General features: G+C 43.5%; 46 protein-coding genes (2 of these 46 running past the window's edge). 12 read left to right on the top strand and 34 right to left on the bottom strand.

Annotated features, from left to right (window positions below; translation table 11 throughout):
- The 8 genes from MED222_RS14205 to MED222_RS14240 all read right to left on the bottom strand — a co-directional run.
- Positions 1-505, bottom strand: partial view of a potassium channel protein gene (locus tag MED222_RS14205; RefSeq protein WP_009846405.1) — the start only. The gene continues 527 nt to the left of window position 1, outside the view; the window shows 505 of its 1,032 coding nt (coding positions 1-505); its start codon is at positions 503-505; the stop codon falls past the left edge of the window.
- Positions 506-668: 163 nt separating this feature from the next.
- Positions 669-1,370 carry a 4'-phosphopantetheinyl transferase family protein gene (locus MED222_RS14210; protein ID WP_009846404.1) on the bottom strand — a complete coding sequence of 234 codons (702 nt, stop codon included), beginning with the start codon at positions 1,368-1,370 and terminating at the stop codon, positions 669-671.
- Positions 1,371-1,375: 5 nt separating this feature from the next.
- Complete coding sequence (locus MED222_RS14215) at positions 1,376-2,188, bottom strand: ABC transporter ATP-binding protein (protein ID WP_009846403.1); 813 nt, start codon at positions 2,186-2,188, stop codon at positions 1,376-1,378.
- Positions 2,189-2,386: 198 nt separating this feature from the next.
- Positions 2,387-5,602 (bottom strand): condensation domain-containing protein, encoded by a 3,216-nt coding sequence (locus tag MED222_RS14220; protein ID WP_009846402.1) that lies wholly within the window; start codon positions 5,600-5,602, stop codon positions 2,387-2,389.
- A 187-nt stretch (positions 5,603-5,789) separates the two neighbouring features.
- Positions 5,790-6,851, bottom strand: a complete 1,062-nt coding sequence (locus MED222_RS14225; protein ID WP_009846401.1) for a FecCD family ABC transporter permease — start codon at positions 6,849-6,851, stop codon at positions 5,790-5,792.
- Complete coding sequence (locus tag MED222_RS14230) at positions 6,848-7,888, bottom strand: FecCD family ABC transporter permease (protein ID WP_009846400.1); 1,041 nt, start codon at positions 7,886-7,888, stop codon at positions 6,848-6,850. Before MED222_RS14230 ends, MED222_RS14225 begins: the two co-directional genes overlap by 4 nt.
- 38 nt (positions 7,889-7,926) lie before the next feature.
- A complete protein-coding gene (fepB, locus tag MED222_RS14235) occupies positions 7,927-8,892 on the bottom strand; it encodes a Fe2+-enterobactin ABC transporter substrate-binding protein (RefSeq protein WP_009846399.1) in 966 nt (321 codons plus the stop codon).
- Positions 8,893-9,304: 412 nt separating this feature from the next.
- A complete protein-coding gene (locus MED222_RS14240; RefSeq protein WP_442852140.1) occupies positions 9,305-13,798 on the bottom strand; it encodes an amino acid adenylation domain-containing protein in 4,494 nt (1,497 codons plus the stop codon).
- A gap of 335 nt (positions 13,799-14,133) precedes the next feature.
- On the opposite strand from MED222_RS14240, the gene MED222_RS14245 reads away from it, so the two are divergent.
- Positions 14,134-15,204 carry a 3-deoxy-7-phosphoheptulonate synthase gene (locus MED222_RS14245; protein ID WP_009846397.1) on the top strand — a complete coding sequence of 357 codons (1,071 nt, stop codon included), beginning with the start codon at positions 14,134-14,136 and terminating at the stop codon, positions 15,202-15,204.
- 46 nt (positions 15,205-15,250) lie between these two features.
- Here MED222_RS14245 and MED222_RS14250 read toward each other — a convergent pair whose 3' ends face one another.
- Positions 15,251-16,036 (bottom strand): 2,3-dihydro-2,3-dihydroxybenzoate dehydrogenase, encoded by a 786-nt coding sequence (locus tag MED222_RS14250; protein WP_009846396.1) that lies wholly within the window; start codon positions 16,034-16,036, stop codon positions 15,251-15,253.
- A gap of 271 nt (positions 16,037-16,307) precedes the next feature.
- On the opposite strand from MED222_RS14250, the gene MED222_RS14255 reads away from it, so the two are divergent.
- Positions 16,308-17,489 carry an isochorismate synthase gene (locus MED222_RS14255; RefSeq protein WP_009846395.1) on the top strand — a complete coding sequence of 394 codons (1,182 nt, stop codon included), beginning with the start codon at positions 16,308-16,310 and terminating at the stop codon, positions 17,487-17,489.
- An 11-nt stretch (positions 17,490-17,500) separates the two neighbouring features.
- Positions 17,501-19,120 (top strand): (2,3-dihydroxybenzoyl)adenylate synthase, encoded by a 1,620-nt coding sequence (locus tag MED222_RS14260; protein ID WP_009846394.1) that lies wholly within the window; start codon positions 17,501-17,503, stop codon positions 19,118-19,120.
- A gap of 65 nt (positions 19,121-19,185) precedes the next feature.
- On the opposite strand, the gene MED222_RS14265 is transcribed toward MED222_RS14260, so the two are convergent.
- From MED222_RS14265 to MED222_RS14280, 4 genes are all read right to left on the bottom strand, one after another.
- The gene (locus tag MED222_RS14265; protein WP_009846393.1) at positions 19,186-20,001 is read right to left on the bottom strand and encodes a siderophore-interacting protein; all 816 of its coding nucleotides are present in this window, start codon (positions 19,999-20,001) and stop codon (positions 19,186-19,188) included.
- A gap of 52 nt (positions 20,002-20,053) precedes the next feature.
- Positions 20,054-20,947, bottom strand: coding sequence for an isochorismatase family protein (locus MED222_RS14270; RefSeq protein WP_009846392.1), 894 nt, complete (start codon positions 20,945-20,947; stop codon positions 20,054-20,056).
- Between the two features lie 154 nt (positions 20,948-21,101).
- Complete coding sequence (locus MED222_RS14275) at positions 21,102-21,443, bottom strand: isochorismate lyase (protein ID WP_029223919.1); 342 nt, start codon at positions 21,441-21,443, stop codon at positions 21,102-21,104.
- A 168-nt stretch (positions 21,444-21,611) separates the two neighbouring features.
- Positions 21,612-23,267 (bottom strand): (2,3-dihydroxybenzoyl)adenylate synthase, encoded by a 1,656-nt coding sequence (locus tag MED222_RS14280; protein WP_009846390.1) that lies wholly within the window; start codon positions 23,265-23,267, stop codon positions 21,612-21,614.
- A gap of 211 nt (positions 23,268-23,478) precedes the next feature.
- Between MED222_RS14280 and MED222_RS14285 the strand changes: the two genes are divergently transcribed.
- Positions 23,479-23,721, top strand: coding sequence for a phosphopantetheine-binding protein (locus tag MED222_RS14285; protein WP_032499777.1), 243 nt, complete (start codon positions 23,479-23,481; stop codon positions 23,719-23,721).
- Positions 23,722-23,820: 99 nt separating this feature from the next.
- Here MED222_RS14285 and MED222_RS14290 read toward each other — a convergent pair whose 3' ends face one another.
- The 3 genes from MED222_RS14290 to MED222_RS14300 all read right to left on the bottom strand — a co-directional run bounded on the left by MED222_RS14290 (position 23,821) and on the right by MED222_RS14300 (position 28,454).
- Positions 23,821-25,881, bottom strand: coding sequence for a TonB-dependent receptor (locus MED222_RS14290; protein WP_009846388.1), 2,061 nt, complete (start codon positions 25,879-25,881; stop codon positions 23,821-23,823).
- Between the two features lie 455 nt (positions 25,882-26,336).
- Positions 26,337-27,608, bottom strand: a complete 1,272-nt coding sequence (locus MED222_RS14295; protein ID WP_009846387.1) for a condensation domain-containing protein — start codon at positions 27,606-27,608, stop codon at positions 26,337-26,339.
- Positions 27,609-27,677: 69 nt separating this feature from the next.
- A complete protein-coding gene (locus MED222_RS14300) occupies positions 27,678-28,454 on the bottom strand; it encodes an alpha/beta fold hydrolase (RefSeq protein WP_029223917.1) in 777 nt (258 codons plus the stop codon).
- Positions 28,455-28,588: 134 nt separating this feature from the next.
- On the opposite strand from MED222_RS14300, the gene MED222_RS14305 reads away from it, so the two are divergent.
- Positions 28,589-29,791 carry an MFS transporter gene (locus tag MED222_RS14305; RefSeq protein WP_009846385.1) on the top strand — a complete coding sequence of 401 codons (1,203 nt, stop codon included), beginning with the start codon at positions 28,589-28,591 and terminating at the stop codon, positions 29,789-29,791.
- 377 nt (positions 29,792-30,168) lie between these two features.
- Here the strand turns inward: MED222_RS14305 and nadA are convergent, their stop codons facing one another.
- The 17 genes from nadA to aspS form a co-directional block, all read right to left on the bottom strand.
- The gene (gene nadA, locus MED222_RS14310) at positions 30,169-31,230 is read right to left on the bottom strand and encodes a quinolinate synthase NadA (RefSeq protein WP_009846384.1); all 1,062 of its coding nucleotides are present in this window, start codon (positions 31,228-31,230) and stop codon (positions 30,169-30,171) included.
- 209 nt (positions 31,231-31,439) lie between these two features.
- Positions 31,440-32,222, bottom strand: a complete 783-nt coding sequence (ybgF, locus tag MED222_RS14315) for a tol-pal system protein YbgF (RefSeq protein WP_009846383.1) — start codon at positions 32,220-32,222, stop codon at positions 31,440-31,442.
- A gap of 33 nt (positions 32,223-32,255) precedes the next feature.
- A complete protein-coding gene (pal, locus tag MED222_RS14320) occupies positions 32,256-32,798 on the bottom strand; it encodes a peptidoglycan-associated lipoprotein Pal (RefSeq protein WP_009846381.1) in 543 nt (180 codons plus the stop codon).
- A gap of 111 nt (positions 32,799-32,909) precedes the next feature.
- Positions 32,910-34,262 carry a Tol-Pal system beta propeller repeat protein TolB gene (gene tolB, locus MED222_RS14325; RefSeq protein WP_009846380.1) on the bottom strand — a complete coding sequence of 451 codons (1,353 nt, stop codon included), beginning with the start codon at positions 34,260-34,262 and terminating at the stop codon, positions 32,910-32,912.
- A gap of 12 nt (positions 34,263-34,274) precedes the next feature.
- Complete coding sequence (gene tolA, locus MED222_RS14330) at positions 34,275-35,342, bottom strand: cell envelope integrity protein TolA (protein ID WP_017097725.1); 1,068 nt, start codon at positions 35,340-35,342, stop codon at positions 34,275-34,277.
- A gap of 13 nt (positions 35,343-35,355) precedes the next feature.
- The gene (gene tolR / locus MED222_RS14335) at positions 35,356-35,799 is read right to left on the bottom strand and encodes a protein TolR (protein WP_009846378.1); all 444 of its coding nucleotides are present in this window, start codon (positions 35,797-35,799) and stop codon (positions 35,356-35,358) included.
- Positions 35,800-35,802: 3 nt separating this feature from the next.
- Positions 35,803-36,486, bottom strand: coding sequence for a protein TolQ (gene tolQ, locus MED222_RS14340; protein ID WP_009846377.1), 684 nt, complete (start codon positions 36,484-36,486; stop codon positions 35,803-35,805).
- The gene (ybgC, locus tag MED222_RS14345) at positions 36,476-36,913 is read right to left on the bottom strand and encodes a tol-pal system-associated acyl-CoA thioesterase (RefSeq protein ID WP_017104273.1); all 438 of its coding nucleotides are present in this window, start codon (positions 36,911-36,913) and stop codon (positions 36,476-36,478) included. Before ybgC ends, tolQ begins: the two co-directional genes overlap by 11 nt.
- Positions 36,914-37,085: 172 nt before the next feature.
- Positions 37,086-37,388 (bottom strand): cyd operon protein YbgE, encoded by a 303-nt coding sequence (gene ybgE, locus MED222_RS14350; protein ID WP_009846375.1) that lies wholly within the window; start codon positions 37,386-37,388, stop codon positions 37,086-37,088.
- Positions 37,381-37,488 carry a cytochrome bd-I oxidase subunit CydX gene (cydX, locus tag MED222_RS21835; RefSeq protein ID WP_000270284.1) on the bottom strand — a complete coding sequence of 36 codons (108 nt, stop codon included), beginning with the start codon at positions 37,486-37,488 and terminating at the stop codon, positions 37,381-37,383. Before cydX ends, ybgE begins: the two co-directional genes overlap by 8 nt.
- Before the next feature lie 31 nt (positions 37,489-37,519).
- Entirely contained in the window at positions 37,520-38,656 is a 1,137-nt protein-coding gene (cydB, locus tag MED222_RS14360; protein WP_009846374.1) for a cytochrome d ubiquinol oxidase subunit II, read from the bottom strand.
- A 13-nt stretch (positions 38,657-38,669) separates the two neighbouring features.
- Positions 38,670-40,256, bottom strand: coding sequence for a cytochrome ubiquinol oxidase subunit I (gene cydA, locus MED222_RS14365; RefSeq protein WP_009846373.1), 1,587 nt, complete (start codon positions 40,254-40,256; stop codon positions 38,670-38,672).
- Positions 40,257-40,808: 552 nt separating this feature from the next.
- A complete protein-coding gene (ruvB, locus tag MED222_RS14370) occupies positions 40,809-41,825 on the bottom strand; it encodes a Holliday junction branch migration DNA helicase RuvB (protein ID WP_009846372.1) in 1,017 nt (338 codons plus the stop codon).
- Between the two features lie 103 nt (positions 41,826-41,928).
- Complete coding sequence (gene ruvA, locus MED222_RS14375) at positions 41,929-42,540, bottom strand: Holliday junction branch migration protein RuvA (RefSeq protein ID WP_009846371.1); 612 nt, start codon at positions 42,538-42,540, stop codon at positions 41,929-41,931.
- A 92-nt stretch (positions 42,541-42,632) separates the two neighbouring features.
- Complete coding sequence (locus tag MED222_RS14380) at positions 42,633-44,093, bottom strand: methyl-accepting chemotaxis protein (protein ID WP_009846370.1); 1,461 nt, start codon at positions 44,091-44,093, stop codon at positions 42,633-42,635.
- A 194-nt stretch (positions 44,094-44,287) separates the two neighbouring features.
- A complete protein-coding gene (ruvC, locus tag MED222_RS14385; protein ID WP_009846369.1) occupies positions 44,288-44,809 on the bottom strand; it encodes a crossover junction endodeoxyribonuclease RuvC in 522 nt (173 codons plus the stop codon).
- A 169-nt stretch (positions 44,810-44,978) separates the two neighbouring features.
- The gene (gene aspS, locus MED222_RS14390) at positions 44,979-46,757 is read right to left on the bottom strand and encodes an aspartate--tRNA ligase (protein WP_009846368.1); all 1,779 of its coding nucleotides are present in this window, start codon (positions 46,755-46,757) and stop codon (positions 44,979-44,981) included.
- 580 nt (positions 46,758-47,337) lie between these two features.
- Here aspS and MED222_RS14395 point away from each other — a divergent pair.
- The 7 genes from MED222_RS14395 to MED222_RS14425 all read left to right on the top strand — a co-directional run bounded on the left by MED222_RS14395 (position 47,338) and on the right by MED222_RS14425 (position 56,014).
- Positions 47,338-48,243, top strand: a complete 906-nt coding sequence (locus tag MED222_RS14395; protein WP_009846367.1) for a DUF72 domain-containing protein — start codon at positions 47,338-47,340, stop codon at positions 48,241-48,243.
- Positions 48,244-48,382: 139 nt separating this feature from the next.
- The gene (gene cmoA, locus MED222_RS14400; RefSeq protein WP_009846366.1) at positions 48,383-49,111 is read left to right on the top strand and encodes a carboxy-S-adenosyl-L-methionine synthase CmoA; all 729 of its coding nucleotides are present in this window, start codon (positions 48,383-48,385) and stop codon (positions 49,109-49,111) included.
- Between the two features lie 182 nt (positions 49,112-49,293).
- Positions 49,294-50,265 carry a tRNA 5-methoxyuridine(34)/uridine 5-oxyacetic acid(34) synthase CmoB gene (gene cmoB / locus MED222_RS14405; protein WP_009846365.1) on the top strand — a complete coding sequence of 324 codons (972 nt, stop codon included), beginning with the start codon at positions 49,294-49,296 and terminating at the stop codon, positions 50,263-50,265.
- Positions 50,266-50,530: 265 nt separating this feature from the next.
- Entirely contained in the window at positions 50,531-51,271 is a 741-nt protein-coding gene (locus MED222_RS14410; protein ID WP_009846364.1) for an ATP-dependent zinc protease family protein, read from the top strand.
- Positions 51,272-51,288: 17 nt separating this feature from the next.
- Positions 51,289-52,794, top strand: a complete 1,506-nt coding sequence (locus MED222_RS14415) for an inactive transglutaminase family protein (RefSeq protein WP_009846363.1) — start codon at positions 51,289-51,291, stop codon at positions 52,792-52,794.
- 3 nt (positions 52,795-52,797) lie between these two features.
- Complete coding sequence (locus MED222_RS14420; protein WP_009846362.1) at positions 52,798-53,757, top strand: alpha-L-glutamate ligase-like protein; 960 nt, start codon at positions 52,798-52,800, stop codon at positions 53,755-53,757.
- A 364-nt stretch (positions 53,758-54,121) separates the two neighbouring features.
- Positions 54,122-56,014: a methyl-accepting chemotaxis protein gene (locus MED222_RS14425; RefSeq protein ID WP_009846361.1), complete on the top strand. Its 1,893-nt coding sequence runs from the start codon at positions 54,122-54,124 to the stop codon at positions 56,012-56,014.
- A 313-nt stretch (positions 56,015-56,327) separates the two neighbouring features.
- Here the strand turns inward: MED222_RS14425 and mukB are convergent, their stop codons facing one another.
- Positions 56,328-57,671, bottom strand: partial view of a chromosome partition protein MukB gene (gene mukB, locus MED222_RS14430; protein ID WP_009846360.1) — the 3' portion only. 3,111 nt of this gene lie beyond the right edge of the window; 1,344 of the gene's 4,455 nt are visible here — the last part of the coding sequence; its start codon lies beyond the right edge, outside the window; it ends in the stop codon at positions 56,328-56,330.

The raw sequence follows: 57,671 nt of genomic DNA, 5'->3' as shown, positions 1-57,671 counted from the left end.
CGAAATTGATCTCACCGGGTAACGGATTTTCGATATCTGAACGCGTACATAATACGATTGGTCGCTTGCCCGTTTCTTCATGTTGCAGCATACGGATGAGATGAATGGTTCTTTGTTCATTCCACCCCAACATCAAAATGTGGTTTTCCACTCTAACTCTCCTTTTACCTAACAAGCCCGCTCGCCAATATTCAACACCTTCTGTTGCCACCTTACCCAGTAAAGCAGCGAAAAGGCTGAGCCCTCCAGGGATAACAAACAAAATAACAATCCATCGCCCCGCTTCCGTCGTCGGTGACAAATCGCCATAACCAACCGTAGAAGCCGTCACGACTAAATAGTATGCAAATGTAGTAAACGAGTTGGTTAAGTCCGTTTCACCCGCTAAATACAATGTCGACCACGATAAAAACACGTAGCCGAGGAAAGTAAACAGTAGGTTTTTACCATTCAAAACAAAGATATTCGCTTTGACCCAACGTTTGAGTTGTAACCAGATTATCATTAGAGCCTCTAATCCATTTCTCTTAGTTACATGCTAGAAAAAATAAATGATATCAACAAGATGTATCTTAAGAAAAAGGCACATGAGCCCAAAATAATGCCAATAGTCCACATTTAGGTACAAAAAGACTTAGAAATATATACAAACAATTTCTTGGATCAAATCAAGCTTGGCGAGGTTCGCGTACCAATGTATAAACTTTACCTTGCTTAAAAAAGAAATACACACACAGATTTAGTGCTTCGCCAAACGCCTTTTCTCCGCGCTCACACAGTTGAAAATGTGCCTCGCCTTTATCCATATCGATACTCATTAGCTTTGAGTCGCTGAACTCTAAATAAGTCTTAACATAGGGATAGATGGCTTTAAAAATACTTTCCTTAGCAGAGAACACTAAGGTGACAAACCATTGAATGGGAAGGTGAGTCCCGGCTAAGTGCTTTATTTCTTGAGGGCTAACAAACATAGGCATGAGTGACATAACCTGGTTTTCGTTGATGAGCTCTTCAACATCCAAACCAACAAAGCTCACGTCACTTAATGAACTGACCGTCGCTACCGCTAGATCATCGGTATGAGAAATGCTTCCAATCCAACCCTCGGGCCAAACCGGTGATCGGTGTTCACCGATGGGCAGTTCGAGGCAATCACACCCTTCAATGCGTAATGCGTGCAATGCCGCCCTGCGACCGGCAATAAACTCCGCTTTTCGTTTAGTTACTGAACGCTTCATTTCATTTGGTAACGCGACGTCAAGTTCTTGAAAAAGGCAATCTGTATACCTTTGTCGTTCAAAGTGGTACTGCCAAACCTTAATATTTTGCGAGCCAAAGGTGAGCAATTGCAAACCTGACAAAAAAGTCATACGAGTTACTTCCCCAGAGGCACAATCAATGGAGTATGACTTACAGGATCATCAATAATAACGCTATCTAAGCCAAATACTTGCTTAACGAGTTTGGCGTCAATTAAAGACTTAGGTTCGCCTTGCGCGACAATTTCTCCACCAGCAAATGCAATCAGGTGATCTGCATAACGACAGGCTTGATTCAAATCATGCAGCACGGCAACGATAGTATGTTTTTTTTCTCTATTGAGGCTACGGAACAACTCCAACAAATCAATCTGGTGTGCGACGTCCAAATAAGTTGTTGGCTCATCAAGTAATACTATCGGTGTCTTTTGCGCTAATACCATGGCGATCCAAACTCGTTGTTTCTGACCTCCAGAGAGTTCATCGACCTGCCTCTCGGCCAAATCGGTGACACCAGTATCTTCCATCGCTTGAAAGACCGCCTCTTGATCATCTAAGCTCCACTGCTTAAACAGTTTTTGATGCGGGTAGCGACCTCTTGCCACCAAATCAACGACTCGAATCCCTTCAGGAGCTTGTGAGCTTTGCGGCAGTAACCCTAACTCTCTCGCCAACTCTTTAGCTGGCACCTTTTGAATATTCTGACCATCAAGACAAATTTTACCTTGAGAAGGTTTCAACAAGCGGCACAAGCTTCTCAATAAGGTAGACTTTCCGCACCCGTTGGGTCCGACAATGACCGTAAATTTACCTTCAGGAATATTAAGTTCGAGATTTTCACAAATAACGCGATTATCGTATGCAAGTTTAAGGTTATTTCCATTTAGTCGAGAGGTAATGTTGGATTTAACCGGTGTCGATAGGCTCATAAACTTCTGATTCATTTAAGTTAAACAATATCCCCTAAGTAACCTTTAGCTATTTGCTTATTTAGCCAATTAGCTGTTTGATTGCTTAACTCAATAGCTCTAGCCATTCAGTTACTTGGGAAAGCGCAGCATCAAGAATAGACTTGATGCTGCTCAAGGTTACGCATGGTTTCTTGGACGAGTAATCTACCTACGGTTTTAGAACATTGCGGGTTCAACCACGCGGTCTTTAATTGCTTCGAGCAACTGATCCCCCTTTGAGCTCAAAGCAAATTCTGCAAACAGAGCTCTTAGTGTGTCACACAGAAGATCAACCTGAGCTTGACTGTAGTTTTCAGTAAGGTAGCTCATCATTACACGTAGCACCTGCTCATCATTGACGGTTTCTTCTAACACTTCGAACTGAAGTCCTAAACCAGATTCGCTTCGATCTGAATCAACCTGCTGGAAGTTGATTTTGTCACCATTAGACAATTCAAAAGCACCACTAAATTTACTTTTGGCGTGAAGTTGAATAAAGACTTCGAACATGTGCCCATCCACATCGGGATCCCCCCCAACCAAACCTTCTTCAATAAGGTCGATAGGAATATCGCCATATGGCATAGAATCATTAATCGTATGTTTCACTTGGGCTACCAGTTCAGCCACCGTACGGACGCGTTCAAAATTCACTAAATGCGCCACTACGGTGGTGAAGTAACCTATCGTGTCATAATACTCAACGTCTTGTCGGCCCGAAGCCGAGGTTCCTACTATGAGCTTATTGGGTGCACCAACAACATTGAGTGCCGCTGCAATAGATGCATAAACAACATTGAATAGCGATGCGCTTTGCTGCTTGGCAAGTGCATATAACCCATCCCTTACGTTATCTTCAATTTCAACGATAACCCAACCACCTTTAGCCCCTTGAGGATCAGCCTTCTCTGATAAAGGGTGACTCTTAGGGAATATAGGGGTAGACCACGGCACATCTTTTAGATTATCCAACCAATAATCGAGGTGCTTCTGATGTGTTCCAGAACCTCTCTGCATACGAGCATACTCGTGCATTGGAAGAGCTTCATGTCTCCATTCCGGTGATTGACCTTGAACGCGCAGTTTATAAGCTAAATTAAGCTCATCCATCATCAAATTCACTGACCATTCATCTTGAACAATATGGTGGAACAAGAAGGACAAGAACTGCTGCCCCGTATCCTTGCAACGGATGAATCTTACTCGAAGAGGGAACTCCTTCTCTAAATCAAAGGGATGGATTGCCTCTTGTTTAAGAAACTCATCCCTATCTTCGATTTCACATTCATCTGAAGTCCAAAACCATTTGTAATTGCCGATGTCACTGACATCAACCACTTGTTGGCATGGATTACCATCATGTTCATAAAAATGGCTTCTTAGAGTGGCATGACGAACTAGAATATCGCGGCAAGCTTCCCCAAAAGCCACTTCATCCAATTCATCGAAAAAGCGTAAAACAAACGGCAAGTTAAAAATCGTATTGAGTCCAAATTTGGCGTATTTGGGAATCGCCTTCCACAGAGAATTCTGAGCGAGCGACAATGGAGCAAGCGAAGAACCAACATCGGTAAGAGATGCCGAAGACTCAAGAAACTCGGTACTTTTCGGCACAGCTTGTTCGGCAAGCGATTGAGCCGTCGGGTTGCCAAAAAGATCATTAATGCTGATTTCAATACCATGGTGAGTCAGTAATCGACCAATAACTCGAGTTGCAATCAATGAGTGCCCTCCGAAGTCAAAGAAATCGTCCGTTGCGGTCATCGTATCCGAAACTAAAGCCTCTTTAAACTCAGCCAAAATGAGTTCGGCAGTAGAATTTATCTCAGAAACGGGACTTGATGCTTCAACTGATGCCGGCATAACCGTGGGGTTTATTGGCTTAGCGTGCTTAGCCAGTTCAGTCGCAGTTCGGTAGGTGAATAAGTCTTCAATGCTCACTTCAATCCCATGGTCCTTCAACAAGCGACCAATGACTCGAGTACCAATAAGCGAATGACCACCAAAATCAAAGAAGTCATCGTCTTTGTTCATGCTTTCTATAGAAAGTGCATCTCTAAATTCAGCGAGTATTGTCTTTTCAAAAATTGAAACTGGCTCGGCACTTTCATTCACCAACGGTGCTGCTTTTACATCCTGCTTTGCCAATGCAGGTTTAGTGACTTTTTGACCATCAATGTAGGCAATAAATTGCTCAAATAGAAACGCTCCTAAGTGAGGAGAAACCGTTACCCCCGTAACTAACTCAAATGACAGGGCACCTTGTCGGTTAATGCCAACCGCAAGAGAGATTTCAAACTTCGGATGAAGCGGTGCAGTCGGTAATTTCACAGCCTCCACATCATCAAGTGACAAATAGTCAGCCGGATCTACAAGCCAAGTCACTAAAGCTGCTGATTGAGAAAACTCTGTTGACTCGATGGTCTGAGACTGAGCAGCGGTTAGCCTCATAGTAAGGTCGCCAACAGCTTGGCCTAAGTCTGAAATTGGCTGCCCTAAACAGAGATAAGTCAAACCAGTCTCAATCATCGCGCCATTAATTTCTCGATTTTTCTGACTGATATCAACCGGCATGAACACATCAAGACTATCGAGATCATTAGACTCGGTGATGTAACGAGCGAACAGCACCGCAGTAGCTGAGAGGATTTCTACTTCGTTCATCGTCCTACCAAGGCGATTCTCGAAGGTCTCTCTTTGAATAGAAGTCGTAAACTTACGTGGTACTGATACTTGTAAATACGAACAAACATTTTCACTGACACCGGTTTGTACTAAGTCAATATCCTGTGTAGAACGCTTAATCCATGGCAAACAAGATGTCGAAAGAGCTTCAAGCTTTTGAATTGGCGTGAAACCTCCTATCTCTGTGGGCTGCTTTCTCTGCTCTATGGTGCAAAGGCCATGATTATATAAAGCACTCACAACTTCGAATATTTCTTTCCAGCACACTTCACCACTCAAAATTTGGTGAGAAACTACACCTAACACCACATCTTGCTCTGCGCAAATGTAAACCGTAAATTGGATTCCTGACTGAGATTCCAGCGCTATAGGGGTTGATTGATTAGCTTGCAGGTGGGAAATAGCATCTTGAACTGAATCAACAGCTTCAATATTAATCGTCTGAGAAAATTCATTACCGTGAAATTTAACTAAACCTGCATCCTCATCAAATTGATAACAAACATTAAGGGATGGGACGAATTGAGAAAGTTTACTCAACGAAGAAACCAAGCGACCAATGTTGACTTCCCCTGTTAGACGGTAAGCAGCTGAGTATTGAGCAGAATCATCATGCTGCTGATGGTGCATCCAAACTCGTTCTTCAAAATCTGTCACTGCGTTGCCAAATCCACTCTTTTCCTTCGAGTGATGCGAGTTAAATATCATGTTCCTTTCTCCTGTCTGAAAGAATTCAGAACTGTCCTTTTTGAAGCTAAAGCTGCCTTTAAAGTACAAGTATTCTGGGGGAGGCTCTAAGCTCTACGCTTATTAAAATCAGTGGCTTACTTTATTCCCAATAAATATTAATGTAAAGCATTCTCATTTGCATTGATTGATATATGTGTACCTATGCTTAAAACTGGCGAGATCGGGTCAATAGCCAAATTAAATATATGCCACCAACAATACCCGTCATCCTGCCTATCGGCACGCTTGCTTGAAAGGGCAACCATTGAATTAAAACGTCCGCAGTTAAGACCAACAAAGCGCCCATAAGAGCTGAGGAGAACAAGGATAATGCTCGCGACTTTCTCAATCGACCAACTAATTGAGGAGCAGCAAGGGCAATAAAGGCAATAGGCCCAGCAGCTCCTGTCGCGAATGCGGCTAAGACCACAGCAAAGAAAATCATAGAAAGACGGACTCGCTCTACTCGGATACCCAGCTGAGTTGCGATGTCATCCCCCATCTCTATCATGGCAAGCGCACGCTTTAGCATCATCATAAAAGGGAGGAGGAGAAATACCCCTATAAGTACAGGATAAACATGTGTCCATGTCCTAGCATGCAGTGATCCTGCAAGCCATAGATTAGCCAAAATGGCATTGTCCAAATTACCCTTAACTAACATCAGGCTGTTCAGCGCACTCAAAATGGACCCGATCCCAATACCAGTGAGTATTAAGCGATATCCTCCAACCACTCCTGCTTTTACCGCGAGTAAGTAAACGATAACGGCCGTGATTACTCCGCCGACTATCGCCGCGATTGCAACTTCTATTGCCCCTTGCTCAAACAAAACTATTTGAGCAATTGCACCGGTCGCAGCCCCCGTAGTGAAGCCAATGACATCTGGAGAACCAAGAGCATTTCTTGATACCGATTGAAATACCGCACCAGAAATGCCTAACGCAGCCCCAACAAAGACCGCAGTAAGAACCTTAGGTAGTCTTATGTTAAGAATTATTCGATCTTTTACGCCCCCCTCTCCAACCCCAAGAATGATATCGGCCACTTGAGGCAACGAGATATTAAACTTACCCAATGTCATGGAATAAGTTGCAATAGCGCAAACTGATATCAACAAAATCAAAGCGACAAGTATATGAGACGGTTGATAACAGAAAGAAAACTGACCGAAGCGTACAACACTTCCCGAGCCAGAATTTTGAAGAGTGTAAGGCTCAATCATCATAGGGGAGATATCTTCCAACGTTTCACTAAGAATACAAAGAATGGCCCGCCGATTAGAGCAATCATAATGCCTACACTGATCTCATTGGGATACCCGACGATCCGGCCTAGCACATCGGCGACAACCGCCAGAATGGATGCAATCAGTAAAGAGAAAGGCATCAACCATTTATGATCCGACCCCGCCGCCATCCTTGCAATATGAGGGGCAGTAAGACCAACAAAGCTGATAGGACCAGCCGCCGCAGTAGAGGTCCCCGCTAAAACCACAATAGCAATAGAAGCAAAACACCATATTTTGATCGGGTTAACACCTAAGGCGTGACCAATATCGTCCCCTAACGAGACAGTATCCAAGGCTTTACTTAATGAAAATGCGATTACTAATCCAATGGCTATTAACATGGCAGCCGGGATCAAGACATCGTAACCTCGCCCTTGAAATGACCCCACAGCCCAATGTCTATATTGTTCAAACACCATTTCATTGCTGTTTATTGTGATCATATGAGTCAGTGCAAGCAACACAACTGACAAAGCTGTTCCCGCCAATACAACTCTTACAGGGTTAACCCCTTTATTTACCCCAGCAAGGGCAAACACACCCGCTCCGGAAACAGTCGCCCCAAGTAAACCAAACCACATCACATAGGCCATATCATGGATGCCCAGAAAGGCTATCGCTGAGACTATGGCAACTGTCGCCCCCGCATTGACACCGAGTATCCCAGGGTCTGCTAATGGGTTACGAGTTAAGCCTTGCATGATAACGCCTGCAACACCAAGCGCACCGCCAACAACTAAAGCTAACAAGGTGCGCGGAATTCGAAGATGGACAACCAATAGATGATCACTGTTGGTTGGATCAAAAGAAAAAATCGCATCCAAAGTCACTACCGGCGATATGTAATGCGTGCCGATAAAAAGGCTAAAACACGAGGTAAAAAATAACAACACGAATCCCGCCATCAACCATCGTCGTCGTTGTCCATTTCTTATCTGTTCAAATGCTTCTGCAGGACCAGTAATACTTGTCATCACGGACATCCTTTACCAATTTTCATTGACATTAGCCATTAACCTGCATTTGTATCTCGTTCAAAAAGCTGAACAATGTCGTTAACGATTTCAGTGGCACTATACATATCGATACGAAATGAATTCTCACCTAGGCCAAAGACTTGTTTATTCTGGACGGATGGAAGGTTGATCAAGATTGGGTCATGCATGAATCGATTAGCGCTGTCGTCACTCGCTTCTAGCAAAAATGTCGTATCGGCTTTAAGTTGAGTCAGCAGTTCAAAGTGGACGCGCATAAAGTCTGATAAAGGCACGGTGTTGTCATGCCATTGACGATTTTGCACTTCCATTTTAAAGCCAAGATCAGTGAGCAAGTCCGCATGAACGCCGTCCTCTAAAGCGATAGCATTGGTAGCTCCAGGTCCAAAATACGCCACAATATTTGTTTCGCCTTCGGGTATCTGTAGTTTATTTTTACTCTGGTTAACGAACGACTCAAACTGACTAATTTTTTGTTGGGCTTGTTCTTCTAACCCTGTAGCCTGTCCAAGCCTCAAAGCCAAGTCTTGCCATGATTGTGCGGTGTAATCCAAAATAATGGTTGGTGCTATTTGCTTAAATTCAGCTATTTGATCTCTCGCCGAATCACCACCGCGCCATGCTACAACAATCAAATCAGGTTCATAGATATAGGCAGACTCTAAATCAACGCTGCCGGCAGGCCATGCCTTTTCCACGCTTCTCTGTTCAGCAATATCTGCCCATTGACTAAAAAACTTCCCTTCATAAGTGAGTGCTGTTGCGGCTAAAGGAGCATCAATCGCCAGTAGCGTCCCACTAATCGTCACCGAGGTAGAAAGGATTCGAGTCGGTTTAGATGGGATCACTGTCTGTGAGCCATCCGCATTAACGAAAGTCTTGGGATAAGTATTTTGAGATGTCATTTCGGTTTCTGCGAAAACAGAAGCCGAAGCTGAAATCAAAAAAACAACAATGATTTTAAAAATTATATTGATTCTCATTTACTATTTACACTTCATTTAGTCTGCGTTTAGTGAATTAAATGGTCTTGCTACTGGGAATTTTAGTCTGAATAACTTTTCTGAATTAAGCCATTAAGCCATTAAGCCATTAAGCCATTAAGCCATTAAGCCATTAAGCATATGCTAACTATATTCATATAGAACAATCAAGATAAATCCGGTTTTCGCTAGCGGATACATTAGTATAATTTCGTTTTAAGCAATTGATAAATAAATAACTTAAATAACCCAACTAACGTACATCGCACCGTTAAATCGACATGTAGTAACCTTTGTATTTCGTGACCAACAAAAATTAACTTAGCGGGCTAACACGACAACACACCCCCCAATTAAATAAAATAGCCGAACTTTATTCGCTCGGCTTTCTCTGGAAGGTTTATTAAAGTGATTATAAAATCTCGTCGGCAACCTCTTTTGCGTTCCGACATTTAATCAACTTGCGTGTAAACACCTTACGCTCAAACGTTTTACTCAGTTTCTCTGCTACACCTTTTAGGTGAGATGGCTTTAAACCCAACGACAGAAACGCACTCTCCTCGCTAAAACCTTCTAAATGTTTTCCCGTCACTTGCTCATAAGCTTCGATAATCGACCCAAATTCTGATGTCGTTAACGTCGTTTTAGCGTTGTTCGGTTTCTCATTGTTCTGAGTAACAGAAGCTGAAGCGAGTTGTGGAGAGCTCACCGTCTGAGTCATTGAACGAACCAACTCTTCTCGCGCTTGAATCCGGTCAAACTTTCCATTTCGAGAGAGAGGCAGTTTATCCAATTCAAGTAACTGAGAAGGTACATGGGAGTTTGGTAAGCATTGCTGTGCAAAGTCACGAATAGCAGCAGCATTAGCGACTTGGCCATCCGCCACTTTATAGATCGCACCTAACGCTACGTCTCCATTACGTTCGGTATAGTCGACAATCAAAACTTGCTCAATCAGTGGGCAGCGATTTAACTCTTTCTCAATATCGGGTAACGACACACGGACGCCCCTAACCTTCACATAGCCATTAACCCGACCAGCAAAAATAATGGTGCCATCTTCACGATAATAGCCTAGATCACCGGTTCTAAACGCTCTGACCTCACTACCTAGATCATCAATTATCGTCACAAAATCAGTTTGTGTAAGCTCTCCATCAGATAAATACCCTGACGCAAGGTTTACTCCTACTGTCATGATCCGACCTGCTACTCCTTGTGGAACATGTTTACCCAATCCATCCATAATAAAGTACTGATTTGCAGGGAAAGGCCTGCCATAAGGAATAACCGATTTGTCTTCGTCGGTGACAAAGTGCCAGATACTCCATATCGTGGTTTCGGTAGGACCACCAATTGAGACAAGGCGAATATCTTGCTCCAGCGCTCTAAGTTCATCAATCGTTTTAGGTTTAACGTAATCCCCCCCTTGGCAAACTAAGCGTAGAGATTTGAGTTTTTCACCCTGCATACAAGACAACAACATTTCCATCAATGCCGGAACTGACTGCCAAATAGTAATACGGTGCTTCTCAACCAATTGATTCCAACGAATCGCGTCTTTTTCTTCACCAGCCTCTGGTAATACAATGGTTGCCCCGCAAGTAAACGAAGCATAAATATCAAACACAGAGAGATCATGATGGAACGGCGTTACGCACATCAACACATCTTCAGACGTTATTTGCCAAGCTTTACACGTTTCCCCGATAACATTGGAAGTTGCTCTGCTGTTCACTACAACGCATTTAGGTTTACCTGTTGTTCCCGATGTATACAGATAATAAGCACCATGCTCACTTTGACTAAGCACCTCTAAGTCCGTATTGGAGAGTGATGGATAAGCCTGCTCAACAGGTTGCAATAGTGCTTGATAGAGCACTGAATTTTTACGCTGTGACGTTTGGTTAGTTACCACTAAATTGGCATTGCAATTACTCAGTAGGTAATCCAAACGCTCTTCTGGTGATGAAGCATCGATAGGCACCCATATAATCCCTGATAATGAACAGGCAATCGTCATCACTAAATGCTCAGGGCTCTTTGGCAAACAGATGGCCAACACATCACCTTGCTTCAAGCCAAGGTGAGCAATATGCTGCATCACCTTATGGACGTCCTCCCCAAATGCCTTGTAGCTGATATGCCGTTCACCACAAATGACCGCGATATCATCACTCGCATTTTCCGCAAGATTACGCGCTATCTTGGATAAGAACTTGGAGCATTCAAACTCTTTTACATCACAGTTCAATTTATAGTGTTCAAGGTTGAGTACCTTATGTGAAGGGATGTCAAAATCATGGGTCTCACATACGGTCTCAATGTGACGCTCTATCGATTCAAGTATGGAGACAATCACTCGTTTATCTAGTGCGTCAACCGCATAGTCAAAACTCAATACTAGATTTCGCCTTTCATCAAAATTAAGGCGGATATCTAACGCGACTTGAGGGGTTTGGGTTATACCATCAAAGAAGACGAGTTCATCGTCATCGGATAATGCATCCCAAGTTAGACCATTCGTCACTACAACAGGTAAAGCCAATGAACTGGTTCGCGAAGTCATTAACTGACGATTGATATCAACACCAGAAAAGTCGAGATGATCAAGCGCCTCAAACATATCATTTTGCATACCCTGTGCTCGCTCTAGCAAGCTGCCTTTATTCTTTCGGTACTCCAAAATCACGAACGTCGAACCATTACCAAGAGGTTGATCGCTTTGTGGGATCGCTACCGGAAAACCAACTCTCATCTCTTGTTCTGTCGTCCAATACGACATCCCTTCAAGAACAAGAGCAGAAAGTGCTGAGTTCAAAAACAAGCTGTTGGCTGCACTCGCCATCGTTAACTGAGTTAATGCAGTTTTGTCTATAACAATGCTTTCTCGCTGGTAACGCGAAGCCTTTATATGATCCAATCGCTGTTTCCATGGAAGTGAAGGTGGCGCGCACTCTGGGTCAAGCTTACTTTGCCAGAACGACATATCTGCCTCCCTTTTGGCAGTGTCATGTTCACTATCAAAGTGATTGGTCTCAGCGCTGTTAGCACAGAGCTCATGCAAATGCCCGCTATTCTTTTTCAATAATTCAGAAAGAATCAGGGAGTGTGTTCTACCATCAACAATTAATGCATCAAAACTGGTAAAGACAATGGTCTGATAACCGATATCAGAGTCAGGCAATTGAATAACAGAAACACGCCATGGCGACTTCGACAGGTCGTGCATCGTGTGATTACTCACTTGACGAATTTTACCAACTCTCTCTAGCGCTTGCTCAATCGACAAGTGTCGAAAGTCATGGGAGTCAAAATTCAAAGTCACCTTAGACGACACCTGCTGAACAAGCTTGTTCTCATCGATGTGCATCCGTAACGCATCGTACTTTTTTACCAATGATTCGAGGCGAGACTCAACTAAGCTCGATTCTATTTTCCCTCGGTATTCCCGGAATTCATGCATCGCAGTGCCACCCATAGGGATATGAGTAGAGCGACCGAGTAGGTAAGATTTTTGTAGCTCTGTTAAAGGCTTTGGACAAGAGGTAACTAAGGGTAACGAAGGACATGCATAACCTAACTGAGCGAGCGTACTTTCCAAAGAGTTATGTATGCTATTAGGTTCATCAGCTAAAGATTGAACAATCGCAATAAACTTGTTAAACAAGGTATCGACAAAGCCTTTAGGGAACACGTCCATTCGCACATCCCAATTGACAAAAATACCTTCGTACGCAGGCGCGATTTGTGCATCTAATGTAACCTGAGCACCTTGAGAGATTACCCAGTTCATTTTTCCGAAGACTTTTGTGACTGCCTCAGAGAATAAATCATCACCTTCAACATCCATTCCCGATGTAAATACGATAGGCGATGCTTGCACGGTCCCATAGTAACGCGATAAATCTCGCATCACCGTTACACCAGAATAGCTTTCATGGTTGAGTAATTGGTTCAGTTGATTGGCAGTACGACGACAATGATTAAGCGTTGATTCTTGAGCTTTCAAGCTAGCGCTGTAGATCAGCAAGTTCGAGAAATCACCTATCGTTGTCTCTGCATCGTTCGTATAGAAACCGCGGTGAAAAGTCGGCACATTCAATCGAAAATCAGGGCTGTTACAAGAGCTACCTACGGCTTGAGAGAAAAGCGTTAGAAAAAGTTGGGTTAAGGTTAAGTGCTGTTTCTTGGCTAACTCTTCGATCGAAGACCGTTGCTCTTGAGTCAACTGATGTGTGAACCGCTGACTGTGCCCATGCTGACGATCAATATCCCCATTAACATACGGAAACTCAGGTGCTCCAGCGATGTCTGGTAATCGTTGTTGCCACCATGTCTTATCAGACTGTCGTTTAGCTACGAGGTAATTGTCCGCCGCTTGTTTATCTAAATATTCAAAGAACGAATTCTTCTCTTGTGTCTCGTTGCCTTGATGTTCATCGCTATAGAGCTTAGCCAACTCTTCGACTAAGATTCGGAAGCTCTGTGCATCCACAGCAATCATGTCTACGTCTATATGCAAACGGCACTGCACTTTAGAATGACGTGTGATACCGATCTGCGCGGCCTGCCCATTGTCTAAATCCAGTTTCTGGTCAGTAATAGCAGTGCGCTTCTCTATTAAAAAGTCACGGGTAACCGATGGTGAAAGGTGTTCAATATCATCAATGATAAGTTGATGAACAGAAGATAAAGGAGCGATGGTTTGTTGACCACCAGAAGTAACTTTCATCCGTAACATAGGATGATTGATGTACAACTTCCTCACCGCACTTGCCAATTTTTCTGAGTCGATATTTTCACCATCAAATTCAGCATAAATATGAGCCGCTACGTCTCCCATCGATTGGCCTGTTTGCCTACCGACATAATAAGCAGCCTGTACAGTCGTCAATTCTCTCATCTTCATTTCCACACTCATTCATCCATTTAATGTGCCACGAGGCTTATTAAACTAATGTAATACACCAGCTTAAGAATAAACTCAAACAAAAATGATAAGCGTTATCATTTTTGTTTAATGCTAACTAATATGAGTTGATGTACTGATTGTATTGGGCATGATCTCACTACATCACCCAACAATAAGCTTGACAACACCTAGCTCCTATTTCAATAATCCTCAAAATTAAATGATAATAATTATCATTTATTGGAATTGAATGTTTTCCAAATCATACCTGGACCGCGCATTTGATGAAGCCATAACATCAAGGAACACTTGTTTTAGGAGGAAGGATGCAAGAGTTAGAGAAGCAACTTAATTCAACCACGATAGAGCCACTGCCGAGTGTGATTGATGTAACGAGTGAAATCACTCTAGACGAAAAAAGTGAACGATTTATCCGTGATAAAAGATTCGAAATCACAGAAATTTTAAATGGGAAAGATAACCGTCTGCTCGTTATCATTGGACCTTGCTCCATCCACGACCCAGAGGCTGCTTTAGAGTATGCTCGTAAGTTGGCCGAACTACAGAACAAATATCGTGACCAGCTCTTGATCGTCATGCGAACCTATTTTGAAAAACCACGAACCCGCGTCGGTTGGAAAGGGCTCATTGTCGATCCCGATTTAGACAATAGCCATAAGATGAGTAAGGGGCTGTTTGTCGCAAGAAAATTCTTAAAAGATGTTGTTGATCTAGAGCTTGCAACGGCAACCGAGTTTTTAGACACCACCGTGTACCCATATGTATCTGATTTAATTTGTTGGGGCGCTATTGGAGCAAGAACCACTGAGTCTCAAACACACAGACAAATGGCTTCAGGCATCCCGTGCCCTATTGGGTTTAAGAATGGAACGGATGGCAATGTAACGATCGCGATTGACGCAATTCACGCCGCGAAATCTCCTCACCTAGTTTATGTCTCTGGTTTTGGTAATACACCCATGTCTGCAATGACACATGGCAACCCTAACGGACATATCATTTTACGTGGCGGAAAACAGCCAAACTATACTAACGTACACGTCTGTGATGTAACAAAACAATTAGAATTAAACGGCCTTAACCCCCGAATCATCATTGATTGTAGTCATGGGAACAGTCTGAAAATTGCCAAAAATCAACTCAATGTAGCCAGAAACATTGCAGAGCAAATCATTTCAGGAGAGCAGTACATCGCCGGCGTTATGTCTGAAAGCTTCTTAGTCGGAGGGGCGCAAAATATAGATGCGACGCCACTAACCAGAGGTCAATCCATCACTGATGAATGTCTAAACTGGGAAGATACCGTTGCAATTCTCGATGTCTTTGCAAATGCAATGGTAGAGGCAACTCATAAGAAATTATCGACGGTCGCTTAACCTAAAATTTTATATGGCGCATGCGCGCCATATAACTCTATGATGTCTAGTTATCGAGCGTTGCACCACCATCAATCCGCAAGTCATGCATAGTGATATGATTAGCTGCATTAGACATCAGAAACAATATCGATTGAGCAATATCTTTGGGTTCAGCAATCTTGTTGAGCGGAATACCTAGACGAAACTGCGTTGCATCTCCGGCAATGACCTGCTCCTCACCATAACTCTCATTCCAAAGTTGCAATTGCATTTCTGTACGTGTAGACCCTGGGCTCACAATATTGCAACGAATCCCCAAAGGCGCGAGTTCAATACCAATGGATTTTACAAACATGTGTAACGCCGACTTAGATGCTGCATAAGCCCCCATATTTGCTCTAGGAGTATTGGCAGCATTCGAACCGACAACAACCATATTCCCCTTCCCCCGATCTTTCATACACTTAGATACCGCCTGCATTGTGGCTAGAGCACCAAACGAATTGACCATAAATGTGTTTTCTATCTGCTCGAATGACATATCACACAGCGCACCTAAATGAAGAATACCAGCACAACTCACTAAGTGGTCAAACTCACCGTACTCTGCTACCCAATGATAAATACTCTGTTTTACTAACTCAGGTTTTGACAGATCCAACGGTTCAACCCAGAGCTGATCTGGATACTTTCTCGCTAGAGATTCAGATTTAGTCGCGAGGAGTTGGCTATCAATATCCGTAGCGAGCACCTTAGCTCCCGAGTCCAACAAACTCTCTAACGTGCTAAAACCAATACCTTTTGCAGCACCCGTTAATAACACTAATTGTCCTTCAAGAAATCTTTCCATATACCTAAACAACCGAATAATAAACAATCAAAATTGCGACTTTTGTATGCATTTACATAAAACAAAAATCAAAGAATGTGAGCAGCCTTCAATAATGACGATTTACATCAAATAGAAATCATTATCATTAGCATTTAAATAAATGTAAATGTAATCTTACTGACCAAAATAAGCAACCCGATGAAGTGCATGACAAATGAGTTCCTTTAAGAACATCAATGTAAGTAATTGCACATCGTCATAACGATCTATACACAAAGAGGGACCTGTTATGAAACGTGAAGTCATTGGCTATTCAAAAATGGAAAGTGATCTGCTAGATAGAGAGCTATTGTCATCTCCATTTTTCTTCGCTTCTCCCAGTAATACGATGATGGGTAAAGGTATTGAAAATGAGTTCCACCAGCCTATTGCATTTTCAGAGCTAGCCGAGAAGGCGAACGAAATGCTCCAGGCGGCTAAAAAATCAGAAGCCGATAATCCAGTGCTATTTGGTGTCGTCCCATTTAACGAAGAAAACCCGACTAAATTTATTATCCCAGAGCAGTTATTCATCTCTAGTAGTACAAGATCCTTACACTCAAATCCGCTTTCTTCTGCCGATGCGCACGTCATTTCTTCCCCAAGCGGTAATCATTATAAGCAAGGGGTATCCGACCTTCTTGATATGTTTGCCAACACAGAGCTTTCAAAAGTGGTTCTTTCTCGGGCTATTGAAGTAGAAACAGACGCTGATATTCAGCAGCAAACTTTGCTTCGTAATCTGTTATCAATCAACTCGAAAGGCTATACGTTCGCAGCGAATATCAATGACAACCAAAAGCTAATGGGGGCGAGTCCAGAACTCCTTGTTGCAAAAAAAGGCAGTTATCTCACCTCTAACCCACTCGCAGGATCGCGCCCGCGTTCTGAACTGGACGAACAGAATCAAAGCTCAACAAATTCATTGCTCAATACCAACAAAGATCTGCACGAACATGGTCTAGTTGTAGAAGAAGTTGAGCGTGTGATGAGCAAGTATTGCCACAACCTGTACACACCTATGATTCCATCAGTCATAGAAACAAAAACCATGCTTCATCTCTCCACGGAACTAGAGGGTCAAGTCAGTAACCCTCACACTAATGTGTTGGAAGTCGCTGCTGAATTACACCCTACCCCTGCAGTTTGCGGTTATCCGCGACAGAAAGCGTATGAAGCTATCCGAAAATTGGAGCAATTCGACCGAGGGTATTTTACCGGTATGGTTGGTTGGTGTGATTCAAGAGGTAATGGGGAGTGGGTGGTGACGATCCGTTGTGCTGAGGTCCAAAAACGACAAATGAAAGTTTTTGCTGGAGCAGGTATTGTTGATGAATCACATCCACAAAGCGAACTGGATGAAACTGGTGCCAAAATGAACACCATCTTAACGGCAGCAGGTATCCAACTTAAAGATATGTTGACGGCATAGGTAGACTCATAATGTCGAATGAACATATGGATTATACAGATTGGCCAACACCCCAAGCTTCTTTGTATAGAGAGCTAGGTTATTGGCAAGACAGAACTCTTTTCGATCATTTTCAGCACTCAGTTGAGCGGTGTGGTAACAACATGGCTCTTATCTGTGGTGAGCGTCAATTTAGCTATTTACAAGCCGCAGAGAGAGTGTCTCAAATGGCTTCAGGTTTTCAGTCTTTAGGGTTAATGAAGGGCGACAATGTCGTATTACAAATGACAAACGTAGCCGAATTCTATTTCTGCTATTTTGCCTTGTTACAGAAAGGTATTCGACCCGTTTTAGCTCTTCCCGCTCATCGCTTCTCAGAAGTATCTTATTTTTGCCAACACGCCAAAGCCAAAGCTTACATTGTAGATGGGAAACATACTGGCTTTAATTACCAAGCCTTAGCTAAGCAAGTGTTAGATGAAAGTAATGAATTAGAACATATCATCGTTCGCTGTGATGCTACGGACTTGGCAGATCCAAGGTTCACATCGCTTGATGATTTCACGGGGCAACCCGATGATAAACAAGAAGCAGAAGCATCTGAACTGGCATTTTTCCAATTGTCAGGTGGAACAACCGGTACGCCAAAACTGATACCTCGAACCCACAATGACTATGCTTATAGCGTGATTGGCAGTAACACTATCTGTAAGTTTACTGAAAACACTCGCTACTTATGTGCGCTGCCGGTTGCACATAATTTCCCATTAAGTTCACCGGGAGCTTTAGGGGTCTTTTTCGCTGGAGGTACGGTTGTTCTTACGCATGACCCTACCCCAAAATCAGCGTTTAAACTAATTGAAGAGCATAAAATTACCGTATCGGGCTTAGTTCCCCCACTAGCACTGCTGTGGATGGAGCAGGCTCAATCCACTACTCATGATCTTTCAAGCTTAAAATTAGTTCAAGTCGGTGGCGCTAAGTTTAGCCAAACGGCGGCTACAGACCTACCAAACAAGTTAGGTTGTCAGCTTCAACAAGTCTTTGGTATGGCTGAAGGGCTAGTGAACTACACTAGATTGGATGATCCTATGGAAGTTATTGCCTCTACCCAAGGGCGCCCTATTTCACAACATGATCGGATTAAAATCGTGAATGAAGAGGGGGAGTCAGTATCCTGCGGAGAGGAAGGTTTTCTTCTCACTCAAGGTCCTTACACCATTCGCGGCTATTACCAAGCAAAAGAACACAACCGTCTTTCATTCGACCAACAAGGGTTTTATCACACTGGTGACATAGTTAAACAGACTAAGGACGGTAATATCATTGTAACAGGGCGAGATAAAGACCAGATTAACCGAGGGGGGGAAAAGATTGCAGCAGAAGAGGTCGAAAACCACCTAATTCGACACGATGGGGTTCATGATGCCGCTCTCATTGCGATACCTGACGACTACTTAGGAGAACGAAGTTGCGCTGTAATCGTTAAAGTCGAAGGGGCAGACATAAATCCCTTCAAACTAAAATATTTCCTACGTGATTGTGGCTTAGCTGATTACAAAATCCCAGATTTAATCAAATTTGTCGATTCATTGCCCAAGACACCTGTCGGCAAAGTGAATAAGAAACGCCTCCGAGATGCGTATGCTTAAGCACCCAAAGGTACTAACAAAAACCGATCTCATGAGATCGGTTTTTGTTTTCTAAAACAGGCAAGCTAGTACTCTTCATCCATAACTTCATGGCGTTCATCATGGTATGCTTCTTCATCCTTACCTCGTTTCCAGTAAGGAATCGCATACATATCTTTTCTAGACAGCTTGTACTCTTGTTTAAGCGCTTTACGACACGCAATCACGCTTTCATTTTCACCCGCAATGAAAGCCGAAAGCGAGTGAGATCCATTAGGTGCAATTAAGCCGGAAATGGCTTTGCTCAATAGATATTGATCACTCTTTTCGTCTCTCATTAGCCACTTCAAAACCAGACCTTGCGGATGCTTAATATCATGTTTATCTGCAGCATCCTCTATCTCGATAAATACATGGCCTTGAGTGTCGGAGGGAAGGTTCTCCAAAATAGCACTAATGGCTGGTACTGCTGTTAGGTCTCCCGCAATAATATACCAATCTGCGGGTTCAATTAATGGCTCAGGCCCAGCAGGGCCTACAAGGCCAATTTGGAAACCTTGTTCTGCTTTAATCGCCCACCCACCGCCGGGAGAATCGGTTCCGTGGATCACGAAATCGATATCAAGCTCATTCACATCGGCTCGATACTTTCTGACGGTATAGGCTCGAGGCACGGGTTTATGCTCAGGCCAAATCACAGTTTCACCTTCTCGATAAGGTAACTGCAATATCCCACTCTCCCTATTGGGGAAAAACACTTTTATGTGTGTACCATTTTGATCTTCAGGGAACCCTTTTAAAGAGTCGCCCGTAACAGTCACTCGCAGTAGATGCTTTGAGATCTTCTCCTTACGAACAAAGTCCAACAACATCGGATGTAAACGCACTGGTTGATCGCTCATCAATTTACCTCTTAAGAAATTCTATAAATAATTGGCGCTAACTTGCGAGCAATTATGCTGGTACTTCTTCTGCGTGGTTCTTCAGTGTCGCTTCGATTGCTTGCCACCACTCTTGCAATGAAACCGCTTCAATGAGCTGAGCGAATGAGATATTTGCGCCCTGCTTATTCCACTTCTCTACAAGTGTCATCGCTCGCATCGAATCTAGCCCCATGAAGATTAGATTTTCATTCACATCAATCTCTTCATAAGAAACACCTAATGTTTCGGCCACGTCAGACTGCAAAACATTGAGGCTAAGAATACTCTCTTCATTTGGGTTGATTTCCGCTATAGCTTTATCGAGTGTTTTAATGCTTCCCGTTCGGCCTGATATGTAATTGAGAGTGTGGATATGGTCTTCACGCGAAAAATCCGCGATCGCATCACCGATAATAAAGGGCTGTACATCCAACATGAATGCATCCAAAGCAGTCGATAAAATGCCAATGTGCCCGTAAATACCAGAGATGATCAGCTGAGTTTTTTGATTGTCTTTCATGTAATCAAGCAATGGGGTTTTCTTAAATGCACTGTAACGCCATTTAACGTACTCAATATCATCGCTTTCTGGAGCGAGCGTTGATACGACAGGAGTATGATCGCCGTTTAGCCCCGGACCCCAAAAGTCAGTTAACAAGGCTCTATCTTTTGGGTCTTGATTTGCGGGTTGTGCGGTATATACAACCGGGATTCCCGCTTGTTTCGCTACGTGTTTTAACTGCTGAATGTTCGTTAAAATGTCCGCCATAGGTGACGAATCAGCCTCATAGTAGCTCACAAAATACTCTTGCATGTCGTGAATTAAAAGTACCGCTTTACTAGGTTCGATCGTCCAGTTCGTTCTGTTTATTGGAAACTCATGGTGTTCTGGCAAGTCGTAACTCGCTATTTTCGGTATAGTCATTTGTAATTGTCCTTAATACTCTAATCAGCACTGACGCTCTCTTCTGTCATCTGATCAATTAAATCTTTGGCGCTTAGTAGTCAAAGTGGTGCTCCAACAGGAATATGTGTAACCCTCTAATACATACTCAACGGATAAGTTCAAAACACTCTTATCACGTTGCCGTATTTTCGGGTTCTTCTGCTGAAAGCCCCCTTTCGGTACGCCAATGTTTAATTTGCTGATTAATGTACCAATGGGTGATACTAGAGAATAACGTTTCGACATACTCGCTACTCATCCCGGCCTCTTCTGCCCATTTTTTTCGGTCTTCTAGCATTTCAGCGACACGCTCTGGTGCCGGAATACTCTGCTCACTGGGCTTAAATTGTGCGGCGGCTTTGACATACCCTAACCGCTTAGAAAGAATATGAACGATCTCCTTATCAAGGGTATCTATTCCGATTCGTATATCATTGAGACTTTCGCAAACTTCTGGCTTCTTTATAGATGACACGTTGATTTCCTTTAGTCTTTGTTCCCTGTAATGACCCATTGAAGAGTGTAATAATAGAAGCACCTTTCTCAGGCTCGACGACAAGTCATCCTTCTAGAGCACTCTCGATTCAATCAATAGGACGTTGTTTATCGACAATATAGAGCTACGGTAAGCAGCTCGCGTTAGTTAAACTGGCGTATTAACCCAAGGTTCACCACTTGGACCAAGCAATCGCTTTTTATCAATTTTACCTACCGCTGTTTTGGGCAGATTAGAGACAATGAGCAATTCGTCTGGCTGTTTGAAAGAAGCCATCCCTTGGTCTTTTAGGAAGGTGCGTAGCTCTTGCAAAGTTGGGGAAAGCCCCCTTTTCACGACAGCGACTCCGATCCTTTCGCCTAGATGTTTATCAGGTACCGCAACCACGGCGACCTGTGCAACATTAGGATGCATAAGTAAATGCTCTTCGATTTCATCGGTAGCAATACACTCACCAGCTCGGTTTACGACGTCCTTAATTCTGCCAGTCACAACGATATATCCCCTCTCATCAACAATGGCTCGATCTCCACTTCGGTAGAAACCATCTTGAGTAAATGAGCGTTGGTTGTGTTCCTCTGCACGGTAATACCCTCTTAAAGTGTAGGGACCGCGAGTGAGTAGTTCGCCTTCTTCACCCATTGGAACAGTGTTCCCCTCAGCATTGACTATGCGAACCTCATCCCAGCGACTTACAGGTCGACCTTGTTTCGTCGCAACCAAGGTTTCATCATCCCCTAACCGAGTACAGGCGATCAGGCCTTCTGCCATACCAAAAACTTGTTGGAGTGCGCCGGGAAAGGTTTTTTGAACATCAAGAGCATCAGAATAGGCTAGCTTCGAGCCACCGACTTGCATCAGTCTTAGGCTAGATGTATTCGCACTTTCCCATTCTTTAGCCGCATTCCATAGCTGCGCAAGCGCGGGAACCAAAGCTGTCGCCGTCACTTTATTTTTCTCGATAACATCAAAGCAGTAATCAGGACTGGGGTTGGAACTGAAAATGGCACTTCCTCCAACATCAAGCGCTCCCAATAAACCGGGACAACCCAAAGTAAAATTATGCGCGGCAGGTAACACTGCGAGGTATACCTCGTCGGACGACAACTCACTTGCTGCTGCACAACTTTGGATGTTGAGACGATAATCGTTATGACTTCTAGGAATGAGCTTAGGTAGTCCCGTCGTTCCACCAGAAACTAAAAACAAAGCAGGATGATTTGGGTTTGGTCGTTCAGGAACGAACTGGCCAATATTACCCAGAGGTAAAGACGGATACTTTCCAGAGTCTCCCACAATATAGATATGCTTAAATGAAAGGGACTCTTCCGACAGTGAGTCAGCTATGTGTAGTGCTCTTCCATCGTTTTCTAAGTTAGAACCGAAGTAGGCCCTTGCGCCAGATACTTTCATGAAATGGCGAATTTCAACAATACCATGTGCCGGCAGTGCCAATACCGGAATCAAGCCAGCTCTTTGTAAAGCAAAAAACACTTTTGCGAAATAAATGCTGTTAGACACCTGAAATACGACCCGGTCTCCAGCTTTTAACCCGACCTCTTTTAAACCCGCGGCTATTCTGTCTGCTTCAGACTGCAACTCTTCATAAGTAAGGCTACCCGTCGGATCGGCTACTGCAGGTTTAGTTGGATGCAGAGCAACCCCTTCACTCAAAATTGCCCATAAAGGTGTGTTTAACCATAAGTTGTTCTGTTCAAACTTCGCAGATTGACGATCTGGTTGATCAACAAAGCCATATAACAAGCCATCTTGACAAAGCTTCTCCTTGAGCACGGTTTCCATGTCATTCCTTATTGTATGTTGAAGTGCTAAGACCAACGCTTGGAAGTATTAAGATACCCAAATCGATTCAGCACAATTGACGCCTATCAATACATGTAAATGCTAATAATAATCATTTGTATATAACAATCAAGTGGTGATATCGTGTATAGCGAATTTGAGTGAAATATTGGAAGTAGAAGATAAACTTCCGAAAGAAAAGGAAATTATTTTGTCTAAGCAAGAAGCAAATATTGATCTGGTAGAAATAATCAGTCAGGTATTAAGTGTTCCAGTCGAATCGGTAAAGCCGGACGTTAACCTCATCGAACTCGGTTTGGATTCAATCAGTATGATGCGCCTAACAGGCCAACTAAGAAATGCAGGGATAAACATTAGCTTTGCCCAATTAATGGCGACGCCAACACTCGAATCTTGGCAGACGATCATGACCTCTACTGAAGCTACAGCCTAAATTAAGGTTCTGACTTCTAGCACCTTAAACATTTTGACAACCGTTTGGGATCAATAAACGCCTTGCTTTGAGCAAGGCGTTTTTATTATATCTAACCGATTAGAAGTACAATTCTACTGAACCACCAATTTGGCGAGGTGCTTGCTTCGTAATATCGTCTCCACCGAAATTGAATGTTTCTTTCTGAGAATCAAACAAGTTTGTAGCGAATAAAGACATACGTCCGTTAGTAAACACATACGCAACTTGTGCATTTGCAACCCAGTAAGCATCAATACTCTGGTTAGCTGAGTTTTCAACGTCACTGAAGTAATCTCCAGTGTAATTCGCATTACCACTCAATTCGAAATTCTCAGCAAACATGTATAAAGCACCGAAGCTTGCCGTCAAAGAAGGGGCACGAGCGAGTTCTTTTGAGCTATTAGCATGATCTTTGTAGCTTGTTTTCAACAAACCAAGTGAAGCCAATAGCTCTAGGTTAGATGTTGTTAACCAACGGCTTCCTAGTTCTGCACCGTAAGTATATGCTTCATCAACATTATCAACTTTCACATCACCTTTTGATGAAGTCTCCAGTACTTGGAAATTATCATAGTCGTTGTAGAAGACGTTAGTTGTTAACTCAAGTTCATTATCTAGCAGACTATGGCGAGTGAAGAATTCATAGTTCCAAACGTATTCGTCTTCATACGTATATGAAGAAAATGCCCACGTTTTGTTATTGAAGCCAACACCGCCACCTCCAGAGTTAAAGCCCTTAGCTGCTCGGATACCCACGGTTTGATCTGATTCAGGCTTATAGGCAACTTCAAGCTTAGGAAGGAATACATTTGATGTTTCATCATAATCTAAGCCGAAGCGACCCGGGGCAACATAGCGTTTTTTGCTTTCGCGTTCGAATCGCCCTGCCGCTACAACTTCGATGCTCGGCATCACCAAGTACGTCACTTCAGCGAATGCCGACATAGCACGGTTTTTGCCTTCCATTGGTATAGATGACCCAGTCTGTTCAAATACATCATCATCTTCAGATTTGAAGTAGCGTAAACCAAACAAACCAGAAAGATCTTCGCTAAGGGAATCAAATCGAACCAAAGGCTCTATTTGGAACTCATTACCTTTCGATTTGAAATCCTGCTTTCTGCCCGCAGGATCAGTGATTCGATCGTAGGTGCGATCGGTGTAGATCAAATTATTTTCGAACACTAACGTATCTGAGATGTCATAAGATACATCCCAAATGCCGCTTGTTGACTGAGTTTCGTAAACAGCTCTATTGATCTTTGTCTGTTGAGATTCAGATTGAGGTCCAACGGTATCCATATGGGCAATCGTTAACGTGGTTTTGAACCCAGGAAGGCCTGCTGGCTCTAGTAAAAATTTACCGCGAGCTGTCGTCATCTCAATTCGATTAGGGTCACCGACAGGTTCATAGGCAGTAAGGTCTGCATAACTACTGCGTTTTTGTTGATCAACACTCAACCTGAAGGCCAGTTGATCTTCAAGTATTGGCGCTGAGATTACCGCAGCGGTTTGAGAATAGTCTTGCTGACCAATAGCAGCCTTAACTTTGCTCTCAAAATCGTAAGTCGGATCATTGGATTTTAAAACGATAGCACCCGCAGAAGCATTTCGACCTTGGACATAGCTTTGCGGTCCAAGATAAATTTCCGCTTGCTGCATATCCCATAAAGAGCGAGGACCGAACGCGACTTCAGAATAGCTGAGTGAGCGTCCATCAATTGAAAGATTCAATCTTGGCACAGAGCCACCAAAGGCTGCAAGACCACCGAATGAAGGACCTGACCCATCAACACCACGAATCGATGGTAGGTTATTACCCTGACCTGAATCTACAATGTTCGGTGTTAGCTGCAGCAAGTCATCGACCTCAGATGCACCTGGAGTAGTCGCAATACGATCTTCATCATACACATGCACGCTTGAGCCCGTATCATAAATCGAACGTTCTATTTTCTCGCCATACACGGTAACTTCAAAAGTAGTTTTTTCTTCGTTAGCGGTAGTTTCATTATTATTGTTCGTCGCTGCAAAAGCTTGACCACTGACACAAAGTCCCATGATGATTGCAGATAAAGTACGTAGCTTGAATTTGCTATTTCCTAGCTCATTCACTGCCGCGGGGCGTAATGCTGTCATTTAAAATTCTCCTTGATTAAGCATTAACTTTAGGTGGGCTCATGTACGGCATTTATAAGGAAAACTAGGGAAGACATTCAAAGGTTGAAAACGCAACAACTCAAAACGAGTATCAGCTGTACTTCCTTAGCTCCTTATTGACCACTGCTTTAATACATGAGCCAAAATTCCGACTAAAAAACGTCACATTGAACAAGGCCTAAATCACTCAACGAATAAATTGAAAAATGATTTTCCTTTCAATGACCTGACGAATTTTCAACCGTACTTTATCGGTTGCATATTTAAATGTAAAGCATTCTCATTTGATATTGATAATAATTATCATTTTTAACGATTAGCTTGGGTTTGGCATTCTGATTTTTGATGGTTAGAGCACCTAACGAGATGCCCTATTCATAAGGAGGGTTGAAACAAAAATTTAAAAAATAAGACAGCATTAAGCTTATGCAGAATTAATCTAAGACAGAATTTAGAGCTTTAGATAGGTACTTTAGTAAATGATTAGCATGATCAGTTAGTTCATGCAGTTCAAAGAGGCTGCTCTCTGCCTCTATCTTTAAAGACATGTTTTTCGCTTGCCTTGAGCCGCGAAAGGTTACGTTAAACCCGTCCGCAATTCCACCAGCAATAATACGACGTTTCGTTGAGCACCCATGAAATTCTGTCGATTCAAAAGGCAAAATATTAATGAATGGTGAAATAAAATAGTGTCCGCCAGATGTGCATTTATTCTCTACTCGATACCGTCCATGGCAATAATTTCCCCTAAGCTCTTTTACCGCCCTTCTGAGATATGAATCCACCGACTCATCATCGGCAACCTCTCCGATATAAGGAATAGTATTGACCATTAATGACGGTAGGTTTGCACAAGGATTACCCATTCTATTCATAAATGGTAGCCACACAGGCAAAGGAAAAGACGTCTGTTCGTCTGATCGCCAATGCCTATAAAGATACGCTGTACACAGTAAGGTGAGAATGTCACTCCAACCAATCATTAATTGCTTAGATACCGTGATAAGAGAATCACTAATCGACTCAGGAACATCCCTCTCACAATAAACTGTATCAGATACCGAGATATCGTGGTTACTCAGCGTCAGATTGGCTGAATCAAGATAATTACCCCAATAAGATCGGTCAACATCGAAACGGTCACTGTGCAAATAATCGGTGTTTTCTTTGAGGTAAACCTCGAACGTCTTAAAGCGGTGTGTAGGCTCGGTGTTATTCATTAAACACAGATAAAGCTCCGAACAACGCTGCTCAATTAGACTCATACTGTAACCATCGACCGCAATATGATGAGTTCTCAGATACCAAAGTACTTGCTGTGCTCCAACAACATAGAGCTGTACTTTTGTAATCACATCCTTTTCCAAATCAATGGCCGTCTCGACATCAGAGCGCAAATATGCATTTACTTGTTCTTGCGCGCTTTCTTCTCCGCGTAGATCGATGACCTCCACTGTGGGTTTTGCGTCAAAACAAACCATTTGAACTGGATAATGCTGATCTTCCAATCGTCGAAATCTAAGAAGCAAAGCTTCCGCTTCTGAAACAGTCTGATTAATGGCATCAGCTAATTTTTCGAGATCGATAGAGCCTGAAATTTCCAAACAATGGGCTACTGTCGATAAAGGCCTATCTGGATGTTGAACGAATTCGTCCCAATACGCTTCCTGCGCATTAGTCAGTGGATACCAATCTTGGCGAGTCATTATGCTTTTTACCCAATTGATTAAGTTATTCGTAAGCCGCACGCACCTGCATCAATAACAAAGTACGTTCTACTTATTGTTGCCATGTTGCGACAGAAAGCGCTTGATCATTGAACCTACAATATCAGGTGCTTCTTGATGTGACGCATGTGCTGTCTGCGGAATGTTGGCAAAACAGCTGCCAGAAATTTTGCCTTTTAAAGCCACTGCCTCATCAAGAGAAAATATAAAATCGTTATCCCCTCTCATAATCAATGTTGGACAAAGAATCTGTTCAACTAAACCACAAGGATAACCCGACGCCGTTTTATCAAACCAAGCCTCTTTAACTGCATCAACCAGCTTAGGAAAATCTGGTTCTGGGTTAGTTGCCTCGTACAAAGCAACGTCGTCAGAGAACCTGTTGCGCCAAAAATCCGGAGTTAAACTGGATAATAGTTTCATAGATGGATCATCAATATTCACCTGCCATTGTGAACCGAGTGTCACCAAGCAAGAAACCCTATTTGGTTCTTGAGCGGCTAAGCGGTAGCCTACAATGCCGCCATCACTGAAACCAAATATCGAATATTGCTTAATTCCTAAAGCGTCGAGTACGGAATGAGCATCTTGCTGATACTGGCTGTAACTAAGTCGTAACCCCCCTAGCTCCGACTTACCATGTCCACGCAAATCGAGACTTATTAATTGATAATTGTCGAATAAATACTTGCGTAACGGCTCTAATTCATGGATTGACCCAAGTCCACCATGAAGCATCAACAGCGGTTCACCAGTAAGATTACCCGATATCTCGTAATATATAGTTGAGCCATTGACGTTTATATAACTACTTGTATTTATCATTTTTCTTCCACTTCGAACTCTTTCAATTAATTTAACTGATAATGATAATCTTTTCCATTAATGCTTTTATTGGCATTATATCGGTTGTATATTTGATGCTCCATACATTGTAGCCAAACTAAAAAAGCCACTTTATGAGTACTATTAAACAGTTATTTGTATTAAACGCTGTCTGTATGACAGCGATGATGTCGATCATTCCAGTGATCGGTCCGATTATTCGCGAAGTTGGTTTAATGGAATGGCATGGTGGCTTGGTGGTCGCTATGTCGGGAATAGCTTGGCTTCTTAGCGCAAAAAAATGGGGGGAGACCAGTGACAAGAAGGGACGAAAACCCGTATTGCTAGTCGCTACTTTAGGCTATGCGTGCTCTTTTATCCTCATGACGATATGGCTAGATCTATCCCTGAAAACAACCTTTCACTCACTCATCATACTCATAGGAATGATCGTTGCTCGCACATTCGTCGGCCTGTTTTTAGCGGCTATTACGCCTATTAGCACTGCGTTAGTGGCAGATATTACCTCGCCCAAAGAGCGACAAAGTGCCATGGCAAGTATTGGGGCAGCAAGTGCAATAGGGCTAGTTGCAGGGCCAGCTTTAGGTGGAATGTTATCTCAATACTCTCTGACACTGCCGTTGTACGTATTGTCAGTATTCCCATTCATCGCCTGGGTTACGATCAAGATCCGCTTACCTGAAACAACAATAATCCACGAGCCTTCCGAGAATACTCTAAGCTTTTTTGACCAACGACTTCGCTTCCCGGCACTCGCTATGTTCGCTTGTATGTTTGCTGTTATAACAGCCCAGATCATCATTGGATTTTTAATACTCGACCGCATCCGAGATACATCGGAACAAGCAGCTCAGCTGTCTGGTATCGTTTTGACCATCACTGGAATCACGTTAGGCATCACACAAGCTTTCTTAGCCAAAATGAAAAACAACGTATTACTAAAGAGTTTCATGATGGGTCCAATAATGGCATGTGCTGGCCTCGGTATTGTGTCAGTAGCACACTCAGCTACGCTTCTTATTACAGGCTATATATTTATGGCAATAGGGTTGGGACTCTTGTTTCCGGCGATACAAGCTATCACCGCCAACTCAGTAGATATGAACGAACAAGGTGCAGCTTCAGGTACAATTTCTGCCATCCAAGGGCTATCTTCCATTGTGGGGCCAATCACTGCAACGATACTTTATCAATACAACCAAAGCCTCCCATATTGGGTCGCCGCTTCGCTGATGGCCGGACTATTTCTGTTCGTACTCATGAATCAATCTAAATTCAATTCTCAATTTGAACACACTGATACGGAAATAGCGTAGAAAAATTAATGTCAGTCACAGTAAGTAAGTGAACATAAATCGCTCAGGAAAAGGGCTTGAGAACAAGGCAGCTCTTTTCGACAAGAAACTTCGATAAGTCGTTATTCTACAATCAAGATTTCTAACGATGTTATCAAGTGATTTAACAAACTAGGCTGACCCATTGTTTACTATTATAGGTATTGCTAATAGTGGTATTTGCTACGATTGGTCATACCTAGTGTAAATTGCAGCAGCTAATGAGACTAGACTAAGGCGAATATTCAGATACAAAAAACCAGCACTGCGGCTGGTTTTTTTAATGATGACAAATGCACCACATTATAAAGACTGCAGAGTTATAAATATTGGATTATTTATAACCTCACGTCATTAGATTAAGCGTTACCTTTTACCTGCACATTTAATTGCTCAGCAAAATCTAGCATGCGGTTCAATGGGATAAGGGACTTCACGCGCAGTTCGTCAGAAACGAAGATCTCGTGTTGCTCGCCACCATTCTCAAGCGCATTTTCAATCGCTTCAAGGCCGTTCATTGCCATCCAAGGACAGTGCGCGCAGCTTCGACAAGTTGCACCGGCACCTGCTGTCGGCGCTTCAATAAGTTCTTTTTCAGGAACCAGTTGCTGCATTTTGAAGAAGATACCTTTGTCAGTCGCGACAATCATCTGTGGATGAGGCAGCTCTTTTGCTTTCTTGATCAGTTGACTTGTTGAACCAACAGCGTCAGCCAGTTCAACCACGCTTGCTGGTGATTCTGGGTGAACCAAAATAGCCGCTTCTGGGTATACTGATTTCATTTTCTTCAAAGCATCAGCTGAGAACTCGTCATGAACAATACACTCACCTTGCCAAAGCAGCATGTCAGCGCCAGTTTGATTTGCGATGTAAGAACCTAGGTGACGGTCTGGACCCCAAATAATGGGTTTGCCTTCAGCGTCTAGGCTTTCAACGATTTCTAGAGCGATGCTCGACGTAACTACCCAGTCTGCACGAGCCTTAACAGCCGCAGAGGTATTCGCGTATACAACCACTGTATGGTCAGGGTGAGCATCACAAAATTCTGTAAACTTGTCTGCAGGACAGCCAAGATCAAGAGAACATTCAGCTTCTAGTGTTGGCATTAGAATGCGTTTTTCAGGTGTAAGAATCTTTGCTGACTCCCCCATAAAACGAACGCCAGCGATGATCAAAGTGCTTGCCGAATGGCGGTTACCAAACTTAGCCATTTCTAATGAATCGCCAACAAAACCACCAGTTGCTTCAGCCAGGGCCTGAATTTCAGGATCTGTGTAGTAGTGTGCAATTAGAACTGCATCTTTTTCTTGAAGTAGTGTTTTGATGTTTGCGATGTGGGCCTGCTTCTGAGCGTCGCTCAGTGGAACTGGCTTAGGCGGAAACGGGTAAACTGTATCGATTTTATCTAGTATATGACTCATTGCTCTTGCTCTACGCAACTTCTTCCGAGAATTAGAGTATTCTACACAGGACAGCGATTGGGATCAAAAAGGATTGGTTTCAAGCGATGACTAACTAATGCTTAAAACGCATAAACAAAGCGATGCGTTGGCATTACAAAGAAGAGAAGTAGACACAAAACGAAAGTGATCAGATATAAAAAAGAGGTACCTGAGCACCCCTATTTTGTTTACAAGTGGGTTTTAGCCACTTTAGCCGAAGCACTGTTTGGATACTCGGTTACAACTTGCTGGTAATATTTCTTAGCTTGCGTCGCGTTGTTGTTACGCGTAGCTATGTCACCAAGCTTAACCAGAGCATCAGAGCGCTTGTTGGAGTCTTTGTATGACACAACAGCGGCAAAGCTCTTCACTGCTTCCTTATCTTGCTTTTTAGCGAAATAAAGCTGACCTAACCAATAATGGGTGTTAGGCGTGAAGGTCGAGTCTGGGAAGTCTTTTTGAAACTTTTGGAATGCTGCAATAGCACCCGTGTAGTCTCGCTGCTTTAGAATCATATCTACAGCATTCTGATAAGCTGTTTGCTCATCAACATCAGTACTGAACGTACCAGAAGCATCCTTAGAGCCTTCGCTCGCTGCTACTGCTACCGTTGCTGTTCCTGCTGCTTTCACCTCGCCTCTCACACGATCCAGTTCAATGAACAATTCACGTTGGCGCTCGAGCATTTGTTTCATATCGTAGCTGTTTCGCTCCAACTCACCACGAAGTTCACTGATCTCCAGTGACATATCGTCGATTTGTTGCTGCATTTGAAGCTGAACGAGATTACGATTTTGAAGCAAGCGCTCTAAACGCTCAATATCTGATTCGTTAGATGCTGATCGAGAGGAAGATGATGAATTTGTTGCGGTGCTATTGAGATCGGATACTGGAGCTGGTGCAGCGAACGTGGTGTTCGCTGCACTTGCCAGTAACGAAAGCAAAATGACTCGCTTTGTGTTACTGAACATGAGGCAATTCCTCAATTATATAGCCTACTGAAATTAGTAAACTAGTACTGCACGACGGTTTTTAGCGTACACGTCTTCAGATTGACCTAGAAGAAGTGGCTTCTCTTCACCGTAGCTTACGATAGAGATTTGGTCTGCTTGAACACCTAGAGCTTGTAGGTATTTCGCTACAGCTTGTGCACGACGCTCACCAAGTGCGATGTTGTACTCAGGAGTACCGCGCTCATCAGCATGACCTTCAACAGTAACGTTCATATCAACGTTCTTAACTAGGTATGCTGCGTGAGCTGCAAGCATTTCTTCGTAGTCGCCAGCGATAGTAGAGTTATCGAATGCGAAGTAGATTGTTTGAGTTTCGCGTAGCGCTTGCTCTTTAAGCTCTTGCTCAGACAGTTGACCGTTAGCGTCAATTGGCGTTACAACAGTTGTATCTACGTTGCCTTCTGAACCTGAAGTTGTTTGGTTGCTTTCTGTGCCAGATGTTGCAGAAGTTGCTTCATCAGTTGAGCTACATGCCGTTACTGCCATCACTGGTAGTGCAATCATCAAGCCTTTAAGAACTTTGTTAAGTTGCATCTTTTTTTCCTTACGTTATCAAACTTAGTTTCTACAGCGACTAAGTGCTATAGATAGTTAAATGCCACAATAGTTAACACTATCAATAGCTAAAAGAATGTATCAAATCAACTAGAGAAACGGTGACCACGAAGGCGCTCTTACGCGTCCGTTCGTTGCCGGTAATCTAGCCTTAAAACGACCGTCGATAGAAACCATCGATAGTACGTTTGTTTTATTGTAAATAGAGCTATAGATAACCATACCTCCATTCGGTGCAATACTTGGAGATTCATCTAACAATGTTTTTGTTAGCACCTGAACCGCACCGGTTTCCAAATCTTGTTTAGCCAAGTTAAAACCCGAATTGCTACGATTAACCATAATCAGGAATCGTCCGTCAGGGGTGATCTGGCCACCTAAGTTTTGGCTACCTTGCCAAGTAATACGAGATGTCGAATTATTTGACAAATTTACATTATAAATCTGTGGTTTACCACCACGATCAGATGTGAAAATTAGAGACTTGCCATCTGGGTGCCAGAATGGTTCAGTATTGTTAGAACGACCGCGGGTAATTTGAGTCAGCTTACGGCTAGCAAGGTCGAGTGTGTACACCTGAAGACTGCCTGTTTTCGACAATACCAACGCCAATGTTTTACCATCTGGCGAGAATCTTGGCGCACCATTATGACGAGGGTATGACGTCACTTTCTCGCGCTCACCCGTGTAAATATTCATTATGAATATTTCAGCTTGGCCATTTTGGAAACTCACATACGCAAGCTTCTTACCGTCTGGCGACCATGCTGGTGACATAAGAGGTTGCTTAGAACGAAGCACCAAACGCTCGTTAAAGCCGTCGTAGTCAGCAACACGAAGCTGGTACGGGTATTTGTCTTTGTCGTTCACAACTACGTAAGAAATACGCGTTAGAAACGCCCCTTTCTCACCCGTTAGCTCTTCATACACTAAATCAGAGATTCGGTGTGCGTACTCTCTCAAGCGTTTACCAGGCACTGTCGCTTTCTTGTTGAACAGCACATGATCTTTAGAAAGTACTAATTGGCCTTCATCGCTTAGTGCACGGCTTTGCCCTTTAGTCAGTTGACCACGGACAATGTCGATCAACTGGTAGTTAACGACGTATTGCCCTTCAGCATTTTTAGTAATGCTACCCGTTAGCAGTGAATCAACACCTAGGTTAGTCCAAGCATCAAAATTCACCTCGGTTTCGCTGTAAGGCGTTTGAGGCATTTTACTTGTCGCAACTGGGCTGAATTTACCACTGCGTTGCAAGTCAGAAGCGATAACTGCTGACACATCGTGCGGCAATGGTCCTGCGCCTTCCCAACGGAAAGGAACAATAGCGATAGGTCGTGCAGAGTTAATACCATCTGTAATAACCAGCTCCAGTGCCGCATGGGCAAACTGGCTGCTTGTAGCTATTAAGAAAACAAAACTCAGTAATAGTTTCTTTAACACAAGTTCGTCCTTTTACTCTGGTGATACAGTTAAGTTAATGTCTTTCAGTGATTTTATAATGTCTGGGTCCTTAGGTAACGGGTAAGATTGCACTTGTGCTACCGCACGCTTCGTTGCCGCACATAAGCGACTGTCACCATCTAAGATACTCAATCTACCTAATATCGCATTAGATCCCGTTGGAATAAGCTTTAGGTTCACTCGACATGAACGACCTCTGTAGCTGTCTTCTAACAACAAGTTTTGTTGAATGAGTTGGGTATAGATAGCACCATAACGCTGCGCTTCATCACTAATAAATTGTTGTCTAGCTGAAGAGTTTTGAGTCGCTTCAGTTTCAAGCCCAGCAAAAATATCGTTCAATGCCGCTTCTTGCTGTTTACGCTCTTTCTCCGCTCTTGCTGCAGCTTCTTTTGCTTTACGAGCTTTTTCTGCTGCGGCTGCCGCTTCTTTCTCTTTCGCTATACGTTGTTTCTCAGCACGCTCAGCGGCTTCTTTTTCTTTACGGGCTTTTTCAGCGGCCTCTTTCGCGGCTTTTTCTTTCGCCACGCGTTCTTGTTCAGCTTTAGCAATGGCCGCTTCTTTTGCCTTGCGTTCTTTTTCTGCTTTCACAACCGCGGCTTCTTTCAACTTACGATCAGCTTCTGCTTTAGCGGCTTTCTTTTTCTCTTGTTTTAAGCGAGCCTCTTCAACTTTACGTTGCTTTTCATTTTCAACTCGACGCTTTTCCGCGTCGCGAGCCGCTTTGGCTTCTTTAGCTTGCTTTTCTTTCAGCTTTCGAATGTTCTCTTCTTCAGCTTTACGATTTTTTTCAAGTCGTTCGCTTTCACGTCTTAGTTTATCTAAACGCTCTTGCTCTTTTTTGCTCGCCGCTTCTCTTTGTTGACGAATCTGTTGAGCTTGCTGGCGAACCAACTGAGGATCAATCACCACAGCTTGAACCATCTGCCCTGTAGGCTTTGGCTCTGACATGGTGAAATCCGCTCCCCAAATGAGCGCAACGAATAAAACGACGTGCAGCCCAAGAGAAATAAGAAGCGGTGATCTAAAATTATTGGATTTTTTATTATTCGCTTTCATGAATGCTACGGAGCTATTCCCTTATATCCGTTAAAAGGCCAACCTTTGGCACACCTGCACGGCTTAATTCATCAAGTAAGATAACCACTTCAGCGTAAGGCGTTGCAGCATCACCGCCAACCGCCACTGGAGAATTTGGGTTCAGAGACAGTTCCGCCTTCACTCGGACGATAATATCTTCCAGAGACAAGCCTCGCTGAACCTCTTCGTTATTAACACTCAAACCAAGCTCACCATCTTTGTTCACTTCAACGATAATGAAACTCGCGTTGTCGTCACCCAATAGATCTTGTGCAGATTTGGCCGTTGAAGCTTGAGGCAATTCAACATCTACGCCTTGAGTAACAAATGGCGAAGTCACCATAAAAATGATCAGCAAAACAAGCATAACGTCGATGTAAGGTACAACGTTAATCTCTGCTGTCATTTTGCGTTTTTTAGGTTGGTATCCGGCCATCTATTATTCCCTGCCAGCCATCGCTTGACGGTGAAGAATGCTATGGAACTCTTCAGAGAAAGTCGCGTAGTTGTGCTCTAACTTACCAACTCGGCTGCTAAAACGGTTATACGCCATCACAGCGGGAATCGCCGCGAATAAGCCCATTGCTGTCGCGATCAGTGCTTCTGCAATACCAGGAGCAACCATTGCTAATGTCGCTTGCTTCACTTCACCTAATGCGATGAATGAGTGCATGATGCCCCAAACCGTACCAAATAGGCCGATGTATGGGCTGATAGAACCGACAGTCGCCAAAAAGGGTAAGTTAGTTTCCAGTTCATCAACTTCGCGGGCAACCGCAACACGCATTGCACGACCAGTGCCTTCCATGATGAAGTCTGGAGACGCTGCATTTGATTTTCGAAGGCGAGCAAACTCTGTAAAGCCGGCGTAAAAAATCTCTTCAGTACCAGAGAGTTCGTCTTTGCGCTTATTACTCTCTTGATACAATTTAGCGAGATCAACACCAGACCAGAACTTATCTTCAAACACGTCAGTTTGTTTAGTAGCTTGAGATAATACTTTGCTTCGTTTGATGATCATCGCCCAAGAAACAACAGACATGCCCATGAGAATTAGCATGACCATCTTAACTAGTAAGCTAGCTTCTAAAATTAGGCCTAAGATTGAGATTTCAGCAGTCACTATTCGTTAGCTCCGTGAGAATAAATGTTGGCATTGCTTTGGGTTTCATTTTTTGATTGTCGATACATGCTACCTTAACCATTGCTTTACACAATGCTTTGCCATCAGGATTTACGATCTCTTGACAGAAGACCAAGGTAGCTCGCTTCAACTCGTAAATATTTGTAATGACTTGTAAAGAATCATCAAGGCGCGCACCTTGAATAAAATCGATGTCCATATGTCGGACTACAAAACCGATATTTTGTTCTAACAAGACTTGCTGAGAGACGCCAATTGAGCGCAACATCTCAGTTCGAGCGCGTTCGAAAAACTTAAGATAGTTTGAATGGTATACAACACCACCTGCATCGGTGTCTTCGTAATACACTGTCACTGGCCACGTAAATGGCTTAGATAATCCCTGCAATTTGATACCACAATTCAAAACGATAAAGATCTCACTATAACCTAACTCCTTATCATTAATAGTATATCGCTGTGAATTTTTTGATTTAAGAGACGAAAAAAAAGGCCATCTGTATAAGATGACCTCTTTTTGGCTAAAAACCCAACAAGTATAAAGGTTCACGTCGTTATGAACCTAAATCCTTTGCCTTTTATAAAAGGCGCAGCACCGTTAGGTAGAGCAAAATTGTGAGTGAAACGTATGGGCTGAACAGTAGTTGCCACATCCAAGCTCTCGGCTTAAATCCGATACCGTAAACCATGCTTGAACATGCTGCCCAAATGAACATTGGCCCGATGATCGCATTAAAGCCACCGATGCTTGTCGCATACGCTTCAGGTTCCCACATCACTAAACCTACATGCATGAAACCCAATACTAGAGATAAAGCTCTTAACAGAGTCTTATCCATAGGTTGATGCAGTTTAGCGATTTGCTCTGCGAGATTACTCACTGTCTTTATCCATCATTTCTGAATGCTCTAACCATAGAGCATTGATGATGCCGAATGCACATGCTAGAAGTACACCCAAAATCCATGCGAAATACCACATAAAATTTCTCCTAAGTTATTTAACTTCTAGCTTAGTAAGCTGAAACGTCGTTATCTTCGATGTGTTTCTTATCTAGACGACCGAACATTTTGTAGTATGTCCACGTTGTGTAGCCAAGAATCACAGGAACCATTACCGCCGCAACTCCAGTCATAAGACCAAGCGTTAGCTCACTTGCTGTTGAATCCCACATAGTCAAACTATGGTTAGGATTCAGGCTTGATGGCATTACGAATGGGAACATTGCAAAACCAGCCGTTAGAATAACACCAGCGTTAGATAGGCTTGAGAACAAGAATGCGAAACCACCACGCTCAAAGCGAGATGCAATCACAGCAAGCAGTGGCATTACTACACCAAGAATCGGCGCAGCCCACATTGCTGGATATGTTTCGAAGTTTGTCATCCAAGCACCAACTTGAAGTGATACTTCTTTGTTTAGTGGGTTTGAATCAGCAAACGTGTCTATCGTGCTTGTAATTACATAGCCTTCGATAGATTGAACCCAGAAACCACCGATAACGAACAGAGCAATAGCAATTAGGCCAGTGATCTGAGCAACGTTACGTGCGCGGCTGTGCAGTTCTTCTGTTGTCTTCATTTGAAGCCATGTTGCACCTTGCATCACGAACAACATCAGAGCCAACACGCCACATAGCAATGCAAACGGGTTTAGCAGAGCGAAGAACGTACCATGATACTTAGACATCATCAGGTAGTTCAGTTCGAATGGAACACCTTGCAGTAAGTTACCAAACGCTACACCAAAGATGATTGGCGGAACTGTGCCACTAAAGCAAAGTGCGTAGTCCCATGCCTTACGCCATTTTGGCTCTTCAATCTTTGAACGGTAATCAAGAGCAAGTGGACGTAGCCAAAGTGCTGCTAGCGTCACGTACATTGCGAAGTAGAAACCAGAGAAAGACGTCGCGTAAACCAATGGCCATGCAGCGAACAATGCACCACCAGCCGTAATTAGCCATACTTGGTTGCCATCCCAGTGAGGGGCAATCGTGTTTAGCATAATACGACGTTCAGTGTCGCTCTTACCGATAACCGGTGAAAGAGCAGCAACACCCATGTCAAAGCCGTCAGTTACGGCGAAACCAACCAGTAGAACACCGATCAATACCCACCAAATAAGTCGTAAGCTTTCGTAATCAAACATAATATTCCCTCACTTATACTTCGACTGAACGGCTAACTTTGTCTTCAACAGAGTTATCGTTTTGTTCAAAGTGGTAACGGCCTGTCTTTAAGCTACTTGGACCTTTACGTGCGAATTTCAGCATTAGGTAAACTTCAGCAATCAAGAACACTGTGTACAGTGCAAGAATTGCAAATAGAGAAGTCCAAAGCTGTTCAATAGTCAGTGCTGATGCAGCAACGTTAACCGGCAGGATTTCACCCACCGCCCATGGTTGACGACCAAATTCAGCAACAAACCAACCTGCTTCAATCGCAATCCAAGGTAGTGGAATTGAGAATAGCGCCGCTTTAAGTACCCATGGTTTCTGTTCGATCTTCTGACGACACGTTTGAACAAACGCCGCACCGAATACAAACAGCATGATGAAGCCACAAGCAACCATCAGACGGAACGACCAGAATAGAGGCCAAACTGTTGGGATAGAATCATCCGCAGCCATTTGGATTTGGTCTTCTGTTGCATCAACAACGTCGTCTGTATAGCGCTTAAGAAGCAGTCCGTAACCTAGGTCACCTTTTACTTCGTCAAATGCCGCTTTGTTCTCTTCTGAACGGTCACCACCACGTAGCTTTTCAAGCAACTCATACGCATACATACCGGTACGAATACGATCAACGTGATCGTCGCGCAAGTCACGTAGTCCTGTTACTTCTGTATCAAAAGAACGTGTTGCAATGATGCCCATTACGTAAGGGATCTTAATTGCGTAGTCTGTGTGCATGGTTTCTTGGTTTGGAACACCAAACACAGTGAACGCGGCCGGTGCTTCTTCAGTGTGCCATTCAGCTTCAATAGCTGCTAGCTTCACTTTTTGAACTTCACCAAGCTCGTAACCAGATTCATCACCTAGCACGATTACTGACAAGATTGCCGCCATACCGAAAGATGCTGCAATCGCAAAAGAGCGACGAGCAAAGGCAAGGTCACGACCTTTAAGAATGTAGTATGAGCTGATACCAAGGATGAACATTGCACCCGTTGTGTAACCAGACGCTACTGTGTGTACGAATTTAACCTGTGCTACTGGGTTTAGTACAACTTCAGCGAAGCTCACCATTTCCATACGCATAGTTTCAAAGTTAAATTCTGCACCCACTGGGTTTTGCATCCAGCCGTTAGCTACCAAGATCCAAAGCGCAGAGAAGTTAGAACCAAGTGCTACTAACCACGTTACCGCTAAGTGTTGACGCTTTGACAATCTGTCCCAACCGAAGAAGAAAAGACCAACAAAAGTAGACTCTAGGAAGAATGCAACAAGCGCTTCGATAGCCAGCGGAGCACCAAAGATGTCGCCAACATAGTGAGAATAGTATGACCAGTTAGTACCGAACTGGAACTCCATGGTTAAGCCTGTCGCTACACCAAGAGCAAAGTTAATACCAAACAATTTACCCCAGAACTTAGTCATGTCCTTGTAAATTTGCTTGCCAGTCATTACATAAACTGACTCCATAATGGCAAGTAGAAATGCCATACCTAAAGTCAGTGGAACAAATAGGAAGTGATACATCGCTGTAAATGCAAATTGCAATCGCGACAGATCAACAACATCAATCATGGTAACTCCTTTGTGTCGGCTGAATGACACTTGTGTGATTATTCACCGCAAAAATCCGTGTTAAAACAATTCGTGAGATTGTTATTACAAATTGAAATTTGTAGTAAAAACGTACCGTTATAGTTAGATTATTGTTAAGCATGAGCTAATATAGCTGACGCTAATATTACTGGTAAAATCAGTATGTTTCAAAAGGTTTATAGGAGAACCTTGCGTTGATTTGTATCAATTTTATTCAAGCAAATTAGAGTTATTTTTGAACAGTTATGATTAAAATCACACCAATTATGTCTCTATTAATAGCAGCATATGATATCTGTGACAAAAGCTCAGCACTGCATCAACATATGAATTACAACTACCCATAAAGTATTAACAAAAAACATAACAGCTTATTTCACTTTTTGTTACTCAATTCAAACGTGAAATCAAAGTTTTCATTTTTGAGGGAGCTATTCAGCTTTTTTTATCGACTCGCTCAAAGAGTTGTTATTCAATAGAAAGCAAAAAATCCCAGCGCTTATGCAACTGGGATCTTTAAAAATGAATAAATTAACGATTAGATGGTTTATCGATGCCGAAGTGTAAATACGCTCTGTCGGTCGCGATTCGACCTCTTGGCGTTCTTTGTAGATAACCTTGTTGAATCAAGTAAGGTTCTAACACATCTTCAATGGTATCTCTTTCTTCACCAATCGCCGCAGCCATGTTGTCTATACCAACCGGCCCACCACCAAACTTCTCCATAATCGCAAGCAAAAGCTTCCTATCCATGTAGTCGAAACCTTTAGCATCGACATCCAACATGTTTAGCGCTTTATCAGCAACCTCTGGGCAAATATGTCCATCGCCTTTCACTTCCGCATAGTCACGAACACGGCGCAGTAAACGGTTAGCAATACGTGGCGTACCACGAGCTCGACGAGCAACTTCTAACGCCCCTTGCGATTCCATAGAAAGACCAAGACAATCAGCACTTCGTTGAACAATGTTTTGTAAATCTTCAACTTTATAGTACTCAAGACGCTGAGTAATACCGAAACGGTCACGCAACGGCGATGTCAGTGAACCAGCACGAGTGGTTGCGCCAATCAAAGTGAAAGGAGGAAGGTCGATCTTGATAGAACGTGCCGCTGGGCCTTCACCAATCATGATATCTAATTGGTAATCTTCCATTGCCGGATACAGAACCTCTTCAACCACAGGACTAAGGCGGTGGATCTCATCAATGAATAGAACATCATTTTCTTCAAGGTTGGTCAGCAATGCCGCCAAGTCACCTGCTTTTTCCAATACAGGTCCTGAAGTGGTACGAATGTTCACATCCATTTCATTAGCAACAATGTTTGCCAATGTGGTTTTGCCCAAGCCTGGAGGACCAAATATCAACAGATGATCGAGCGCCTCATTACGCATTTGTGCTGCTTTGATGAAAATTTCCATCTGACCACGGACGTGATCCTGACCTTGATAGTCAGCCAGTGCTTTAGGGCGTATTGCACGATCAATGACATCTTCATCTTTGAATACTGGGTTGTCCGGTGCAATAAGGCGATCGGCTTCAATCATAAATTCTGATATTCCTAACTATGCGCTTCTTGACGATGCGCTTCTTGACCCTGTGTAAAGGCAAAGTGAATGAATCTGTTTTGTAGAACGAGTATATGAGGTATTAAACCATCGATTTCAGAGCTTCGCGAATCAACTGTTCGCTGGTCATGCCATCTTTAGCCACTTGAGAAACCACCTTAGAAGCTTGGGTCGGCTTGTAGCCTAATGCAAGTAGTGCACTTACCGCTTCTTCTTCCGCGTCGTGCACCGTTGGCATAGAGTCCATTGGCGCTGCATCTGTTGCAGGTGTAAACAGGTCACCTGCGCCCCACCCTTTCAGGCGGTCTTTCATTTCAACGACCAGACGTTCTGCGGTTTTCTTACCAACACCCGGCAGTTTAACCAGCGTAGAGATATCTTCTCGTTCAACGCTTTGAACGAATTGGCTAGCGGTCATGCCTGAAAGAATCCCAAGACCAAGTTTAGGGCCGACACCATTAGCTTTAATCACTTCACGGAACAAGGCACGCTCTTTAACCGTGTTAAAACCATAAAGTAGCTGAGCATCTTCACGTACCACAAAATGAGTGTAGATAATTGCCTCTTCGCCTACGTTTGGTAACTCATAAAAACAGCTCATTGGCATTTGAACTTCATAACCAACACCACTGACTTCAATCAATAACTCTGGTGGCTGTTTTTCTATTAATGTACCGCGGAGACGTCCGATCACAATTCACTCTCTTGATGGAATTTAATTTGAAGGACAGAATATAAAAGAACTGGATACTTATCCAGTTCTTTGTGTTTTTTGAAGTGAATAATTTAGGCTTGTTTGGCTTGCGAGACCACGCTGTTCAAGCTCGCGACCAATTCTTTAACCGAAGTCACATGACCTGTTAGCTCAGAACCATAATTAGCGACTAAGCCTGACACCGATTTAGTTTCCGCCACACTTTGGGCAACGTCTGAACTGGCGAGATCGAGCTCTTTCAATGAGTTCATCTGCATCGCCATAATATTAGTCAGTTGGTTAACGTCGGTCGAGATGGTTTGCACCTCGGAGATAATCCCGTTCATTTCATTGGCCGTGGTTTCAATGATTGCTCTGCCATGCTCCACTTCCTCTTTACTTCGGTCTAACAAAGTTCGAATCTCTATCGCGGAATGACTGCTTTTCGCCGATAATTCTCGCACTTGATCAGCGACGACAGCAAACCCTCGTCCTTGCTCACCAGCACGAGCCGCTTCGATTGCCGCGTTGAGTGCTAATAGATTGGTTTGCTCAGCAACCGAAGTGATCAAATCAGCGACTTTCATTATCTCTTGATTACTTTGAATAATCTGGCTGATCGCATCGGTTGACGCTTCTAGTGACTCTGAGCTCTTTTGTGCCTTAGTACCAACCGCTTCGCTACGTTCTTTCAGTTCACCCACAAATGAATTGGATTCTTCGATACCTTGAGTCATTTGATGAAGTTGTTGGCTCATCTCTTCTGCAGCGCTCGCTTGAGATTCACAATTGACATTCAACACTTCGACTTGAGAATGCAAGTCTTGTGACTGCTGTTCTAAATGAACCGAAACAGCTTGTAGACTCTCTGAATTCGAATTGGCTTGATCAAGCACCACCGAGAGTCGCCCTTCACTTTGAGTCGCTTGATTGGCAATCTGTTGGCTTTCTGAAATCGCATCCTCTGCCATTTCGATCGCCACCTCTTTTTGCTTAGCGGTAAAGGCTTGAGCAATGCAGATGACCACCAGCGGCATGATCACGCCAGACCAAGTTTCAACCACCACCGCTTCCGGAGTTAATTCAAGCTGGGGAAATGCAAATCCATTGAGATGTGCTGAGGTCATCACTAATGAAACACCGATAACCAGTCCACTCCATACCAAAGCCACAATTCGTGTTCCTGATAAGAAAAAAGCGACCACTAACAAAGGCACCCAATAAGCTTGAGTGGAAGCCACAACTCCACCGCTTTGATAGATGATGTTCAACGCGTGAACAGCCATACCGACAAAACCAAAGTTAAGTGCAAGGCTCGGCTTACTCGTCACACGAAGTAGCAGTGCAGAGATCAGTTCGAATACGATAAGAAATACAGATGTGGCGATCAGAAGTTGCTCTTCGTGCTTAGTCCACTTGATTAAGCTATAGACACCCACGAAGAATGCGATAAAAGTGAAGAGTAATAAGATATCGGCTTGTCTGACTTCGTTGTTACTCCAGCCATTGCTTTTAGGTAGAAACAGCGCGCGCCACAGCTTGATTGGGTTCATCAGTGATCATCCTTGATTAACTTGTAAGACCTCCGACCAATGTTAATAACATGTTAAATGATACGCAATGTTATTATCTGGGTTCTGTTCGAAAGATCTCATTTCATCAAGGATTTAGGTGCGTATTGTTTTGATATGAGCCAAACGGGGCGTAAAGCTCATCGAAAGAAAACTTCTAGAAAGCGATAGGGGGATTAACGGTAGCGTCCTTTTCTCGCTCCCGTTGCTTTACCTGCCAGTGCAACCAAGGTTTTATTGGTGTTAGCGTGAGTGATCGCTACGCCGAGAGCATCGGCAGCATCAGCCTGTGGTTTGGCAGGTAGCTTGAGCATGCTCATCACCATGTTCTGAACCATCGACTTATCAGCACCACCATTACCTGTCACCGCTTGTTTGATCAAACGAGCCGCATATTCATGAACGGGTAAATCCGCATTCACCGCTGCCACAATCGCACTACCACGAGCTTGTCCAAGCTTAAGTGCAGAATCAGCGTTCTTCGACATGAAAACCTGCTCGATCGCAAACACATCTGGCTGAAACTGAGTGATGATTTCGCTCACGCCAGCGTAAATCTGTTTTAGTCGACCTGGCAGTTCTTTTTCGGAAGTACGAATACAACCACTACCTAAGTAATATAGATGGCGACCATTTTGACGAATCACGCCATAGCCGGTAATGCGAGAGCCAGGGTCAATCCCTAAGATAATAGACATAACTTCAATACTGATTATTTATACATGCTTTTCAGCTTAGTATATCGAACGCAAAAAAAAATGCCCGTCAAATTAACGGGCATTTTCTAATTTACTCACAAATCTTGACTAATTAATTAAGAGCTCTCTATCAACTAGGATCTCTTCATCAACGAGAAAGATAACAGGCTTACGCTTGCTCTTTCTTCTCTGCCAATTTAACAGCGATTGCTAGCTCTTCCAGTGATGCTGGGTTTGCTAGGCTTGGCGCATCTGTTAGTAGACATGCTGCTGCTGTTGTTTTCGGGAATGCGATAACATCACGGATATTCTCTGTACCACAAAGTAGCATTGCTAGACGGTCAAGACCGAATGCTAGACCTGCGTGTGGTGGCGTACCGTACTTAAGTGCTTCAAGTAGGAAGCCGAACTTCTCTTGTTGCTCTTTAGCTTCAATACCTAGGATACCGAATACAGCCGTTTGCATTTCTGCGCTATGAATACGTACCGAACCACCGCCTACTTCGTAGCCGTTGATTACCATGTCGTATGCATCAGAGTTTGCTGCTGCTGGGTTCGCTTTTAGCTCTTCCGCGTTCACACCTAGTGGCGATGTGAATGGGTGGTGCATTGCGTGTAGGTTACCTTCGCCGTCTTCTTCGAACATTGGGAAGTCAACAACCCACAGTGGAGCCCACGCTTTCTTGTCTGTTAGCTCTAAGTCATCACCTAGCTTGATACGAAGTGCGCCCATTGCTTCAGCAACGATGCCCGCTTTGTCTGCGCCAAACAGAATGATATCGCCAGATTCAGCTTGAGTGCGATCTAAAATACCGTTGATTACGTCTTCGCTTAGGAACTTAGCAACTGGAGATTGAATACCTTCCATACCTGCAGCACGGTCGTTAACCTTCATCCAAGCTAGGCCTTTCGCGCCGTAGATGTTTACGTGTTCAGCGTAACCGTCAATTTGCTTACGAGTTAGCTTAGCACCACCTGGAACACGGATAACTGCTACGCGACCTTTTTCGTCGTTAGCTGGGCCAGAGAACACCTTGAATTCAACGTCTTTAACCAAGTCAGCAACGTCAACTAACTCTAGTGGGTTACGTAGATCTGGCTTATCAGAACCGAAACGACGAATCGCTTCAGAGAAAGGCATTACTGGGAATTGACCTAGTTCAACATCTAGAAGCTCTTTCCACATATCGTGAACAAGCTTCTCAGTTACGTTACGTACTTCTTGAGAAGTCATGAAAGATGTTTCGATATCGATTTGAGTAAATTCAGGCTGACGGTCAGCACGTAAATCTTCATCACGGAAACATTTAACGATTTGGTAGTAACGGTCAAAACCAGACATCATCAGCAGTTGCTTGAACAGCTGAGGAGATTGAGGAAGTGCGTAGAAGCTACCTTTGTGAACACGGCTTGGTACTAGGTAGTCACGAGCGCCTTCAGGTGTCGCTTTCGTTAGTACTGGCGTTTCGATGTCTAGGAATAGGTTCTCGTCTAGGAAACGACGAACGAAGCTAGAAGCACGCGCACGAAGCTTGATACGGTCGCTCATTTCTGGACGACGAAGATCGATGTAACGGTACTTAAGACGCTGCTCTTCAGAGTTCGTTTGGTTGAAGTCTAGTGGAAGCGCTTCTGAACGGTTGATGATCTCAAGGCCAGTTGCGTAAAGCTCAACTTCACCCGTCGCCATATCTTTATTTACTTGGCTGTCAGGACGAACACGTACTTCACCAGTAAATTTGATACAGAATTCATTACGCAGTTGGTTAGCGATCGGAAAGATATCTTTCATATCTGGATCGACAACAACCTGAACGACGCCTTCACGATCTCGCATATCGATAAAGATAAGACCGCCTAAATCACGGCGACGGTTTACCCAGCCGCACAATTCTACAGTTTGTCCCGCCAGGGACTTGTTCAGGTTACCACAGTAATGGGTACGCATAATGAATTTCCCAATCTCTTAATAATTTACTAATTTCCAAGCTGTAGGTGTCAAAATAGCCCTACAGAGCAAAGGATCATTTATACGCGGAAACTCGCTTAAAATCGACCTTCCACATTCGAATTTATTGTGTTTTATCTGGCTTTGCTGCTTTTTAGCCCATCAAGTGCGCAAAGATTCATCAAAACCGAAAAAATTGCGATAATTATATCTCGAAAGTACCTTAATCAGCAAAACTCTCGTAAAGTAGATTTTAGGGCGCGTTGACCTTTCGTGGTTAAATTTTGTTCGAGATAAAAGCGTTTTAATCGCGGCGAGGGGGAAGTAGCCTAGTCATTCTAAGCAAATCTCCCTCAACAAAGAGTAAAACGCTTTTAGCCGAACCCTTCGGGCAGCGTTTGCTGGTCATTTCTACTATGTTATCGGCTTCTCATGTAGGCTAGCTACATATCAAAGCCTCTGCCTTGTATAAATACCCAGCAACTCGCTGCAAAAACCAGCTCGAAAGATCAACACACCCTAATTTCAACCCAAAAACTTTTTGTAATGACTGATGGCGTGATAAATAACGGTGTAATAGATGGATGCTCGTGTAATAACAACAGAAACTTTACCTCTAAGACTTGGGTTAACAATGTGGTCTCATTCCGAGTGGCAAAGTCAGTTCTATGGTAAAGGAACAAAACCCGCTGAGCGCTTAGAAAAATACACCCAAGTTTTTCATACCGTTGAAGGCAACACGACTTTCTATGCGACACCCAGTGTCTCAACGGTCAATAACTGGAAAGCCGCGAGTCACGATGATTTCAAGTTTACTTTTAAGCTGCCTAAGTTCATCACCCACCAGCAGCACTTAAAACATTGCCAAGCCGAACTCAAAGAATTTCTGCTCACCATGTCGCCCCTACATAGGCGCATTGGTCAGTGGACGATTCAATTGCCCCATAGCTTCGAACCCAGCATGCTTCCTGCCCTGCAAAAATTTTGTACCTTGTTTCCAAAAGACATGCAGCTCGGCGTTGAAGTTCGTCACCTTGGTTTCTTTGATAAAGGCGATGCCGAAAAACGTTTCAATCATTGGTTAATAGAAGAAGGGTTCAATCGCATCATTATGGATAGCCGTCCTGTTTTCTCCGCACCACCAACCACAGAAGCGGTGATCGACGCGCATCAAAAGAAACCACGTGTTCCGGTTCATGCCATTGCGACGGCAAACAATCCGATGGTTCGCTTTATTGGTCATCCAGATCAGGAACCCAATCTGGCTTTCTTTAAACCTTGGTTCGCGAAATTACCGACTTGGTTAAACGAAGGAAAACAACCTTATTTAATGATCCACACCCCAGACAATAATCACGCCCCTGAGTTGGCGATTGCTATCTATAAGCAATTACAGACGCAAGTTGCTGAACACACAAAGATAACCTTGCCTAATTTGGCGGAGTTTCCTGCTCAAAAAGGCGACCATCAAATCTCGATGTTTTGATAGTAAACAACTACTAACAAGCGTTCACTTTCATCAATCTCAGTTTTCGTGACACAAGCCATTTTTTTACGTAAAATACGTCCCCTTTTATTTGGTATGAATTTTGTGCCAATTACGCTGACTGTCGAGAGAAAATGCCATGAGCAACACAGACAATATCTTTTCCGCTCCTATTGATAAAATTGGAGACTTCACCTTTGATGCAAGGGTTGCTGAAGTATTTCCGGATATGATTCAACGCTCGGTGCCTGGTTATAGCAATATCATCTCTGCAATCGGCATGCTGGCTGAACGCTTTGTAAAGCCACATTCAAATATTTACGATCTTGGCTGCTCGCTTGGTGCTGCGACACTTTCTATGCGTCGTCACATTCAGCAAGAAGGCTGCACGATTTTCGCTATCGATAATTCAGAAGCCATGGTTGAACGCTGTAAGCTGCATGTAAACGCCTACCGCAGTGACACACCGGTAGAAGTGATTGAAGCCGACATCCGTGAAGTGGAAATCAAAGACGCCTCTGTTGTGGTGCTTAACTTTACACTGCAATTTCTGTCTCCTGACGACCGATACGCTCTGCTTGAAAAAATTCATGCAGGCTTACGCCCGGGCGGAATCTTAATCCTTTCTGAAAAGTACGTATTCGAAGACGAAAGTTCAAATGAACTGCTTATCGACCTGCACCATGACTTCAAGCGTGCAAACGGATACAGCGAGCTTGAAGTCAGCCAGAAACGCAGCGCAATTGAAAACGTGATGCGTCCTGACTCGATTACAGTTCACAAGCAACGTTTTGAAAAGATTGGCTTCTCAAGTAGCGAAGTGTGGTTCCAATGCTTCAACTTCGGTTCAATGTTCGCGATTAAATAGCGCACATACCCAGTCAGCTCGTACTAAAATGTCATCCTCAAGAGCGAGGAAGGAGCGTGTTGGGGGTCTCTATCAAGTACGATAAACCGAGACTCCCTATCATGTTCGTCCCTCACTGTAGGGAATGACAAATTTAATTTCTATTTTAGGGTTTATTGACCCTATTAACTCAGTGAAAAACTATGTTTAATTTTGCCAATTTTTATCAACTCATTGCCCAAGACACTCGCCTTCAGCCGTGGCTTAATGTTCTTCCTCAACAGCTGACGGATTGGCAAAATGCAGAACACGGCGACTTCGACCGTTGGTTGCGTGCACTGAATAAAATCCCGCAAGGTGTGCCTGACCAAGTTGATCTGAAAAACTCAGTGACGATTGGCAGCTCTACACCGTTCCACACGGGTGAACTTAAAAAGTTAGAAAGCTTACTGAAGACTTTCCACCCTTGGAGAAAAGGCCCTTACACAGTTCACGACATTCATATCGATACAGAATGGCGCAGTGACTGGAAATGGGATCGTGTGCTTCCACATATCTCTCCATTGAAAAACCGTTCGGTTCTCGATGTAGGTTGTGGCAACGGCTACCACATGTGGCGCATGCTAGGTGAAGGCGCTCGCTTGACGGTGGGTATCGACCCTTCTCACTTATTCTTGGTTCAGTTTGAAGCCATTCGTAAATTGATGGGCGACGACCAACGTGCTCACCTATTACCTCTAGGTATTGAGCAACTGCCAAAACTGGAAGCTTACGACACTGTATTCAGCATGGGCGTGCTTTACCACCGCCGTTCACCACTTGATCATTTGATTCAACTAAAAGACCAATTGGTATCTGGTGGCGAACTGGTACTTGAAACGTTAGTGATTGAAGGTGACGAAAACGCTGTTCTTGTGCCTGTGGATCGCTACGCGCAAATGAGAAACGTTTACTTCTTCCCATCTGCACGCGCACTGAAACGCTGGCTTGAACAGGTAGGCTTTGAAGACGTGCGTATCGTTGATGAAAATGTCACAACGATTGGCGAACAACGCACAACAGAGTGGATGACACACAACTCTCTACCGGATTACTTAGATCCTAATGATCCAAGTAAAACCGTAGAAGGTCACCCTGCACCAAGGCGTGCGATTCTAGTAGCGACAAAACCTTAAGCTCTGTTACACAAAACCATAAGCTCTGTCGTCATACAGCCATCGTTATTTATATGTGGGAATTTTGATAAAAAAGAGAACTAATTGTACAAAAGTTGCGCTCATGTTTAATAAGTGAGCGCCCTTAAGTGACAATAATTTTCGTAGCGCTCACATTGCGATTCAATATGACCAGACTCTTACAATAGGATGCTTCACGCATCCTTTTTTGTGGGATAAACTTCTAAATAGTCTGAACTATTCTCTAATTTCCAAAGGTTTTTATATGTTTAAGCGATTATCGCCTATCGTGGCGGTTGGTTTGCTCTCTGGTTGCACCCTCACGAGCGGCGCTACCTACCATCAAGAAACTCTCGACGCTATTTCCCGCTCAGAGACAAACATCGCAAACAAGGTTCAAAATCTTGAACTGCAGCTAAGTAATCAAAGTGATTATATTGAAAGCTTGGAAGACGAAATTACCACTCTTTCTAGTCAATTAGATGTTCACCTGACCAGTATGGAACACAGGGTCATTGAAGAGCTAAAAGAAGCCGAGCCTGTTGCCGTTGCAGCTGCACCTACCGCTCCTACATCACAGCCGACTATTCTAGGCGGTATTGAAAAAGTATCGATCGACTCTATCAAACAAAGCTTCGATGCTCGTGTTGATACTGGCGCAACCACCTCTTCTTTAAATGCTGTCGATATCAAAGAATTCGAACGCAACGGTAAAGATTGGGTTAAGTTCCATTTGGCAGATAAAGCACAAGCAAAAGAAGACCAAAAATGGATCGAAGCGCCCGTTGTACGTTATGTGAAAATCCGTCAGTCAACCAATGATCAGACAGAACGTCGAGCTGTGATCGAATTATGGGTAAAAGTCGGAAAAATCCATGAAAAAGCGCAATTTACATTGGCGGATCGCTCTCAAATGAGTCACCCTGTATTACTAGGGCGCGAATTTATCAAAGACATAGCGCTAGTAGATGTAAGTAAAAAGTACGTACAAACGGAAGTTAAATAACAATAGTAGGGTAAGCTATGACGTCAAGAATTCCATTTTATATTTCTATATTCCTGCTCATCGTGGCAGGTATAACTCTGAGTATGTTCAGACATACAACCTACGGTGTACCCTGGACTCCAGGCGAGACTAATCAGGTTTGGGACATTGAAGCTCGTATCGAATTCAATGCAGTGGGCAAAGAAGCAAAAGTTTCACTAGCCGCACCTCACACACAGTCTAACTTTACACTTATCGGCGAGTCAGCTTCATCACCAGGCTATGGCATTTCGTACTTGAATACAGATTCAGGTCGCCGTGCTGAGTGGTCAATTCGTCACGCAGATGGTCCGCAGACTATCTACTACAAGACACAGTTCTTAGTCGATAGCCAAGCGAACGTTACCTCAACACCTCCAGAAGGTGATGTGGCTCAACCAAGCTTTGATGGTCCTGAAGAAGCCGCGGCCCTTGCTTTGATTGACAGAGCAACCAAGCGCTCAGCAGACAACATCACCTTTACTCGTGAGTTAATCAAAACGCTTAACGATCCAGACAGCCAAAACTCAGCGCTGATTCTGAATAACATGACCAAAGTGGAAGCGACACACAAGCTACTTTCTGCCGCTAAAATCCACAACAAAGTCGTCGGTGTTATTGAACTGGAAGACGGACGTCGTCGCCAATCAATCCAACACATGAACCAAATTTGGGATAATAACCAGTGGGTTCTATTCTCTCCTGAATCGAGCGAGCAGCAAGTTCAACCAAACCTGTTAATTTGGGATGAATCAAATGTATCTCTATTAGACGTGGTTGGCGGTCAGAACAGTAAAGTTCACTTCTCTATGATTGCTCAGGAAGTTACTCCAACTGAAGCAACCAACAGTAAAGTATCAGCGGATCAACTGTTAAACCTTTCCATTCATAGTCTACCGCTAGAAGAGCAAGCGATGTTTAAAACCATCATGCTGATTCCTATCGGTGCTCTGATTGTTGTGTTCCTACGTGTCATCATAGGTCTTAAGACTTCTGGTACGTTCATGCCCGTTCTGATTGCCGTGGCATTCGTTCAAACACAGTTGGTTACCGGTATTGTTGGCTTCCTACTGATTGTCGGTACCGGTCTTGTAATACGAAGTTACTTATCCAAACTCAACCTATTGCTCGTGGCCAGGATATCCGCTGTAATTATTACAGTAATTATGATTATTTCGATATTTACTGTAGTCGCGTTTAAAATCGGACTTACAGAAGGCCTATCAATTACGTTCTTCCCAATGATTATCTTGTCTTGGACTATCGAACGTATGTCTATCCTTTGGGAAGAAGAAGGCGCGAAAGAAGTTGTACTTCAAGGTGGCGGCTCTCTATTTACCGCGGTGCTTGTTTACTTAGGTATGACTAACCCGTTCATTCAGCACTTAACGTTTAACTTTATTGGTTTACAGCTTGTTATTCTAGCGACCATCTTGTTACTAGGTAACTACACAGGCTACCGTCTAACCGAGCTTCGTCGCTTTAAACCGCTAGCGGAGGACTAAGTTATGTTTGATCAATTTACTTCACCGTTTAAGTTGAAAGACAAAGGCATAATGGGAATGAACAAGCGTAACCATAGTTATATTGGCCGCTACAATGATCGTTCCAAGTACCCACTCGTTGATGACAAGCTTAAGACTAAAATCATTGCTGAACAGGCTGGCGCCACCGTGCCAAAGCTTATTGGCGTTATTAGTCACCAAGCTGAAGTAAAAACAATCCACAAGATGGTTAGAGAGTGGCCGGGTTTTGTAATCAAGCCCGCTCAAGGCAGTGGTGGTAAAGGCATCCTTGTTGTGATCTCTCATAAAGATGGCGTTTACACCAAACCATCGGGTTCTACTATCAATGAAGAAGATGTAGAGCGCCATATCAGTAACGCGCTCGCAGGCCTTTTCTCACTGGGTGGCAAGAACGATGTGGCCGTAGTTGAAAACCTCATCAAGTTTGATGAGTGTTTTGAAGGCTTCAGCTACGAAGGTGTGCCAGACGTACGAATCATCGTATTCAAAGGCTACCCTGTGATGGCGATGATGCGTCTGTCCACTTCAGATTCAGATGGTAAAGCTAACTTGCACCAAGGTGCTGTTGGTGTGGGTATAGACATTGCGACAGGTAAAGCGGTTCGAGCGGTTCAGTTCGACCAGCCTGTTACACACCATCCAGATACGGGTAAAGAACTCGCGTTATTACAAGTTCCTCACTGGGAAAAGCTGTTAACTCTAGCATCAAGTGCTTGGGAAATGACGGGCTTAGGCTATATGGGTACTGACATGGTATTAGACCAAGAAGAAGGCCCTATGGTACTAGAACTTAATGCTCGACCAGGTTTAGCTATCCAAATCGCGAACGGCGCGGGGCTACTTCCTAGACTGCATCATATTGAAAACCTTGGCACGCCTGCTGAATATCCAAAACCTGCGGAGCGTGTTGCTTACGCTGCAAAACAGTTCGGTCACAACTAGTCAAAATTTTGTCACTTAAATTTTAGGCCAAAATTTGGGGTGTTTGGGGTTATCTCCCCTTGCATCCCAATCCTTTCTATACGCTTACTTCAGCAACACATTCACACCAAAAATAGATTAAAAGGTACTTATTTGTGCTAATTCCGCCTAGGAAGTAGAAAAATACGCACCATCAAAATCAATTAAAACCCATCAAATTTGTGTAGATACCCTATTCACTGTAAATCCCACGCATAAGTATTCACACTGCTTGTTTGTAACGACGTTCCCTTACAAAACGACCAACAAATAAATTGTAACCCTATGTTAGCATACGGATAATTTAGTCAATAAAATAAGCAACAACTGTTAAGGAAATGCTCTGATGACCGTCAAAAATAAGATTATGCTAACAATTAGCGGCCTAATCTGTTTAACGATTTTAGTTATATCTACGATAGGATATTTCGAATTTAAGTCTGCCACCACGGATGACTACCGTCATAACTTGTCTACGAAATCGTTTCTTGTAGCCAAAGCTGTCGAAGGGAAAATGGAAGCGTATTTCGGCGCTTTGGAAAGCATTTCAACCAGTATCCATACTGATAGATCCGGTAACATCATGATCAACCCGATGCTGTTGAAAATGATGACGAACAGTAAAGAATCTCTTGGTGTTCTTAATATTTACATCGGTCTTCCTGATGGCAAAACTTACGACGTTAAAAATCAAGGTATCATTCCCAACTTTAATGCTAAGCAAAAACAACGCGAATGGTTCAACCTTGGGTTTTCAGGTGCAAAACGATCAGTAACTAACCCTTACCTAGCAACAACAGGGCATTTAACCATGTCGGTTGTTATTCCTTTTAAAGCCAGAGGCGAAACGAAAGCAGTGATTGGCCTTAGTCTTAAAATGAGTGATATTACAGACTATATAAACGAGCTATCTGAAGAGCCAAACTTATTTGTCTCTCGCCAAGATGGTTTCCTTGTTGCCGCTAGCTATGAAGATTTTATTGGTAAAAATATCTACGATCTTCGACCATCATACCGTGAACACGGTAGTAAGATGACCAGTGAGCACTCTTACAATGTTCCAGATAAAGGCGATTTTTATGTCGTTTCGTCTCAAATAGAGTCATTAGGTTGGAATATTTGGGCTTGGGCAAGTTGGGACGACATTGAAGCGCCTTCAAATGCGATGGTGAAAATAAATACTGTAGTTGGTCTAATTTTCGCGGTTATGGCAACCGGAATAACATTCTTATTAGTCACCCGATTAATGTATCGTCCTATTGGCGGGGAGCCACAATACATAGAGGCTCTTGTTAGTCGAATCTCGGCAGGAGACCTGACCAACATCCCTAAATTAAATGGCGATGAAACGGGGATCTACCGTTCAACTCTTGAAATGGCAGGTAACCTCCAAGGTATTATTGGCAATATTGAGCAGTCTTCGAACTCTCTCTCATCACAATCTTCATCTCTTGAGACCTCGTCAAATCAGTTAAGTACCTCATCAGAAGAGCAAATGATGCAGCTAGAGCAAGTTGCAACCGCGATGAATCAGATGACCGCGACTGTTGCGGAAGTGGCTCAAAATGCGATGCAGGCATCATCATCATCCAATGAGGCAAGCCTTTCATCTCAGTCAGGTCTTGAGACTGTGGGTGACATGAACCAGCAAATCAGCTTACTTGTAACGAATATTGAGCAGGTTCAAGATTCGATTTTGGGTGTTGAAAAAGAAACTCAAAATGTAGGTAGCATACTTGATGTTATCCGAGGTATTGCTGAGCAAACAAACTTGCTGGCATTAAACGCAGCAATTGAAGCAGCTCGAGCGGGTGAGCAAGGTCGCGGCTTCGCCGTCGTGGCTGACGAGGTGCGTAACCTCGCTAACAAGACACAAGAAAGCACAAACGAAATACAAACCATGATTTCATCACTTCAAACTCAAGCAAAACAATCTGTTGAGCTTATGGTTGAAAATGCGGAAACAGCTAAAGTAACTCGTGAAAAGTCAGATCAAGCGAGTCAAATGCTGAATACTATTCAGCATGAGATTGGGACAATTCAAGACATGAACAACCAGATTGCAGCGGCAGCGGAAGAACAATCGCAAGTAGCCGTTGAAATCAACGAAAATGTAGTGAATGTAAATGATTTGGCGCGAGCGACTGTCGATGACGTCCAGCAAAATGTTCAAACAGCGCAAAATGTTAATAATGTTTCGGACGAACTGCATCAAACGATAAAGATGTTTAAGATCTAATCTTAGATAAGCTAAACGTACCGACAACCTATACGTTAAAGCCTAAGTATCAAAATCTTCGGCTTAAAAAAAGATAACGTAATTAAAACCGCCTTCTCTTCTGAGAAGGCGGTTTTTTTATATGGTAATAAGTTCAGGCTGAGTCATGCCAATCACAGTCAGTCATTATAAATAGCTCAGGAATACCACCCTCACCCTCACCCTCACCCTCACCCTCACCAAAAGAATACGAGACCCGTGAAGCTGCCAAACAAAAAAAGCCCCGAAGTTGTATACTTCGAGGCTATTAATTTACGGTAGATAGATTACGCTTCTAAGGGGTTTCGATAAGCTCTTGAACAGGAGATACCGGTTTGTTTTGAGCAAAACCACGCAGACCAACAACGTGTACGTGTTCGTGGTCTTTGAAGACCTTACGTACCAGTTTGTAGGTTGTACCTTTCTCTGGGCTAATGTTCTCTGGCGCAGCAATCAGAAGTTGCATACCTAAACGGTCACACAGTTCAAACAGCGTAGAGATCGACTTAGAATCCAGACGAGCGGCTTCATCAAGGAACAACAAACGACATGGAACGATGTCTTTACTACGAAGTCGACGTGACTCTTCTTCCCAGCTCTGAATAACCATCAATAGGATTGATTGACCAGTACCGATCGCCTCACCCGTAGACAATGCACCCGATTCCGCTTGTAACCAACCGTCTGAACCACGGTTAACTTCAACACTCAGCTCTAGGTAGTTACGGTAATCCAGTAACTCTTCACCAAGAACTTGTGGAGAACGTTGACCCATATCGATATGCGGATTGACACGTTGGAACAACTTCGCCATTGCTTCTGAGAAGGTAAAGCGCGTTGATTCAAACAAGTCTTTGTGCTGCTCTTGCTGAGTCGCTAGCCCTGATAGCAAAATCTCGTGACTTTCACGGATCTTAACGTTCAGACGTACGCCCTTAACCTGACCGAAGTAGATGTTAGACAAACCTTGGTTCAGCATTCGAATACGGTTCTGCTCGCGCTGAATCGTTTTCTTGATGATGCTTGCTACCGACTCAGAGCTGATCGCCAAGCGGTTTTCACGCTGCGTCAGTTCTTCTGTTAGTCGAGCTAGCTCAACTTCCATCTCTTCGATTGCTTCAACCGGATCATCCGTATGAATGATGTCTTGGCGAATACGCTCACGAAGGTGTTGGTAAACTGCGATGTAGAACAAAACCTTACGCTCTGGATGTGCGTTGTCTTCCGATAGACGCAGCGAGTCACGTAGGTCGTCATTGTCAGCCACAGCCAGACGTAGCGCACCCAGTGATTTATCCGACATAGAGCGAAGCTCGCCCGCCGTTAGGTAAGCCAGTTCACGCTTGTGTAGACGACGTTCAACATCGTTTTCACGAGCTAAGCGAAGTACTGAGCACCAGCCAGCTTTTGCTGCAACAACGAAGGTACGAAGTTCTGTGTACTCTTTCTGAACTTTCTTAAGACGCTTAGCTAAGGCTTTCATCTCAAGCTCTGTTGACGTAATCGTACGCTCGTATTCGCTCTTACGGCTGCGAGATGTGTGCAGACGCTCTTGAAGCTCGTCACGACGACGTACAGCACGCTCTTCAGCGCCTTCGTCAGCGTTTACGCCGAACTCTTGTAGCTCTTGTTTAAACTC

The organism is Vibrio sp. MED222 (genome assembly GCF_000153005.1).
GTDB classification, from domain to species: domain Bacteria; phylum Pseudomonadota; class Gammaproteobacteria; order Enterobacterales; family Vibrionaceae; genus Vibrio; species Vibrio tasmaniensis_A.
This window is presented reverse-complemented; position numbering and strand designations above follow the sequence as displayed.

Bases quoted from the DNA above. Each gene is read 5' to 3' on its own strand.
- aspS (WP_009846368.1), bottom strand. From the start codon at position 46,757: ATGCGTACCCATTACTGTGGTAACCTGAACAAGTCCCTGGCGGGACAA.
- fepB (WP_009846399.1), bottom strand. From the start codon at position 8,892: ATGAGAATCAATATAATTTTTAAAATCATTGTTGTTTTTTTGATTTCA.
- MED222_RS14410 (WP_009846364.1), top strand. From the start codon at position 50,531: ATGTTTAAGCGATTATCGCCTATCGTGGCGGTTGGTTTGCTCTCTGGT.
- MED222_RS14280 (WP_009846390.1), bottom strand. From the start codon at position 23,267: ATGGAAACCGTGCTCAAGGAGAAGCTTTGTCAAGATGGCTTGTTATAT.
- MED222_RS14270 (WP_009846392.1), bottom strand. From the start codon at position 20,947: ATGACTATACCGAAAATAGCGAGTTACGACTTGCCAGAACACCATGAG.
- MED222_RS14415 (WP_009846363.1), top strand. From the start codon at position 51,289: ATGACGTCAAGAATTCCATTTTATATTTCTATATTCCTGCTCATCGTG.
- cydA (WP_009846373.1), bottom strand. From the start codon at position 40,256: ATGATTGATGTTGTTGATCTGTCGCGATTGCAATTTGCATTTACAGCG.
- cydX (WP_000270284.1), bottom strand. From the start codon at position 37,488: ATGTGGTATTTCGCATGGATTTTGGGTGTACTTCTAGCATGTGCATTC.
- ybgF (WP_009846383.1), bottom strand. From the start codon at position 32,222: ATGTTCAGTAACACAAAGCGAGTCATTTTGCTTTCGTTACTGGCAAGT.
- MED222_RS14305 (WP_009846385.1), top strand. From the start codon at position 28,589: ATGAGTACTATTAAACAGTTATTTGTATTAAACGCTGTCTGTATGACA.
- ruvB (WP_009846372.1), bottom strand. From the start codon at position 41,825: ATGATTGAAGCCGATCGCCTTATTGCACCGGACAACCCAGTATTCAAA.
- cmoA (WP_009846366.1), top strand. From the start codon at position 48,383: ATGAGCAACACAGACAATATCTTTTCCGCTCCTATTGATAAAATTGGA.
- MED222_RS14380 (WP_009846370.1), bottom strand. From the start codon at position 44,093: ATGAACCCAATCAAGCTGTGGCGCGCGCTGTTTCTACCTAAAAGCAAT.
- MED222_RS14265 (WP_009846393.1), bottom strand. From the start codon at position 20,001: ATGAGCGATCAACCAGTGCGTTTACATCCGATGTTGTTGGACTTTGTT.
- tolA (WP_017097725.1), bottom strand. From the start codon at position 35,342: ATGAAAGCGAATAATAAAAAATCCAATAATTTTAGATCACCGCTTCTT.
- MED222_RS14220 (WP_009846402.1), bottom strand. From the start codon at position 5,602: ATGATATTTAACTCGCATCACTCGAAGGAAAAGAGTGGATTTGGCAAC.
- nadA (WP_009846384.1), bottom strand. From the start codon at position 31,230: ATGAGTCATATACTAGATAAAATCGATACAGTTTACCCGTTTCCGCCT.
- MED222_RS14295 (WP_009846387.1), bottom strand. From the start codon at position 27,608: ATGACTCGCCAAGATTGGTATCCACTGACTAATGCGCAGGAAGCGTAT.
- MED222_RS14215 (WP_009846403.1), bottom strand. From the start codon at position 2,188: ATGAGCCTATCGACACCGGTTAAATCCAACATTACCTCTCGACTAAAT.
- ruvC (WP_009846369.1), bottom strand. From the start codon at position 44,809: ATGTCTATTATCTTAGGGATTGACCCTGGCTCTCGCATTACCGGCTAT.
- MED222_RS14300 (WP_029223917.1), bottom strand. From the start codon at position 28,454: ATGATAAATACAAGTAGTTATATAAACGTCAATGGCTCAACTATATAT.
- tolR (WP_009846378.1), bottom strand. From the start codon at position 35,799: ATGGCCGGATACCAACCTAAAAAACGCAAAATGACAGCAGAGATTAAC.
- MED222_RS14240 (WP_442852140.1), bottom strand. From the start codon at position 13,798: ATGAGAGAATTGACGACTGTACAGGCTGCTTATTATGTCGGTAGGCAA.
- pal (WP_009846381.1), bottom strand. From the start codon at position 32,798: ATGCAACTTAACAAAGTTCTTAAAGGCTTGATGATTGCACTACCAGTG.
- MED222_RS14225 (WP_009846401.1), bottom strand. From the start codon at position 6,851: ATGATGATTGAGCCTTACACTCTTCAAAATTCTGGCTCGGGAAGTGTT.
- MED222_RS14425 (WP_009846361.1), top strand. From the start codon at position 54,122: ATGACCGTCAAAAATAAGATTATGCTAACAATTAGCGGCCTAATCTGT.
- MED222_RS14245 (WP_009846397.1), top strand. From the start codon at position 14,134: ATGCAAGAGTTAGAGAAGCAACTTAATTCAACCACGATAGAGCCACTG.
- MED222_RS14395 (WP_009846367.1), top strand. From the start codon at position 47,338: ATGGATGCTCGTGTAATAACAACAGAAACTTTACCTCTAAGACTTGGG.
- MED222_RS14250 (WP_009846396.1), bottom strand. From the start codon at position 16,036: ATGGAAAGATTTCTTGAAGGACAATTAGTGTTATTAACGGGTGCTGCA.
- cydB (WP_009846374.1), bottom strand. From the start codon at position 38,656: ATGTTTGATTACGAAAGCTTACGACTTATTTGGTGGGTATTGATCGGT.
- MED222_RS14230 (WP_009846400.1), bottom strand. From the start codon at position 7,888: ATGACAAGTATTACTGGTCCTGCAGAAGCATTTGAACAGATAAGAAAT.
- MED222_RS14210 (WP_009846404.1), bottom strand. From the start codon at position 1,370: ATGACTTTTTTGTCAGGTTTGCAATTGCTCACCTTTGGCTCGCAAAAT.
- cmoB (WP_009846365.1), top strand. From the start codon at position 49,294: ATGTTTAATTTTGCCAATTTTTATCAACTCATTGCCCAAGACACTCGC.
- MED222_RS14420 (WP_009846362.1), top strand. From the start codon at position 52,798: ATGTTTGATCAATTTACTTCACCGTTTAAGTTGAAAGACAAAGGCATA.
- MED222_RS14255 (WP_009846395.1), top strand. From the start codon at position 16,308: ATGAAACGTGAAGTCATTGGCTATTCAAAAATGGAAAGTGATCTGCTA.
- MED222_RS14290 (WP_009846388.1), bottom strand. From the start codon at position 25,881: ATGACAGCATTACGCCCCGCGGCAGTGAATGAGCTAGGAAATAGCAAA.
- MED222_RS14260 (WP_009846394.1), top strand. From the start codon at position 17,501: ATGTCGAATGAACATATGGATTATACAGATTGGCCAACACCCCAAGCT.